54 protein-coding genes and 1 pseudogene (2 of these 55 running past the window's edge) are annotated in these 56335 nt (G+C 69.8%); 24 read left to right on the top strand and 31 right to left on the bottom strand.

Features of this window, described 5'->3' with window-relative positions; all coding sequences use genetic code 11:
* From xdhB to FVO59_RS04590, 8 genes are all read right to left on the bottom strand, one after another.
* Positions 1–530, bottom strand: the start of a protein-coding gene (gene xdhB / locus FVO59_RS04625; RefSeq protein ID WP_182255117.1) for a xanthine dehydrogenase molybdopterin binding subunit. It extends 1834 nt beyond the left edge of the window; 530 of the gene's 2364 nt are visible here — the first part of the coding sequence; its start codon is at positions 528–530; its stop codon lies beyond the left edge, outside the window.
* Positions 527–1981: a xanthine dehydrogenase small subunit gene (locus FVO59_RS04620; protein ID WP_182255115.1), complete on the bottom strand. Its 1455-nt coding sequence runs from the start codon at positions 1979–1981 to the stop codon at positions 527–529. The genes xdhB and FVO59_RS04620 overlap by 4 nt, the downstream gene beginning before the upstream one ends.
* A gap of 478 nt (positions 1982–2459) precedes the next feature.
* Complete coding sequence (locus FVO59_RS04615; RefSeq protein ID WP_182255113.1) at positions 2460–2912, bottom strand: iron-sulfur cluster assembly scaffold protein; 453 nt, start codon at positions 2910–2912, stop codon at positions 2460–2462.
* A complete protein-coding gene (locus tag FVO59_RS04610; protein WP_182255111.1) occupies positions 2909–3511 on the bottom strand; it encodes a nucleotidyltransferase family protein in 603 nt (200 codons plus the stop codon). The genes FVO59_RS04615 and FVO59_RS04610 overlap by 4 nt, the downstream gene beginning before the upstream one ends.
* A complete protein-coding gene (locus FVO59_RS04605; protein ID WP_182255109.1) occupies positions 3508–6348 on the bottom strand; it encodes a molybdopterin-dependent oxidoreductase in 2841 nt (946 codons plus the stop codon). Before FVO59_RS04605 ends, FVO59_RS04610 begins: the two co-directional genes overlap by 4 nt.
* A gap of 1 nt (position 6349) precedes the next feature.
* A complete protein-coding gene (locus FVO59_RS04600) occupies positions 6350–7261 on the bottom strand; it encodes an FAD binding domain-containing protein (RefSeq protein WP_182255106.1) in 912 nt (303 codons plus the stop codon).
* Positions 7252–8595 carry an XdhC family protein gene (locus tag FVO59_RS04595; RefSeq protein WP_182255104.1) on the bottom strand — a complete coding sequence of 448 codons (1344 nt, stop codon included), beginning with the start codon at positions 8593–8595 and terminating at the stop codon, positions 7252–7254. Before FVO59_RS04595 ends, FVO59_RS04600 begins: the two co-directional genes overlap by 10 nt.
* Positions 8596–8878: 283 nt before the next feature.
* Positions 8879–9283, bottom strand: coding sequence for a hypothetical protein (locus FVO59_RS04590; RefSeq protein WP_182255102.1), 405 nt, complete (start codon positions 9281–9283; stop codon positions 8879–8881).
* A gap of 137 nt (positions 9284–9420) precedes the next feature.
* On the opposite strand from FVO59_RS04590, the gene FVO59_RS04585 reads away from it, so the two are divergent.
* Positions 9421–11589 carry an ATP-dependent Clp protease ATP-binding subunit gene (locus FVO59_RS04585; protein ID WP_182255100.1) on the top strand — a complete coding sequence of 723 codons (2169 nt, stop codon included), beginning with the start codon at positions 9421–9423 and terminating at the stop codon, positions 11587–11589.
* On the opposite strand, the gene FVO59_RS04580 is transcribed toward FVO59_RS04585, so the two are convergent.
* Positions 11578–13146, bottom strand: coding sequence for a hypothetical protein (locus FVO59_RS04580; RefSeq protein WP_182255098.1), 1569 nt, complete (start codon positions 13144–13146; stop codon positions 11578–11580). The two genes, FVO59_RS04585 and FVO59_RS04580, sit on opposite strands and share 12 nt — an antisense overlap.
* 248 nt (positions 13147–13394) lie before the next feature.
* Between FVO59_RS04580 and FVO59_RS04575 the strand changes: the two genes are divergently transcribed.
* Together FVO59_RS04575 and FVO59_RS04570 are read left to right on the top strand one after the other, a co-directional pair.
* On the top strand, positions 13395–14762 hold the full coding sequence (locus FVO59_RS04575; protein ID WP_182255096.1) for an 8-oxoguanine deaminase: 1368 nt from the start codon (positions 13395–13397) through the stop codon (positions 14760–14762).
* A gap of 60 nt (positions 14763–14822) precedes the next feature.
* Complete coding sequence (locus FVO59_RS04570) at positions 14823–16286, top strand: nucleobase:cation symporter-2 family protein (RefSeq protein WP_182255094.1); 1464 nt, start codon at positions 14823–14825, stop codon at positions 16284–16286.
* 58 nt (positions 16287–16344) lie between these two features.
* Here FVO59_RS04570 and FVO59_RS04565 read toward each other — a convergent pair whose 3' ends face one another.
* Positions 16345–16644 carry a hypothetical protein gene (locus FVO59_RS04565; protein WP_182255092.1) on the bottom strand — a complete coding sequence of 100 codons (300 nt, stop codon included), beginning with the start codon at positions 16642–16644 and terminating at the stop codon, positions 16345–16347.
* A 22-nt stretch (positions 16645–16666) separates the two neighbouring features.
* The gene (locus tag FVO59_RS04560; protein WP_182255090.1) at positions 16667–18052 is read right to left on the bottom strand and encodes a glucose-6-phosphate dehydrogenase; all 1386 of its coding nucleotides are present in this window, start codon (positions 18050–18052) and stop codon (positions 16667–16669) included.
* 152 nt (positions 18053–18204) lie between these two features.
* Between FVO59_RS04560 and FVO59_RS04555 the strand changes: the two genes are divergently transcribed.
* On the top strand, positions 18205–19095 hold the full coding sequence (locus tag FVO59_RS04555; protein WP_182255088.1) for a hypothetical protein: 891 nt from the start codon (positions 18205–18207) through the stop codon (positions 19093–19095).
* Between the two features lie 75 nt (positions 19096–19170).
* On the opposite strand, the gene FVO59_RS04550 is transcribed toward FVO59_RS04555, so the two are convergent.
* The 6 genes from FVO59_RS04550 to FVO59_RS04525 all read right to left on the bottom strand — a co-directional run bounded on the left by FVO59_RS04550 (position 19171) and on the right by FVO59_RS04525 (position 25235).
* A complete protein-coding gene (locus tag FVO59_RS04550; RefSeq protein WP_182255086.1) occupies positions 19171–19758 on the bottom strand; it encodes a nitroreductase family protein in 588 nt (195 codons plus the stop codon).
* 247 nt (positions 19759–20005) lie between these two features.
* A complete protein-coding gene (locus FVO59_RS04545; RefSeq protein WP_182255084.1) occupies positions 20006–21073 on the bottom strand; it encodes an ABC transporter permease in 1068 nt (355 codons plus the stop codon).
* Entirely contained in the window at positions 21070–21960 is an 891-nt protein-coding gene (locus FVO59_RS04540) for an ABC transporter ATP-binding protein (RefSeq protein WP_182255082.1), read from the bottom strand. The genes FVO59_RS04545 and FVO59_RS04540 overlap by 4 nt, the downstream gene beginning before the upstream one ends.
* Before the next feature lie 73 nt (positions 21961–22033).
* On the bottom strand, positions 22034–23221 hold the full coding sequence (locus FVO59_RS04535; RefSeq protein ID WP_182255080.1) for a benzoate/H(+) symporter BenE family transporter: 1188 nt from the start codon (positions 23219–23221) through the stop codon (positions 22034–22036).
* Entirely contained in the window at positions 23218–23934 is a 717-nt protein-coding gene (locus tag FVO59_RS04530; protein WP_182255078.1) for a response regulator, read from the bottom strand. The genes FVO59_RS04535 and FVO59_RS04530 overlap by 4 nt, the downstream gene beginning before the upstream one ends.
* On the bottom strand, positions 23931–25235 hold the full coding sequence (locus FVO59_RS04525; protein ID WP_182255076.1) for a sensor histidine kinase: 1305 nt from the start codon (positions 25233–25235) through the stop codon (positions 23931–23933). The genes FVO59_RS04530 and FVO59_RS04525 overlap by 4 nt, the downstream gene beginning before the upstream one ends.
* 117 nt (positions 25236–25352) lie before the next feature.
* On the opposite strand from FVO59_RS04525, the gene FVO59_RS04520 reads away from it, so the two are divergent.
* The 4 genes from FVO59_RS04520 (at position 25353) to FVO59_RS04505 (ending at position 28556) form a co-directional block, all read left to right on the top strand.
* Positions 25353–26531: an MFS transporter gene (locus FVO59_RS04520; protein WP_346265685.1), complete on the top strand. Its 1179-nt coding sequence runs from the start codon at positions 25353–25355 to the stop codon at positions 26529–26531.
* A gap of 243 nt (positions 26532–26774) precedes the next feature.
* A complete protein-coding gene (locus FVO59_RS04515; RefSeq protein ID WP_182256505.1) occupies positions 26775–27221 on the top strand; it encodes a VOC family protein in 447 nt (148 codons plus the stop codon).
* 1 nt (position 27222) lies between these two features.
* Entirely contained in the window at positions 27223–27936 is a 714-nt protein-coding gene (locus tag FVO59_RS04510) for a winged helix-turn-helix transcriptional regulator (RefSeq protein WP_182255072.1), read from the top strand.
* Positions 27933–28556 (top strand): dihydrofolate reductase family protein, encoded by a 624-nt coding sequence (locus tag FVO59_RS04505; RefSeq protein WP_182255070.1) that lies wholly within the window; start codon positions 27933–27935, stop codon positions 28554–28556. The genes FVO59_RS04510 and FVO59_RS04505 overlap by 4 nt, the downstream gene beginning before the upstream one ends.
* 73 nt (positions 28557–28629) lie before the next feature.
* On the opposite strand, the gene FVO59_RS04500 is transcribed toward FVO59_RS04505, so the two are convergent.
* From FVO59_RS04500 to FVO59_RS04490, 3 genes are read right to left on the bottom strand one after another with little or no spacing between them, the layout of a single operon-like run.
* On the bottom strand, positions 28630–29454 hold the full coding sequence (locus FVO59_RS04500; protein WP_259363443.1) for a Cof-type HAD-IIB family hydrolase: 825 nt from the start codon (positions 29452–29454) through the stop codon (positions 28630–28632).
* Complete coding sequence (locus tag FVO59_RS04495) at positions 29451–30293, bottom strand: exodeoxyribonuclease III (RefSeq protein ID WP_182255068.1); 843 nt, start codon at positions 30291–30293, stop codon at positions 29451–29453. Before FVO59_RS04495 ends, FVO59_RS04500 begins: the two co-directional genes overlap by 4 nt.
* Before the next feature lie 29 nt (positions 30294–30322).
* Complete coding sequence (locus tag FVO59_RS04490) at positions 30323–30859, bottom strand: YbhB/YbcL family Raf kinase inhibitor-like protein (RefSeq protein WP_182255066.1); 537 nt, start codon at positions 30857–30859, stop codon at positions 30323–30325.
* Between the two features lie 83 nt (positions 30860–30942).
* Between FVO59_RS04490 and pyrE the strand changes: the two genes are divergently transcribed.
* Positions 30943–31503: an orotate phosphoribosyltransferase gene (gene pyrE / locus FVO59_RS04485; RefSeq protein ID WP_259363442.1), complete on the top strand. Its 561-nt coding sequence runs from the start codon at positions 30943–30945 to the stop codon at positions 31501–31503.
* 83 nt (positions 31504–31586) lie between these two features.
* Here pyrE and FVO59_RS04480 read toward each other — a convergent pair whose 3' ends face one another.
* The 7 genes from FVO59_RS04480 to FVO59_RS04450 all read right to left on the bottom strand — a co-directional run bounded on the left by FVO59_RS04480 (position 31587) and on the right by FVO59_RS04450 (position 35846).
* Entirely contained in the window at positions 31587–32195 is a 609-nt protein-coding gene (locus FVO59_RS04480) for a YdeI/OmpD-associated family protein (protein WP_259363441.1), read from the bottom strand.
* Positions 32156–32320 (bottom strand): hypothetical protein, encoded by a 165-nt coding sequence (locus FVO59_RS04475; protein WP_182255062.1) that lies wholly within the window; start codon positions 32318–32320, stop codon positions 32156–32158. The genes FVO59_RS04480 and FVO59_RS04475 overlap by 40 nt, the downstream gene beginning before the upstream one ends.
* A gap of 45 nt (positions 32321–32365) precedes the next feature.
* Positions 32366–32947 (bottom strand): hypothetical protein, encoded by a 582-nt coding sequence (locus FVO59_RS04470; RefSeq protein ID WP_182255060.1) that lies wholly within the window; start codon positions 32945–32947, stop codon positions 32366–32368.
* 89 nt (positions 32948–33036) lie between these two features.
* Positions 33037–33231 (bottom strand): hypothetical protein, encoded by a 195-nt coding sequence (locus tag FVO59_RS04465; RefSeq protein ID WP_182255058.1) that lies wholly within the window; start codon positions 33229–33231, stop codon positions 33037–33039.
* Positions 33232–33462: 231 nt separating this feature from the next.
* On the bottom strand, positions 33463–34065 hold the full coding sequence (locus FVO59_RS04460) for a metal-dependent transcriptional regulator (RefSeq protein WP_182255056.1): 603 nt from the start codon (positions 34063–34065) through the stop codon (positions 33463–33465).
* A 2-nt stretch (positions 34066–34067) separates the two neighbouring features.
* Positions 34068–34391 carry a hypothetical protein gene (locus FVO59_RS04455; RefSeq protein WP_182255054.1) on the bottom strand — a complete coding sequence of 108 codons (324 nt, stop codon included), beginning with the start codon at positions 34389–34391 and terminating at the stop codon, positions 34068–34070.
* Positions 34392–34574: 183 nt separating this feature from the next.
* Positions 34575–35846, bottom strand: a complete 1272-nt coding sequence (locus FVO59_RS04450; protein ID WP_220465698.1) for an Nramp family divalent metal transporter — start codon at positions 35844–35846, stop codon at positions 34575–34577.
* A 127-nt stretch (positions 35847–35973) separates the two neighbouring features.
* On the opposite strand from FVO59_RS04450, the gene FVO59_RS04445 reads away from it, so the two are divergent.
* A complete protein-coding gene (locus FVO59_RS04445; RefSeq protein WP_182255052.1) occupies positions 35974–36594 on the top strand; it encodes a TrmH family RNA methyltransferase in 621 nt (206 codons plus the stop codon).
* An 82-nt stretch (positions 36595–36676) separates the two neighbouring features.
* Positions 36677–38392 (top strand): acyl-CoA dehydrogenase family protein, encoded by a 1716-nt coding sequence (locus tag FVO59_RS04440; RefSeq protein ID WP_182255050.1) that lies wholly within the window; start codon positions 36677–36679, stop codon positions 38390–38392.
* 111 nt (positions 38393–38503) lie between these two features.
* On the opposite strand, the pseudogene FVO59_RS04435 reads toward FVO59_RS04440, so the two are convergent.
* Positions 38504–39837 (bottom strand): annotated as a pseudogene (locus tag FVO59_RS04435) (MATE family efflux transporter).
* 177 nt (positions 39838–40014) lie between these two features.
* Here FVO59_RS04435 and FVO59_RS04430 point away from each other — a divergent pair.
* The 11 genes from FVO59_RS04430 to FVO59_RS04380 all read left to right on the top strand — a co-directional run bounded on the left by FVO59_RS04430 (position 40015) and on the right by FVO59_RS04380 (position 49780).
* Positions 40015–40566, top strand: a complete 552-nt coding sequence (locus tag FVO59_RS04430; protein WP_182255048.1) for a DnaJ family domain-containing protein — start codon at positions 40015–40017, stop codon at positions 40564–40566.
* A gap of 280 nt (positions 40567–40846) precedes the next feature.
* A complete protein-coding gene (locus FVO59_RS04425) occupies positions 40847–41257 on the top strand; it encodes a type II secretion system protein (protein WP_182255046.1) in 411 nt (136 codons plus the stop codon).
* A 72-nt stretch (positions 41258–41329) separates the two neighbouring features.
* Entirely contained in the window at positions 41330–41716 is a 387-nt protein-coding gene (locus tag FVO59_RS04420; protein ID WP_182255044.1) for a type IV pilus modification PilV family protein, read from the top strand.
* Positions 41713–42273, top strand: coding sequence for a prepilin-type N-terminal cleavage/methylation domain-containing protein (locus FVO59_RS04415; protein WP_182255042.1), 561 nt, complete (start codon positions 41713–41715; stop codon positions 42271–42273). The genes FVO59_RS04420 and FVO59_RS04415 overlap by 4 nt, the downstream gene beginning before the upstream one ends.
* Positions 42261–43952, top strand: coding sequence for a hypothetical protein (locus FVO59_RS04410; RefSeq protein WP_182255040.1), 1692 nt, complete (start codon positions 42261–42263; stop codon positions 43950–43952). Before FVO59_RS04415 ends, FVO59_RS04410 begins: the two co-directional genes overlap by 13 nt.
* Entirely contained in the window at positions 43949–44860 is a 912-nt protein-coding gene (locus tag FVO59_RS04405; RefSeq protein ID WP_182255038.1) for a prepilin peptidase, read from the top strand. The genes FVO59_RS04410 and FVO59_RS04405 overlap by 4 nt, the downstream gene beginning before the upstream one ends.
* 19 nt (positions 44861–44879) lie before the next feature.
* Entirely contained in the window at positions 44880–45956 is a 1077-nt protein-coding gene (gene pilM, locus FVO59_RS04400; RefSeq protein ID WP_182255036.1) for a type IV pilus biogenesis protein PilM, read from the top strand.
* The gene (locus FVO59_RS04395; RefSeq protein WP_182255034.1) at positions 45956–46630 is read left to right on the top strand and encodes a hypothetical protein; all 675 of its coding nucleotides are present in this window, start codon (positions 45956–45958) and stop codon (positions 46628–46630) included. Before pilM ends, FVO59_RS04395 begins: the two co-directional genes overlap by 1 nt.
* Positions 46627–47409: a hypothetical protein gene (locus FVO59_RS04390; RefSeq protein ID WP_182255032.1), complete on the top strand. Its 783-nt coding sequence runs from the start codon at positions 46627–46629 to the stop codon at positions 47407–47409. Before FVO59_RS04395 ends, FVO59_RS04390 begins: the two co-directional genes overlap by 4 nt.
* Positions 47406–48545, top strand: a complete 1140-nt coding sequence (locus FVO59_RS04385; RefSeq protein ID WP_182255030.1) for a type IV pilus twitching motility protein PilT — start codon at positions 47406–47408, stop codon at positions 48543–48545. The genes FVO59_RS04390 and FVO59_RS04385 overlap by 4 nt, the downstream gene beginning before the upstream one ends.
* Positions 48542–49780, top strand: a complete 1239-nt coding sequence (locus tag FVO59_RS04380; RefSeq protein WP_259363440.1) for a type II secretion system F family protein — start codon at positions 48542–48544, stop codon at positions 49778–49780. Before FVO59_RS04385 ends, FVO59_RS04380 begins: the two co-directional genes overlap by 4 nt.
* 41 nt (positions 49781–49821) lie before the next feature.
* Here FVO59_RS04380 and FVO59_RS04375 read toward each other — a convergent pair whose 3' ends face one another.
* The 3 genes from FVO59_RS04375 to FVO59_RS04365 all read right to left on the bottom strand — a co-directional run bounded on the left by FVO59_RS04375 (position 49822) and on the right by FVO59_RS04365 (position 54467).
* Positions 49822–51492, bottom strand: coding sequence for a GspE/PulE family protein (locus FVO59_RS04375; RefSeq protein WP_182255028.1), 1671 nt, complete (start codon positions 51490–51492; stop codon positions 49822–49824).
* Between the two features lie 234 nt (positions 51493–51726).
* A complete protein-coding gene (locus tag FVO59_RS04370; RefSeq protein WP_182255026.1) occupies positions 51727–53430 on the bottom strand; it encodes an amidase in 1704 nt (567 codons plus the stop codon).
* On the bottom strand, positions 53430–54467 hold the full coding sequence (locus FVO59_RS04365; RefSeq protein WP_182255024.1) for an agmatine deiminase family protein: 1038 nt from the start codon (positions 54465–54467) through the stop codon (positions 53430–53432). Before FVO59_RS04365 ends, FVO59_RS04370 begins: the two co-directional genes overlap by 1 nt.
* A 78-nt stretch (positions 54468–54545) precedes the next feature.
* Here FVO59_RS04365 and FVO59_RS04360 point away from each other — a divergent pair, with 78 nt between their 5' ends.
* On the top strand, positions 54546–55232 hold the full coding sequence (locus FVO59_RS04360; protein WP_182255022.1) for a TetR/AcrR family transcriptional regulator: 687 nt from the start codon (positions 54546–54548) through the stop codon (positions 55230–55232).
* 39 nt (positions 55233–55271) lie between these two features.
* A protein-coding gene (locus FVO59_RS04355) for a M13 family metallopeptidase (RefSeq protein ID WP_182255020.1) crosses the window boundary here: on the top strand, positions 55272–56335 show its 5' portion. 901 nt of this gene lie beyond the right edge of the window; only the first 1064 of its 1965 coding nucleotides appear in the window; its start codon is at positions 55272–55274; its stop codon lies beyond the right edge, outside the window.

Here is a 56335-nt window from a genome sequence, read left to right as displayed (position 1 = left end):
CCCGCGAACTCGGTGACGCCCTCGAACACGTGTGCCGAGGCGGCGAGGGCCGCGGCCGCATCACCGCGCTGGACGGTGCGCGGGGTGCCCATGAAAGACTTCGCCTCGATGGCGTCGTGCACGGTGATCAGCGATGGCAGCTCGTCGTACTCGACCTTGACGCGCTCGGCGCCGAGGCGCGCGGCCTCGGTGCTCTCGCCGAGCACCCAGACCAGTGCATGACCGTAGAACATGGCCTCGCTGGGGAACAGCGGCTCGTCGTTGCGGATGCCGGCGTCGTTGAGTCCTGGTACGTCGTCGGCGGTCAGCACGCGCACCACGCCCGGCACCTCGTAGGCTCCGGAGACGTCGATGGTCACGCGCGCGTGCGCGCTGGTGGACTGCACGGGCCACGCCGTGAGCACGCCGGCGGTCTGCGCGGCGATGTCGTCGGTGTACATCGCCGCGCCCGTGACGTGCAGCGCCGCGCTCTCGTGAGGTGCGCGGTGCCCGACGACGGGGTTCTCGGGGCGGTCGGCGAGAGCGCTCATGCCGACACCTCCTTCGACTGGATGACGGTCTGGCTGTAGAACTTGAGCAGGGCTGAGCCCAGCATGTGCGCGCGGTAGTCGCTGCTCGCGCGGTGGTCCGACATCGGCGTGCCCTCGGACTGCAGGATGGCCGATGCCTCCTTCACCGTGGTGACGTTCCACGGCTTGCCGATCAGGGCCTGCTCGGTGGCGGTGGCACGCAGCGGAGTGGCGGCCACGCCGCCCAGCCCGATGCGGGCCGAGGTGACGACGCCGCCGTCGATGTCGAGCGCGAAGCCGATCGCGACCGACGAGATGTCGTCGAAGCGGCGCTTCGCGATCTTGTGGAACGCGGTGTGCTCGGCGAGCGGCAGCGGGATGCGCACGGCGGTGATCAGCTCGTCCTTCGCGCGGACGGTCTGCCGGTAGCCGGTGAAGTACTCGGCCAGCGCCACCTCGCGATCGCCGTCTGCGGATGCCAGCACCAGGCGTGCATCCAGGGCGAGCAGCGCGGGCGGGGTGTCGCCGATGGGCGACCCGGTGCCGAGGTTGCCGCCGATGGTGCCGCGGTTGCGGATGAGGCGAGAGGCGAACTGCGGGAACAGCTTGGCCAGCAGTGGCACGCGTCCGTCGAGACGTCGCTCGACCTCGGACAGCGGCAGCGCCGCCCCGATCTCGATCATGTCGTCCGTGATCGTCAGGCCGCGCAGCTCATCGAGCTGGTCGATCGCGACGACGAACGGCGCACGTCGGCCGCGGATGTTCACCTCGACGCCCCAGTCGGTGGAGCCGGCGACGATCAGGGCATCCGGCTCCTCGCGCAGCAGCCTCAGCGTGTCGGCGAGGGTCGCCGGGCGCACGAAGCGCGAACCCGCCACCTCGGCATCGGTGGCGACGATCGCGGGAGCCGGCTGCGACAGGCGCTGCTGCAGGGGGTCGTCGCTCTCGGGCGAACCCAGCGAGTAGGCCGCGTCGCGGATCGGGCGGTAGCCGGTGCAGCGGCACAGGTTGCCGCTGAGGGCGTGCAGGTCGAACCCGTTCGGGCCGGTCTCGTGCTCGCCGTCGCCGTCGTGGACGGGGCACTCCTCGCGCTCCGGCCGGTAGTACTCGGCGGCCATGCTGCACGCGAATCCGGGGGTGCAGTACCCGCACTGCGAGCCGCCTGCCTCGGCCAGCTTCTCCTGCACCGGATGCAGGTTCTCGACGCCGCCGAGGCCCTCGGCCGTCACGATCTCCTGGCCGTCGAGCGCGTACACGGGCACGAGGCAGGCGTTCACCGGCGTCCACCGGGTGGTGCCGTCGTCGGCGGCGGCGGCGATCATCATCGCGCACGCGCCGCATTCGCCTTCCGCGCAGCCCTCCTTGCTGCCTGGCAGCCCCGAATCGCGAAGCCAATCAAGGGCCGTCACGTGCGTGGCCACACCGTCGAGCGGGCGTCTCTGCCCGTTGACGGTGACCGTGATGTCAGTCATTCTCTCTCCTCGGGTATGACGCCGGGGGCGTCTCGGCGCACGCTGCTCGCGTGCCTGCTGAGATCCCGAGGGGTGAGCGCCGCACTGCGCTCGCACCGGGCGATCACATCGCGACGTCGCGCGCGGTTGCCGTGAGTCTAGTGCGAACCGGTGGCGAGGCCTCGGAATCGTGATGAAGGCGATTCCGCGGGCGACGCTCAGGCGCCGTGGGCGTACCAGTTCCCCCACGCGGTGGAGCTCTCGGAAGGGGCGGTGGCATGAACGTGTGCGTACGGCGACATCGCGGCCCCTCTCCTCAGTGAGTTCCAGGATTCGGAAATTTCTTTCTGATCAGGGCCAGTGTACGCGGGTGGCCGAGACGCGGTCAAGCGTGCGGGTGTGCGGGGAACGTCGGACGGTCCGTGTGCCGGGCGGCGTGTCGAGCCTCGGCGCGCCGTGGGTGTGCCGGATGGGCTGGGACTTCCGACGCGGCCGTGGGTCAGGCATCCGGATGCTGGGCTGCGGCGACCCCGTTCCAGGCGAGGGCGACGCAGCGGCGGCGCAGGGGAGCGATCTCGGCGGTCGCGAGCAGGAGCACATCGTCGTCGTCATCGACGGTGTCGCCGTGCAGGGCATCCTGCACGCGAGTGCCCATCCGGATCGCCGCGGCCGAGGAGGCGAGCGCGAGCGCCTCGGCAGCCGACGTGCCCTCCACGCGGGCCGCCAGCAGCTCGGCTGCGGCGCGCGACAGCTGGCATCCGGTCGTCTCTCCGCGCAGCGCGACGACCTCGCCGACCTGCCACAGGGTGAGCGCGCATCGGTCGCCGCAGGTCGGGTTGGTCCGCTCGATCACCGCGAGCACCCTGCCGCCGACCGGCGGGGGTGCCGTGAGCACGCGAGGGCGATCCGCGGCGTCGTGGATGAGCTCGCGCAGCAGCGTGTCGTCGCTCATGGCACGAGCTCCGGCCATGACGTGAGATCGGCGACGACGTCGATGTCGTCTCCGCGACCGTATGCGTCGCAGGCCACGTCGTCGACGAGGTGAGGATACCGACGCAGCCAGACGCGCGCGCCCGCGTCGCCCGAGGCGACCGCTGCGGCCGAGAGCAGGTGACCGGTGTCGAAGACGACCGGGTTGCCTGGCACCCCGGCCCAGCTCGCCCTGGTCACCCGACCCCGGCGGTGCGCGCTCAGCAGGTGCGCGATGACGTCGGCATCCACCCCCGGTTGATCGACCAGCAGCACGACCGTCGCCTCCGGCGGGTCCGAGGCGGCGCTCAGGGGCATGGTCGCCGCCCGCAGCGATGCCGACATGCCCTGCCCGGCGTCGCGCACCTCGATGACCTGCGCCTCGGGGCATCGCTCCGCCAGCAGGATCCGGGCGACCGCGGTGCCGGGCCCGACCGCCACGGCGACCGAGCAGCCCGCATCACGGGCGGCCCGTGCGGCGCGGGTGACGAGCACCTCGTCGTTCCAGCCGAGCAGCGCCTTCGGCCCCCGTCCGAGGCGGGTGCCGAGGCCCGCGGCGAGCACGATCGCGTGCGCGCTCATGCCGGCACCGCCTCAGACGGCGTCGGCACGAGGGCGGCGTCGCGCTGCAGGATCGCGGCGTGGATCGCATCCCGGGTGAAGGGGGTCTCGGCCATCCGCACTCCGATCGCGTCGCGGATGGCGGATGCCAGCGCCGGCGCCACCGGATTGTAGGGCGACTCGCTCATCGACTTGGCGCCCATCGGCCCGAGCACGTCGGAGGTCTGCGCGAACCAGACCTCGGTGCGCGGCGCGTCGGCGAACGTGGGCACGTGGTACTGCCGCAGGATGTCGGCGATCACGGTGCCGCGCTCGTCGATCCGGACGATCTCGTGCAGCGCGGCGCCGAGCGCCTGCACGACGCCGCCCTCGATCTGGCCGCGGCACTGCTCGGGGTTCACGACCACGCCGGCGTCGGCGGCGTGCAGCGACCGAAGAACGCGCAGCTCGCCCGTGCCCTCGTTGATCGCCACCCGGAAGCCGTGCACATTGAACGCGACCGACCGCGGGGTGCCGCCCCAGTAGCCCGTCGCCTCGAGCGGCGAACCCAGGGCGCGGGCGTGGGCGGCGATCTCGGCGAGGGTCAGGGATCGCTCGCCGTGCATGACGCGCTCACCGACGAGCACGCAGCCGGCGACGGGTGCGCCGAGCAGGGCCGCGGCCGTGCCGGTGATGAGCGCGGCGAGCTTCGCGGCCGCCGACGCGGTCGCCCGGCCGGCCACGACGGTGCCGGTGGAGCCGAACGCCCCCGTGTCATGCGGCACCAGATCGGAGTCGGCAGCGCGCAGCCGCACCCGCGTCGCAGTGGTGGCAAGTGCCGTCGCGGCGATCTGCTGATGCACCGTGGCAGTGCCGTTGCCGAACTCCGCCGTTCCGACATCGAGTGCGAAGGCCCCGTCGTCGTCGAGGCGGATCACGGTGTGCGAGTGGTGCCCGCGGGGCGGCACGGTCGCGATCATCGCTATCGCCGAGCCTTCGCCGATACGCCAGCCGGGCTGCAGAGCGAGCAGGTCGGTGTCGCGGTCGCGGGCCAGGCCCTCGCGCACGATGCCGACGCACTCCTCGAGGCCGTAGCTGCCGATGACGAGGTCGGGCTCCTCGTGCGCGGCGATCAGGGCATCCCGTTCGCCGATGATGTTCCTGAGGCGCACGTCGAGCGGATCGAGCTCGAGCCGGCGGGCGATCTCGTCGATGGTCGACTCGATCGCGAAGATCATCTGGCTCAGCCCGTAGCCGCGGAACGCGCCTGACGGGATGGTGTTGGTGTAGACGACGTCGGCGGCGATCCGCTTCGCGGCGGCGCGGTACACGGCGATCGACTCGCCGACGCCGTGGAACATCACGCCGGGGCCGTGGTTGCCGTAGGCCCCTGTGTTCGAGCGCACGTCGACCCCGATGCCGGTGAGGGTGCCGTCGCGCCGTGCGCCCATCCGCACCCGGATGCGGAAGGGGTGACGCACCGTGGTGGCGGTGAGCACCTCCTTGCGTGAGAACTCGACTCGCACCGGGCGCCCGGTCACCATGGTGGCGAGCAGGGCGAGATCCTCGGTGAGCACCTCCTGCTTGCCGCCGAACCCGCCGCCGACGCGGGGCGCGTAGACGCGCAGATCGTCGCGATCGATGCCGAACACGCGCGCCAGGGTGCGTCGCACGAGGAACGGCACCTGCGTGCTGCTGCGCACCACGTATCTGCCGTCGGAATCGCGCCAGGCGATCGCGCCGTGCGTCTCGAGAGCGGTGTGCGAGACGCGATGGGTGCGGTACTCGCGCTCCTCGACGATGTCGGAGGCGGCGAGCTCGGCATCCAGGTCGCCGATGTCGGAGCGCATCTCCATCACGATGTTGGCGTCGGCTCGGGCGATCCCGCGCGGGTGCAGGCGCGGGTCGACGTCGCGTCCGCTGGGGGAGGTCGGACCGTGCAGCGCCACGGTGCCGGGGTGGTCGGCGAGCTCGGGATCGAGGTTGGCCGGCAGCACCTCGTACTCGACGTCGACGAGTCTGGCCGCGCGGTCGGCGGCGCGCTGCGTCTCGGCGACGACCATCGCGATGCGCTGGCCGGTGAAGCGCACGTACTCGTCGAACACGACGGTGTCGTACGGGTCGTCCTGCTCGATCTCGTGCTGCGCGGTCGAGAACAGCGCGGCCGGTGCGTCCTCGCGAGTGATCACCCGCACGACTCCCGGCTCGGCGAGGGCGCGGGTCGCGTCGACGCGCACCACTCTGGCGTGCGGATGCCTGCCGCGCACGACCGCCGCGTAGAGCAGCGCCGCGGGCAGCTCGTTGGGGTCGATGTCCATCGTGTAGCGCACCGTTCCGGTGACGACGCCGTGGGCGGCGGGCGCCCCGGTGCTGCTTCCCACGCCGCCGGCACGGTCGTCGATGTTGACGGTGCCGTGCACGGCGTCCTCGATGCTGCGGTAGCCGGTGCAGCGGCAGATGTTGCCCTTCAGGACGCGGCCGAGATCGACCGGCTGATCGTCGTCCACGCCGGCGGGGTCGTCCAGACCGGCGGGGTCGTTCATGCCGGCGACGGTGCAGATCATCCCCGCGGTGCAGAAGCCGCACTGGAACCCGGCCGCCCGGCGGAACCGCTCCTGCACCGGATGCGGTTCCTCGGGCGTGCCGAGACCCTGCACGGTCACGATGTCGCGACCCGCCGCACGGTGCGCGGGGTATACGCAGCTGTGCACGGGCTCGCCGTCGACGATCACCGTGCATGCGCCGCAGTCGCCGCCGTCGCACCCCTTCTTCACACCGTACGAGCCCTGGTCGCGCAGCCAGGTGCGCAGGCACTGACCCGGCTCGGGAGCGACGCGCACGGAGCGTCCGTCGATGGTCGCGGTAGGACGTTCACTCATGTCAGGCTCCGTTCCTCAGGTCACCGCTGTCGCGGCCGATGGCATCGTCGACGCCGGTCGCGACGTCGGGCAGCAGCTCGGCGAGGATCTCGTCGCCGAGGCGATGGGTCATCAGACGGCGCCAGCTCGGAGCGCCGTGGATGTCGTCGTACCAGCCGCCGTCGGCATCGACCGCTGCATCGACGGCATCGCGCCACCGCCCCGCGTCGGGGCGGAAGAGATCGAGCTGGATCGGGCGGAAGGTGGATGCCGTGACCGTCAGCCGCACGGTGTCCGGCGCGGTGCGTCGTCCGATGAGCAGCGCGGCAGACCGGCCGCGCTCGGTGAGCGAGATGCGGCGGAACGCAGCGGTCTCGCTCAGGCTCTTCGTCGGTACTCGGAAGCTGCGGATCAGCTCGCCCTCGCCCAGGCCTGTGCGGGCGGGGGCGAGCACGAGCTCGGCGACCGGCGTGCGGCGCTCGCCGCCGGGCCCGAGGATGAGCGCGTCGGCATCCCACGCCGAGAGCAGCGAGATCATCGGCCCCGCGGGCAGAGCGGTCGCGACGTTGCCGCCGACCGTCGAGACGTGCCAGATCTTCCACGAGGCGACGAACGCGTCGCATGCGCGGGTCACGATGTCGAGGCCGGGAAGTTCGGTGCGCGGCGCGGGAAGGTCGACCCGTGCGGGCAGGGCGTAGACGTCTGCGATGCGGCAGGTGGCGGCGATCTCTAGCGACCAGCCGTCGGCATCCGGATGCCAGGTGAGCGGCGCCCACCCGGCGCCGGTGATGTCGAGCAGTCGTGTGGGAGCGCCGCGGGTGATGTCGGTGCCGTAGGAGTAGATCACGGTGCCGCCGGCCAGCCACGAGTCGCCGGGGCGCCACCGGCCGGGGTCGGCGCACATCAGCACCTCCTCGACGCTGGTCACGTCCATGCGAGCTCACCAGCCTCTGCGGATGCGGATGCGGGCGCGGATGGGGGCGCGGGTGCGAGCGCGGGTGCGAGGGCGGATGCGGATGCGAGCGCGGGCGTCGAGGCGCAGATGCGGCGGTCGTCGTGCACGTCGCCGCCGGTGTCGCGCAGGCGGGGCGGCTGTGCCGAGCGGATCGTCGTCTCGAGCCCCGCACGACGTGTGCTCTCGACGAGGATCAGCTCGGCGAGGATCGACACCGCGACCTCGGCCGGCGTTCGCGCACCCAGGTCGAGGCCGATGGGGGAGTGCAGTCGCGCGAGCCGCTCGGCGGGCAGGCCTCCGGCGCGCAGCTCCTGCGCGCGCTTCTCGTGGGTGATGCGCGAGCCCATCGCGCCCACGTACGTGAGCTCGAGGCGCAGCGCTCGGTCGAGTACGGGCAGGTCGAATCGCGGGTCGTGGGTCAGCAGCACGACCGCGGTGCGGGAGTCGACGCGTCCCGCCCTGAGCTCGTGCGCGAAGTGCTCCGCGGGGTGCTGCAGCACGACCTCGTGCGCGCCCGGATGCCGATCGCGGGTCGCGAAGACGGGTCGAGCGTCGCACACGGTGACGTGCAGTCCGAGCACGGCTGCGGCCTGCGCGAGGGCAGCCGAGAAGTCGTTGGCGCCGTAGATGATGAGGCGGGCGGGGGCGGATGACGACTCCACCAGCATCCGGCGCACGATCGGGCACTCCTGATCGCCGCGGTCGCGGATCTCGACGACTCGGACGCCGCCGGCGCGCGCCGCAGCCGCGATGCTACCGGCGGCCTGCGGGTCCAGTCGCAGGCCGCCGGCGGTCAGGGGGTCCGCCGACACGGCCTCGGCGGAAGAGCCGGCTGCGGCCGTGGCATCCGGAAGCGGATCATCCGCGTCGACCACCGCGTCGACCACCGCGACGATCGCATCGGCGGGCAGCGGACTCGCGTCGTCGAGCGGCAGGTCGCGCAGCAGCACGGTGCCCGGCTCGGCGATGCGCGTCAGCCGCTCGCCGACGGCGACGGCGATCTGGCTGAGCGGCTGCACGAGCACGCGCACGTCCCCGCCGCACATCAGCCCGACCGACATCCCGTCGTCGTCGGCGTAGCCGAAGGAGTGCAGGGCCGCCTCGCCGTTCTCGAGGCAGGTGAGCGCCGCGTCGACCACGGCGCCCTCGACGCATCCGCCCGAGACCGAGCCGATCGTGCGGCCGTCGTCGCGCACCGCCATCGATGTGCCCGCAGGGCGCGGCACCGAGCCCGATACCTCCACGATCGTCGCGATCGCCCAGCGGGCGGGTTCGGCGAGGCATTCGCGGTAGTCGTGGATGCGGTCGAGCATGGGCACCTCCTCATCGCGGCGCCGACGGCGGCACCTGATCGGGGCGATGAGCAGAACTCATGAGGCGGGTGGGAACCCGGGTCAATCCTCGACGTCATCGCCGTGGTTGCCCGGTAGATAGTTCACGTGCGTGACCCGCCTAGGCTGTGCGAAAAGCTACACACGGGGGCAGAGACCGGCAAGACGCGCTCCGCATGGCGGAATCAGGCATCGCGGAATCAGACCGCGGTGAGAGCCCGCCCTGATCGCCAGATCTCGATCTGAGCGGGCAGACCTCGCAGGCTCAGCCCTCGTCGGGCATGAGGGAGCGCAGCTTCGTGCGCACGGGTCCGTCGACCTGTGACCAGAGCGGTCGGACAGCGGCGATCCCTGCGACGGTCGGACGCACCCACTGCCCCTGGCGCTGAGCGAGGTCGAGCCTGATGAGCTGTTCGAGGCGACGGCGGAACCGACGTGCACGGAACGGGCCGCTGATCGTGCTCGCCGCGTACAGCGACTCCTCGGTCGGCGGCTCGGGCTGCTGAAGCTCGCGCTCGACCATCGTGTTCAGGATCTCCCAGAGATCGCGGGGCAGCCGTGCGCCGTCGGCGCTGCCCCTGAGCACCTCTCGCTCGATGGGTGTGCCCAGCGGGCCGCTGCCCTTCTTCTCTGCGGGAGCGGGGTCGTCGTGTCTGTGAACAGCACTCATGCTCGAAGAGAGTCGATCCGAGACGATTCGTGACGCGAAGCGTCGCAACTCAGGTGTCCGGGTTGTCCGAAGTCGGGCGTCGCGGTAAACTTGAGTCAACACAACTCAACTTTGAAGGAGTCTCCTCAGGAGGACGAATGACCAACCCGGCACAGAGCACGCAGTCACCAGGACAGGACGGGCAGCAGAGCGCCCTCGAGCAGTTCGGCATCAACCTCACCGATCGCGCCCGACAGGGCAAGCTCGATCCGGTGATCGGGCGCGACAGCGAGATCCGTCGCGTCAGTCAGGTGCTCACGCGACGCACGAAGAACAACCCCGTGCTCATCGGCGAGCCGGGCGTCGGCAAGACGGCCGTCGTGGAGGGGCTCGCCCAGCGCATCGTCGCGGGCGACGTGGCCGAATCGCTCAAAGACAAGGAGCTCGTCTCCCTCGACATCTCCGCTCTCGTCGCCGGCGCCATGTACCGGGGCCAGTTCGAGGAGCGGCTGAAGAGCGTGCTCAAGGAGATCACCGAGTCCGACGGCAAGGTCATCACGTTCATCGACGAGCTTCATGTGCTCATGGGCGCCGGCGGCGGAGAGGGCTCGGTCGCGGCGTCCAACATGCTCAAGCCCATGCTCGCCCGCGGCGAGCTGCGCATGATCGGCGCCACCACCCTCAACGAGTACCGCGAGTTCATCGAGAAGGACGCGGCTCTCGAGCGACGCTTCCAGCAGGTGTACGTCGGCGAGCCGTCGGTGGAGGACACCGTCGCGATCCTGCGCGGGCTCAAGGGCCGGTACGAGGCGCACCACGGCGTGACGATCTCCGACACCGCGCTTGTGGCATCCGCAGCTCTCTCCAACCGCTACCTGCCGAGCCGCCAGCTGCCCGACAAGGCGATCGACCTGATCGATGAGGCCATGTCGCGGCTGAAGATGGAGATCGACTCCTCGCCCGTCGAGATCGACGAGCTCAAGCGCCAGGTCGACCGGATGAAGCTCGAGGAGCTCGCGCTCAAGCGCGAGAAGGATGCCGCCTCGAAGGAGCGCCTCGCAGCCCTTCGCGAGCAGATGACCGGACTCGAACGCGAGCTCGCCGCCCTCGAAGAGCGCTGGGCCCGCGAGCGCCAGGGCCTGAACCGGGTGGGTGAGCTGAAGAAGCAGCTCGATGAGGCGACGACGCAGCGCGACCTCGCGATGCGCGAGGGCGACTACACGAAGGCGTCCAAGCTCGAGTACGAGACCATCCGGCGCCTGAACGCCGAGATCGCCGAGGCCGAGCAGGCCGAGGCGGCCGTCTCGGACGAGGGCCGCATGGTCAACGAGCAGGTCACCGACGAGGACATCGCGGCCGTGATCGCGGCGTGGACGGGCATCCCGGTCGGCCGCCTGCTGCAGGGCGAGAGCGAGAAGCTGCTGCACCTGGAGAGCGAGCTCGGCAGGCGCCTGATCGGGCAGAAGGATGCGGTGAAGGCCGTGTCCGACGCGGTGCGGCGCTCGCGCGCCGGCATCAGCGACCCGGGCCGACCCACAGGCTCGTTCCTCTTCCTCGGGCCGACCGGTGTCGGCAAGACCGAGCTTGCCAAGGCGCTCGCCGAGTTCCTCTTCGACGATGAGCACGCCATGGTGCGCATCGACATGAGCGAGTACGGCGAGAAGCACTCCGTCTCGCGTCTGGTCGGCGCCCCTCCCGGGTACGTCGGCTACGAGCAGGGCGGTCAGCTCACCGAGGCCGTGCGTCGGCGGCCGTATTCGGTGGTGCTGCTCGACGAGGTCGAGAAGGCGCACCCCGAGGTCTTCGACGTGCTGCTGCAGGTGCTCGACGACGGCCGCCTCACCGACGGTCAGGGCCGCACGGTCGACTTCTCGAACGTCATCCTGATCCTCACCTCGAACATCGGCTCGCCGATCCTCATCGATCCCGTCATGTCGCCCGACGACAAGCGCGATGCGGTCATGGCGCTTGTGAGGCAGTCGTTCCGCCCCGAGTTCCTGAACCGGCTCGACGACATCGTGATGTTCTCGGCGCTCTCGCACGACGACCTCGCGCAGATCGTCGAGCTCGCGGTCGACGGTCTGCAGCGCCGGCTCGGCGATCGCCGGCTGACGCTGGCGGTGACTCCGGATGCCAGGGCCTGGCTCGCCGAGCGCGGCTACGACCCGGTGTTCGGCGCACGCCCGCTGCGCAGGCTGATCCAGACCGAGGTGCAGAACCGTCTGGCGACGGCCCTGCTCTCGGGCGGTGTGCACGACGGAGACACCGTGCGCGTCGACGTCGCCGCCGATGGCAGCGGCCTCGCGCTCACTGCCTCAGGCGTCTGACGGCGGGGTGCCGATGCCGACGGCGGTGAGACGGGCTTCCCAGCTCGTCAGCCGCTGTCGGTGGATCCACCGCGTGATCGGAACCAGAATCGAGAAGGCCGCGGCGGTCCTGGTGGGGGCCGAGACGACGTTCGCGATCAGCAGCACGCAGAACAGCAGTGCGGCCAGCACGGCGTGCACCGTGGAGGCCTCGCCGATCCGGTGAGCGAGCACAGCGGCGAACGTCGTCGTGACGATCAGGGTCAGCATCAATCTGGTGAGGCCTCGCGCGCAGCGCAGCAGGGCGAGCGTGCCGACGACGGTTCCGCTGACGACCAGGGCGGGCCCCAGCTCCGACGCGTGATCGGCGAGGGCGACCGATCCCGCCAGGGTGACGAGCAGAAGCAGCGCGGCGCCCGCTCGCGGGTCCAGCCGATCCGGGGCGGAGGGCGGTGCGACCGTCAGCCAGCTCAGAGCCGACGACGATCGCGGGGCCACTCCGCCCGCGTCGACGACATTCATGACCCCCGCGGCGGCGAGGGCGACCGTGGCGCCGAGCGCCCACCACAGGGGCGCATCCGAGGTGGGGCGAGCGGCCGACATCGCCGACGCCATGCCCACGACGAGGGCGAACCCCACGAACAGCAGCAGCACGGCGGTCATGACCGCCGCCATGACGATGGTCATCGTGCGGTTCGCGCCCCATTCGAGCACGGCGCTGCGGGCCATCGCCCTCCCGCCCGACCAGGCCGCTGCGGTGACGAGCAGGATGGCGATGAGCGGCCCTGTCGTCGACTCCGGGCTGTTCACGCTCCATCCGGTCACGGCCAGGGTGAGCATCGCGCCGATCAGCATCGCCCGGGTCGTCACTCGCCGAGCGCGACGTCGGCGCGACGGGTGCTGCAGATCGTCGACGCGCTGCTGGAGCTCGAGCGCGTCAGGGATGATCCTCAGGTCATGAGCGGCGAGCCAGACGTGGAATCCGCGGGTGGCCTCGAGAAGCAGCAAGGCCGTCAGCAGCCAGGCGGCAAGCGAGGGCAGGCGCCCCGCACCGCCGACGACCAGCGCGCTCGCGACCACGGCTGAGAGCCCCGTGACGGCGCAGAGCACGAGCAGCTCGATGAACGTCAGCACACGGAAGGCCGCGCCCGCCTCCGCCCATGCGGAGTGCTCCTCGAACTCGCTCTCCCAGAGGGGCCTGCCCTTCGGCTTGCTCTCGTCGAGTGCACGGAGTCGGCGTCCGGTGGCATCCAGCGCGACGGCCAGCGCGATGGCGATGGCGGCGAACACGGCGAGGAAGGCGTAGATCCGGGCATCCGGATCGATGCCCGAGGGCTGGGTCCCGTCGGCCAGCCGACCGGTGAGATCTCGATGCAGCCCCGACAGCGTCGTATCGAGGTTCACCGAGGGCGGATCCAGCACCGTGAGCGCGAAGGTGGCGAACACGGCGGAGATGAACGTCGCACCGAAGGCCGAGACCCCCACAGCCCGACGGCCCTTGGCGATCGCACTGTTCGTCGTGCGTCGGATGCGCACGTCGCGCGATTCGTCGTCGTCGGCGGCGCGGTGGGTGCTCACCTGCCCAACGCTACCGACACCCCGGTGCGCACCTTCGCAGACGGGACGGCGCGGAATACCTCATATTCCGTGATGTGAAACAAATAGTTCGTCTTTTGGAAGAAATCATTGACCTCCGCGCTGGCGTCGTGGTTGAATCTGGACTACTCCGAAGCAGGAGCACCTGGATCAGCAGACAGGCGAACTGAGCTGGCTCACCCGAGAGCCGGATCCGCCGGCTTTCCTGATCCCGATATGGAGCCCCACGAATGACCGCACCGACGCGCAGCACCTGGCTGAAGAACCCGCTCGGAATCCACACCGGTGACGCAGCCGACGCCCGCGGCGGCCTCGTCATCGAGGGTGACCGCGTGGTCGAGTCCGTTCCGCTCGGCGGCGCCCCCTCGCGCCCGGTCGACGAGACGATCGACGCCTCGCGGCACGTGATCATCCCCGGTCTGATCAACACGCACCACCACTTCTACCAGACCCTCACCCGGGCATGGACGCCCGTCGTCAGCGCCGAGCTGTTCGGGTGGCTGAAGGGCCTGTACGGCGTGTGGGCCGGGCTCACCCCTCGTGACCTCGAGCTCGCGACGACAGCCGCGCTCGCCGAGCTGCTGCTCTCGGGCTGCACCACCGCGGCCGACCACCACTACCTGTTCCCGAACGGGCTGGAAGAGGGGATCGACGTCCAGGTCGACGTCGTGCGCCGCCTCGGCATGCGCGCCACCCTCACCCGCGGCTCGATGTCACTGGGCGAGAAGGACGGCGGGCTGCCGCCGCAGCAGACCGTGCAGGACGCCGAGACGATCCTCGCCGACAGCGAGCGCCTGGTCGGCGCGTATCACGAGCGCGGCGACGGCGCCTTCGTGCAGATCGGCCTCGCTCCGTGCTCGCCGTTCTCGGTCACGACCGGCGTGATGCGCGACACCGCGCAGCTGGCCGAGCGCCTCGATGTGCGCCTGCACACCCACCTCGCCGAGACGCTCGACGAAGAGGACTTCTGCCGCGAGATGTTCGGCCTGCGCACCGTCGACTACCTCGAGAGCGTCGGCTGGCTCTCCGATCGCACCTGGCTGGCCCACGGCATCCACTTCGACGACGCCGAGGTGGCCAGGCTCGGAGCGGCCGGCACCGCGGTGTCGCACTGCGCCACCTCGAACATGCGCCTCGCGTCGGGCATCGCCCGCGCGGTCGAGCTGCAGGAGGCCGGCGTGCCGGTCGGACTCGGCGTCGACGGATCGGCATCCAACGACGGATCGAACATGATCCAGGAGGTGCGCCAGGCCCTCTACCTGCAGCGACTGCGCTACGGCGCGGCGGCAGTGACCCCCGAGCGCGCGCTCGGCTGGGCGACGCAGGGCTCGGCCCGCGCGCTCGGCCGCGACGACATCGGCGTGCTCGCGCCAGGCAAGCAGGCGGACCTCGCGATGTTCACGCTCGACGAGCTGCGCTTCTCGGGCAGCCACGACCCCGTCGCAGCCCTGCTGCTCTGCGGCGCCGAGCGCGCCGACCGCGTCATGGTCGGCGGCACCTGGCGGGTTCTCGACGGTCAGATCGTCGGGCTCGACCTTCCCCAGCTCATCGCACACCACAGCGAGGCGGCCCGCGGCCTGCTCGCCCGACACACCTGAAATCCCGCAACAACCGGCAGTATCACTCGATACGTCCCACTCGACGAAGAGGTCCAGAAAATGAGTAAGCAGAAGAAGGAAGCCCTGCGCCCGGAAGATGAGCGCCTGTCCATCGGCGCCACCTTCGGATACGGGCTCCAGCACGTGCTCACGATGTACGGCGGCATCATCGCGCCGCCGCTGATCATCGGTCAGCTCGCCGGGCTCAACCCCGAGGAGATCGGCGTACTCATCGCGTCGTGCCTCTTCATGGGTGGTCTCGCGACCATCCTGCAGACGGTCGGCATCCCGTTCTTCGGCTCGCAGCTGCCGCTCGTGCAGGGCGTGTCGTTCGCCGGCGTCGCGACGATGGGAGCGATCGTCACCAACGGCGGTGGACTGCCCGCGGTGTTCGGCTCGGTGATAGCGGCGTCGGTGATCGGGTTGCTGATCGCACCGGTCTTCGCCATGGTCATCCGGTTCTTCCCGCCGGTCGTGACCGGCGTCGTCATCACCACCATCGGCCTCACCCTGCTGCCGGTCGCGGCGCGCTGGGCGATGGGCGGCAACGCGACCGCCGACGACTACGGCTCGCCGCAGAACCTCCTGCTCGCGTTCGTGACGCTGCTGTTCGTGCTGATCCTCAGCAAGGTGCCGATCGGCGCCGTCTCGCGCCTGTCGATCCTGCTCGCGATCGTCGCCGGCACGATCTTCGCCGCCTTCCTCGGCCGCGTCGACTTCTCGCAGGTCGGCGAGGGCGCGATCTTCGCGTTCCCGACGCCGTTCGCATTCGGCTGGCCGACCTTCGAGATCGCCGCGATCATCTCGATGTTCATCGTGATCCTGGTGACCCTCACCGAGACCACGGCCGACATCCTCGCGGTGGGTGAGATCGTCGGCACGAAGGTCGACAAGAAGCGCATCGCCGACGGTCTGCGCGCCGACATGCTCTCCAGCGCCGTGTCGCCGATCTTCGGCACCTTCACCCAGTCGGCGTTCGCGCAGAACGTCGGTCTGGTCGCCATCACCGGCGTGAAGAGCCGCTTCGTCGTCACCGCCGGCGGTGTGGTGCTCGTCATCCTCGGTCTGCTGCCGGTGCTCGGCCGCGTCGTCGGCGAGATCCCCTCGCCGGTTCTCGGTGGCGCAGGCATCGTGCTGTTCGGCTCGGTCGCGGCATCCGGCATCCGCACGCTCGCCAAGGTCGACTACCGCGGCAACATGAACCTGGTCATCGTGGCCGCATCGCTCGGCATCGGCATGCTGCCGATCGCGGCTCCCACCATCTACGACCAGATGCCCGAGTGGTTCAACACCATCTTCCACTCGGGAATCAGCTCGGCCGCGGTCGCCGCGATCTTCCTGAACCTGCTGTTCAACCATGTCGGCGCACGCCGCTCGAAGGGCGCCAACAGCTTCGCGGCCGCCCCGACGCGCAGCATCCCGGTGCAGTACCTCGACGCGCTCGAAGACGGCGACTCGGTGGTCGACGGCAAGATCGTCGACCGCGAGGGCAAGGAAGTGCCGGTGCACGCACCCGAGCACTGACTCCGTCTGACGCACCACGACGAGCCCGGTCGCCTCGACCGGGCTCGTCGTCTCGTCTTCACACCTTCGTGCCGACGACGATCGCCGACGCGTCCTCGACCGCGTCGATCGTCACATGCCAGAGACGAGTGGTGACCGTCGAGCCGGCAGCCGTGCGGTACTCCGGCACGTCGATCGCGAAGTCGCCGGCGTCGTCCTGCAGCAGCTCGGCCGGGATCTCCACGCCATCGCTGAACACGATCTGCAGGCCCCGAGGTCGTGACGCCAGATCCTTCGCGGGCAGCGGGGTGAGCAGGCGCGCACCTCGGTAGATGTGGGTGTTCGTCGCCTGCACGGACAGTCGGTCTTCCTCGAGCATCCTTCCTCCTGGTCTTCCGTCGTCATGATCCCTGCGATGTCTGCCACGATGCGGGACCGGTGGAGCCGGCGGCGTACTCGTCGAGCGGAGTCTCGCCGCGGGCCCAGGCCTCTCGCACCGGCTGGATGATGCGCCAGCACTCCTCAGCCTCGTCCGCGCGCACCGACAGGGCGACATCGCCGTCGAGAAGCTCGTCGAGCACCTCCTCGTACGAGCGCTGCTGGCCCACTCCGAGATCGGCCACGAGGTCCTCGTCGCGCAGCGCGAACGGGTCGTCGCCGCCGGTCACGTGCAGGCGCAGGTGCATCTCGTCCGGCCCCAGCGAGAACGTCAGCCGGCCGCCGTCGACCGGGATGCCGTTCAGCCCGGGCGGCACATGGCGCACCGGCTTGAAGGTCACCACGATCTCGGAGTGCTTGCGATCGAGGCCCTTGCCCGAGCGGAGGATGAAGGGCACCCCCGCCCAGCGGTCGTTCGCGACCTCGAAGACCACCTCGGCGAGGGTCTCGGTCCTGCGGACGTTGTCGACGCCCTCCTCGTCGCGGTACGAGGGCAGCTCGCGCGACCCGCCGCCCGCGATCCGCTGCGTGCCGGCGGTGTACTGCGCCCTCCGCGACGCCGTCGCGGGATCATCGCCCATCACGTGTGTGGCGCGCAGCACGGCGGCCTTCGCGTCGCGGAGGTCGCGCTCGTGCAGGGTCGCAGGTGGATCCATCGCGAGCAGTGCGAGCACCTGCAGCAGGTGGCTCTGGATCATGTCGATCATCGCGCCGGCCTTGTCGTAGTACCGCGCACGGCCCTCGAGCGCGACCGACTCGTCGAACCGGATCAGCACCCTCTCGATGTGCTCGGCCGACCACACCGGCTCCCAGATGCGATTCGCCAGGCGCACGCCGAGCAGGTTGAGCAGCGTCGAGCGGCCGAGGAAGTGGTCGACGCGGAAGATCTGCCTCTCAGGCACGAGGGCCAGCAGCTTCTCGTTGAGCGCGCGGGCGCTCGCCTCGTCCTGGCCGAACGGCTTCTCCATCGCGAGCACGGTGCCCTCCGGCAGGGTGAGCCCCGCCATCGCATCGATCGCCGCGGCGGTCACCGCCGGCGGCAGGGCGAAGTAGAGCACGGTCGACGGGTCCAGTGTCTCGACCAGGGATGCCACGACCGAGGCATCCGTCACATCGGCCCGCACGTAGTCGGCGACCTCGACGCGGTCCATGGCCTCGGGCTCGCTCGCGAACGCCTTCTCCACCGTGGATCGCCAGGTCTCGGCGTCCCACTCCTCGGTGCCCGACCCGCGCAGGATGACCCGGTGCTTCTGCTCATTGCACAGCAGCGACGCGAGCGAGGGCAGCAGCAGGCGCGAGGTCAGGTCGCCGGTGGCACCAAGGATGAACAGCGTTGTGGTCGTCGACATGACACCGACGGTAGTCGCCGCCGGAGCGAAAGCAACAGGGCGGAGTCGGCATGGCGCTCAGGGGACGGCGATGGCGCTCCATCGACGATCAGTTATCCACAGATGACCCCTCGGCATCTCATGCCGATCCGCCCGCATGACACCATGACCTCATGAGACGGCATCTGAGGTGGGTGGTGCTTCTGGTGAGCGCGCCGCTGGCCTATCTCGTGGCTGCGCTGCTGCACGTCTGGGCACGGGATGCGCAGTCGCGCAGCGAGGGAGTCGGCGCGGCGTGGCTGGTCTTCGGGCAGTTCCTGATCTCTTTGACGGCTCTCGTGGCGCCGATCGTGCTGATAATCCTGGCGATCATCGAGATGACGCGAGTGCACCGTCGTGCTCGCCGTGCACGGGGGAGGTTCACGCGATCCGAGCAGCAGCAGCTCGCGACCGCGCACAGCTCGGCAGCCGCGTGGGAGCATGCGAGAGCGGTGCGGTCGTCGATCATGGAGGGGCGGATGCCGCCTGCGCTGCACCAGCAATGGGACGTCGTTCCGTATGACAGGGAGATCTTCTTCGGGCACGTTCCGGTCACCTACGCCCGGTACTACGGGCAGGATGTCGCGTACCAGCAGTCCTCCACGATCGCGCTGGGGCGACCTGCGTTCGTCGTCGGAGCGCTCGCGGTGACAGCGATCGCGAACTCGGCCGCACGATCGAGCGCGGCGAAGCAGGCGGCACCGCAATGGCGCGAGTGGCAGAGCACCGGGGCGTACGTGACCTCGCATCGCATCGCTGTGCACGTCGGCGGGCAGTGGCTGTCGTTCGACTATGCGGCGATGACGGCGGTGTACCCAGAGGTCGCATCGCGCACACTGGTCTGCCAGTTCGCCTCGACCGCCCCCATGCTTCTGAGCGGTGACGGCGCCGTGCTCAGCGCCGTGATCGCCGTGGCGCAGGCATACGGTCTTGATGCGGCGCGAGATCATCCGGCCCTCGCGCCGCTGAACCAGCCGGCTGCCGAGCCGGCGCTGCCGCCGATCGGTCGGCCGCCCCGAGACTGAGTTCGCCGCAGCCGGCCTGTACGACGAGAGCGCCGCCCTGATCAGGACGGCGCTCTCGACGAGGGATGGCTGCGCTCAGGCGTTGGCGAGCAGCGTCTCGTCGATCGGGCGGCGAACGCGCGGTGCCGACTCACGCTCCTGCAGGACCTCGGGCAGGATGCCCGCGTCGCCGAGGTCGCCGAGGGCGATGACGGTGATCGGGGTGAAGCGCTCGCCGAGGCCGGTGACCTCACGCAGGTCGTCGGCGACGAAGCCGCTCATCTGGTGCACGACGAGGCCGTCGTGGTGAGCCTGCACCGAGAGGTGCGCGACAGACTGGCCGAGGTCGTAGACGGCGTGCGAGATCGGTGCGCCGTCTTCGGCGGTGGTCTCTGCGACCGCCACGATGAGCACTGCGGCGTTGCCGGCCCAGGCCTGGTTGAAGCCCATGAGGGCGGAGTGGATGCCGCGGTGCAGCTCGGTGCCGCGGCGGGCGACGATGAAGCGCCAGGGCTGCGAGTTGTTGGCGCTGGGGCTCCAGCGGGCTGCCTCGAGCGCGGAGGAGAGCTTGGCCTCGTCGATCGGGGTCTCGGCGTCGAAGGCGCGCGGGCTCCAGCGGTCGGCGAGCACCTCGAGGACAGGGTGCTCCGTCGGGGCGGCGCGGTCGATCACGGGCGTGCTCATCAGATGAGGCCTTTCGTTGTACGGCTGTTCACGGGCGGACCTCATCGTCCAGATTGCTCCAACGAGTCTATGCGAGCGCATATTCCCGCATCCCGGTTCTTTTCCGTCCTTCCGGTGAGAACTTGTGTTCCCGCACGAGACTTACGTTCCAGCACGAGACGGATGCCTGGAAGTACCGTCTCGTGCTGGAACGTACGTCTCACGGGCGGGGGCGGCGCGCCGGCGCGGCGCGCCGTCGTGCCGGCCGTCAGCCGCGCAGGGCCTCGGCGAGCTTCACGCGGCCGCCCATCCGCAGCAGCGAGTTCTCGTAGATCTTCGCTGCGATGAGGATCGCCGCGACGCACGACGCGATCAGGATCACGAGCGACAGGGCGCCTTCCCACCACTGCGCCTCGCCGACGAACATCCGCACGGGCATCGCCACGGGAGCCGAGAACGGAACGTACGACATGATCGTCAGCACCAGCGGGTTGTCGTTGAAGAAGATCACCAGGAAGTACGGCGCCATCACGAGCATCATGAGCGGCATGGTCGTCGAGCCGATGTCCTCCTGGCGGGACACCATCGACGCTGCCGCGGCGTACAGGGCAGCGAGCAGCACGAATCCGAACAGGAAGAACACCGCGAACCAGAGGATCGGCGCCCCGATGCCGCTCAGCACGTCCTCCTGGCCCGTCACGATCAGCCCGACGATCGCGATGACCGCGAGGGCGATGATCTGCCCCATGGCGAGCACCGTGTTGCCCAGCACCTTCCCTGCGAGCAGCGACCGCGTGGGGATCGCCGAGATGAGCAGCTCGACCACGCGGGTCTGCTTCTCCTCCACGACGCTCTGCGCGATGGTGCCTCCGAAGGTCGACGCAGCCATGAGGAAGACGATCCCGAATCCGAGTGCGACCAGATAGCGGAGCAGCGGATCGGTGCCCGCCGGCTGCAGCACCTCGACGGTGGGGGACTGCGACAGCATCATCATGAGATCCGACGGCGCGTTCTCCTTCGCGAGCACCACGAACCCGAACCCGCTCTCATCGCCCGGCACGAGGGCGGCCTCGACCTCGTCGCCGGTCACGAGCTTCTCGGCGGCGGCTCGGTCGGCGACCTCGTGCGCCTCGACCCCTGGCATTCCGTCGAGCACAGCCGAGGTCTCGGGGGTGACGGCGATGGCATCCGGAGTCGGGCTCTTGCTGGTGAATCCGCCGATCAGCACTCCGGCGAGGGCGATCAGCAGCAGGATGCCGGTGGCGATCACGAACGCGCGGCTGCGCAGCTTCGCGGTGATCTCACGTTCGGCGACGAGCCAGACGGCGCTGTTCATGCGATGACCTCCTTGAAGATCTGGGCGAGGGAGGGATGCTGGGGTGCGAAGCTCGACACGGCTCCGCGGTCCATGGCCTGACGCAGCACGCGCTGCGCGGTGTCGGGCGCGTCGACGTCGAACAGCGCCGACCCGCCCTCGAAGTCGACGACGGTCACACCGGGCTCGCTGCGCAGCCAGCCGGCGTCTGCACTGGAGTGCAGCTGGTATCGCAGGGTCGAGTGCGAGGCGCGCAGCTCGTCCCGGGATCCGGCGGCGCGGATCGTGCCCCCGGCGATGATGATCAGGTCGTCGCAGAGGCGCTCCACCACGTCGAGCTGGTGCGATGAGAAGAGGATCGCGGCGCCGGCCGAGGCCCGGCGCTGCAGCACCTCGGCGACGACGTCGACGGCCAGCGGATCGAGGCCCGAGAACGGCTCGTCGAGGATGAGAACCTGGGGGTCGTGCACGAGCGCGGCGGCGATCTGCGCACGCTGCTGGTTGCCCAGCGACAGCGCCTCGATCTTCTCGTTCAGGCGCTCGCCGAGCCCGAGCTCCTCGAGCAGCGCGGTGGCGCGGGTCGTGGCATCCGCCCGGCTGAAGCCGTGCAGGCGGGCGAGGTACACGACCTGCTCGAGCACCTTCATCTTCGGATACAGCCCGCGCTCCTCGGGCATGTACCCGAAGCGCTGCCGGTCGTCGGTCGTCGCCGGCCGGTCGCCCAGGGTCACGGTTCCGCCGTCGGCCCCGAGCACGCCGAGGATGATCCGCATGGTGGTCGTCTTGCCCGCGCCGTTGCCGCCGACGAACCCGGTCAGCCGCCCGGGGGCGACGTCGAACCGGATGCCGTCGAGCACCCTGCGCGAGCCGTAGCTCTTGGTGATGCCGTCGAGTCTGAGGAAGCTCATGCCATCACGCTAGGGAGCCGAGGCGGTGCGGGGCATCCCCCCTGCGGCTGATCCGGCGCATCCGCCGCGCGGCCTAGCGCCCGAGATGCAGTGCTGCGCGAACGACGAGACCCGCGACGAGAGCCCAGAAGGCGGCGCTGATGCCGAGCAGGGCGATCCCGGAGGCCGCGACGAGGAAGGTCACCACCGCAGGCATCCGCTCGCCGGGGTCGTCGATCGCCTGCTGCACCGCCGAGCCGAACGCGCCGAGCAGCGCCAGCCCTGCGACAGCGGGGATGACGGCCGCCGGTGCCATCAGCACCAGCGCCGCGAAGACGGCCGACAGGCCGCCGAGCACGATGTACGAGACACCGGTCGAGACGCCGGCGATCCACCTACGGGCGGGGTCGGGCTCCGCCTCGGGCGCAGCGGCGAGGGCCGCGCTGATCGCGGCGAGGTTGATCGCGTGGCCGCCGGCCGGAGCGCTGAGCGCGGTGCCGATGCCGGTGACGAGCATCGACGGGCGCCAGGGCACCTCGTATCCGAAGCTGCGCATCACGGCGATGCCGGGCACGTTCTGCGAGGCCATCGTCACGATGAACAGAGGCAGCGCGATGCCGACGATCGACCCGACGGTGAATGTCGGGGCGGTGAATGCGATGGCGGGCAGCAGCACGGCGGGATCGACGTCGGTCCCGGATGCAGCGATGCCGACCACAACCACGACCGTCGCGGTCACGAATGCCGCGGGCACCGCCCAGCGCGGGGCGAACCGCGTGACGATGAGCCAGGTGAGCACCACGGGGACGACGCCCCAAGGGTTGGCGACGATGCCGGTGACCGGGGCGAGGCACAGCGGCAGCAGGACCCCGGCCAGCATGGCCTGCGCGATCGACGGCGGGATCGCGGCGATCAGCGTGCCGAGGCGCGGGACGAGGGCGGTGAGCAGGATGAGCGCCGCGACGACGAGGAAGGCGCCGACCGCCGCTGGCCAGCCGCCGTCGACGACGCTGACCGCGGCGAGGAGCGCCGCGCCGGGGGTCGACCAGGCCGATGTGATCGGCATGCGGTACCGCCAGGCGAGGATGATGCACGCGGCGCCCATCGTCAGGCTGAGCGCCAGCAGGCCGCTGGCCGCCTGCGCGGGGGTCGCGCCGACCGCGTCGAGTCCGGTGAGGACGACGGCGAACGAGCTGGTGAACCCGACGAGGGCCGTGACGACGCCGGCGGTGATCGGGCGGGTCGCGGGGGCGGGACCGGATGCCCGGGCGACGGCGCTCATCGAGTGAGCCCGTGGCGGTGGGCCAGCACGATCGCCTGCACCCGGTCGCGTGCGCCGAGCTTCTGCAGGACGCGCGACACGTGCGTCTTCACGGTCGCCTCGCCGATGAAGAGCGCGCCGGCGATCTCGGCATTGCTGCGTGCATCGGCCATCAGGGCGAGCACCTCGGATTCCCGGTCGGTCAGCGGCTCGGCGAGGATGCCGCCCTGAACGACGGCGGGCGCGAGGTCTCGACGCTCGTCCGCAATCCCCGAACCGGGCGGGTGCGGCGAAGGGCGCGCAGCGACAGGCGGCGCCGAGAACCGTGCGAGCACCCGCCTGGTCACCTCCGGAGCCAGTATCCCGTCGCCTGCGGCGAGGGCTCTCACGGCCGTGATCAGCTCCTCGGGTCCGGCGTTCTTCAGCAGGAAGCCCCCGGCCCCGGCATCCAGCGCCTGGAAGAGGTACTCGTCGCGGTCGAACGTGGTGACGATGGCGACCGATGCCGTGACCGAGGGATCCGCGACGATGCGCCGCGTGGCCTCGATGCCGTCCATGTCCGGCATCTGCACGTCCATGGTGATGACGTCGGGTTGCAGCTCGGCGGCGAGGGACACGCCCTCGGCACCGGTGGCTGCCTCTGCGACCACCTCGATGTCGGGCTGCGTGCCGAGGATCGCACGGAACCCTGCGCGCAGCATCGCGTGGTCGTCGACGAGCAGCACCCGGATCATCGTGCGACTCCCTCGGAGCGGGCATGTGCGGTCGGCACGGTGGCCCTCCTCGGCGACGGAGCCTGGGTGGGTACGGAGACCCGCACGCGGAAGCCGCCCTGCGGGCGCGGCTGCAGCTCGATCTCACCGCCCGATGCCAGAGCGCGCTCGCGCATGCCCAGCTGGCCAAGCCCCGGCCGCAGCACGCCGACCGTGCGGCCGCTGTTCACGATCTCGAGCTCGACGGCATCCGAGGTCCAGCGCAGCCGCACATCTGCACTCGCCCCTGAGCCCGCGTGCCGGCGGGCGTTGGTGAGTGCCTCCTGCGCGATGCGGTAGAGGTTGACCTCGACGGTCGACGGCACGGGAACGGGGTCGCCGATCACGGTGAAGTCGGTGGGCAGGCCGGCATCACGTGACGCCCGTGCGAGCTGCTCGATGTCGGCGATCCCGACCGACGAGGACTCGTCGGGCCCGCCGTCGCCCGGTTCGCGCAGCGTCTCGAGCAGCTGGCGGAAGTCGCCGATGGCCTCCCGCGATGCCTCCTCGACGCCGGCCAGCATGCGCTTGGCCTCGTCGGGGTCGCGGTCGATCACGAGCCGCGCGGCTCCGGCCTGCACGCCCATCACCGACACGTGGTGCGCCACGACGTCGTGCAGCTCTCGGGCGATCCGCACCCTGTCGAGGGTGACGGCCTGTGCCGCCGCGAGCTCGCGCGCGGCCTCGAGCTCCCGAGTGCGCTGCTCGAGAGCGAAGCGCTGCGCGGCGGCGTGCCACGAGCGCTCGCCGAAGTAGTAGGCGCCGCCGAAGTACAGCACGTTCACCAGCAGCTGGATCATCATGAACGCCACGTACGGCGACAGGAACCCGGCCGCGACGTCGGCCTCGCCGGCCTCGTCGATCGCATCGCGGTACATCACGATGATCAGCCAGATGAACATGCCGAGGATGATCCCGGCGCGCACCAGGAACGCCCGCCGGCGGTCGTTCATCCACGCGCCGACGGTGTACAGGGCCACGAACACCGCGATGTTGACGGCGTACAGCTCTGGTACCCGCAGCGTGACGCTGATGAACATCACGATGGCGATGACGACCGCGACCTGAGCGGGGTATCGCCGCCGCACGATCAGCGGCGCCGAGATGCCGGCCACCACCAGCAGCGCCCACCACAGCGGCGCCTGCTCGTCGCCGTAGACGCCGGCGATGCTCGACAGTGCCGCGCTGATCACCCCGCCGATGAGCATGACCACCGCGAGCAGCGCGTCCTGCCGCAGGTCGCGGTCGGTCGGCGTGCGGATGAAGACGGCGGACTCGGGCATCCATCCACCGTAGGGCGGAGCGCGGCCGGCGCGCATCCGCCGCGAGGGGGAGCAGCCGGCGCTGACGCGGCGCCACCACCGCTGAGGGCGCACGAGACGTGCATGCGAGAATCGAGCGTGACCGACCCGCGTCCGCGCCTCGCACCCCTCTATCTCGCCGGTTTCACGACCGCATTCGGCGCGCACGGCATCGCCGCGGCCCTCGGCGCCGAGACGGAGGACATCGGCTGGACGCTGCTCGCGCTCGGGCTGACCCTGGCGCTGTACGACCTCGCCGAGGTGCTGCTCAAGCCGCTGTTCGGGGCGCTCAGCGACCGCGTCGGCGTGCGCCCGGTGATCGTCGGCGGTCTGCTCGCGTTCACCGCGTTCTCGGCGCTCGGCGCGCTCATGCCAGGCACCGTCGGGCTGATCATCGCCCGGTTCGGGCAGGGGGCGGCGGCCTCGGCTTTCTCGCCCGCGTCGTCGGCGGCGGTCGCTCGGCTCACCGACGGGACCTCACGCGGCCGGTACTTCGGCCGCTATGGATCGTGGAAGAGCCTCGGCTACGCACTCGGGCCGCTCATCGGCGCCGTCCTCGTCGTGTGGGGAGGGCTGCCCGCGCTGTTCTGGGCACTCGCCGCGATCGGCCTGGCCGCAGCCGGCTGGGTGCTCATCGCCGTTCCCCGGGTGCCGGTGCTGCCCCGCACGCGGGTCACGCTCGCCGACTTGGGGCGCGAGCTCACCGCGCCGGGGTTCGTCGTTCCCACCCTCGTGCTCGCGGCGACCACCGGCGCGCTCGCCGTCGCGGTCGGCTTCCTGCCGCTGCTCGCCCGCCAGGCGGGGGCCGGAACGGTCGGGAGCATGGCCCTGGTGACGGTCCTCGCGGTGACATCCGCCGTCGTGCAGCCGCTGGTCGGGGCACAGCACGACCGCGGTCGCATCTCGGTGCGCCTCGGGACCATCGGAGGGCTTGCTCTGATCGCGGCCGGGATCGGCGTCGCGGGCGCGGTGTCGCTTGACCCGGCTGCCCTTCCTGCCGCGCTCCCGGGCCTGGTCGCCACGGCGGTGCTCGTCGGCGTCGGGGTCGGCTCGGCCACGCCCGTCGCCTTCTCGCACCTCGCGGCCTCCACCCCGGAGGAGCGGACGGGCCGCACGATGGGCTCGGCCGAGCTCGGGCGTGAGCTGGGCGACGCCGGGGGTCCGCTGATCGCAGGTGCGGTGGGCACGGCATCCGTCGCGGGGGCCGGGCTGCTGGTCGTCGCCGCCCTCACCGCCGCGGCGGGGGCGCTCGCCGCACGGGGGCTCCGCCATCGCTGACTCCCACCGCGCCGGGGATGCCACGTCATCTGATCCGCACACGCTCGTCGCCCCTGCCTGTCGTCCTCGCCCCGCCTCATCGACGTCGCTCAGCCGGGGCCGCGGCGCTCGGCAGGGGCGAGAACGCGCTCGACCCGATCGGCCGGATCGCGCGCTTGCTATTGACAAGCAAGGTTGTTTTTTGCAAGTATGACTTTTGCGGCACGGCGATCGCCGTAGCCCGACCGTTCTGACAAAGGAGTCATCGTGACCAAGATCTTCGTCAACCTCCCGACCGCCGATCTCGAGCGCAGCAAGGCGTTCTACACGGCGCTGGGATGCGACATCAACCCGCTCTTCACCGACGAGAACGCCGCCTGCATCGTGTGGAGCGACGATGTGTTCTTCATGGTGCTGACCCGCGAGTACTTCGGCACCTTCACCGACAAGCAGGTCGGCGACCCGTCGACCACCGCGCAGGCGCTCATCGCGATCAGCCGAGACTCCCGCGAGCACGTCGACGAGACCCTCAGCAGGGGTATCGCCGCGGGCGGGCGCGAGCCGAAGGACGCGCAGGACTACGGCTTCATGTACTCGCGCGACCTGGAGGACCCGGACGGCAACATCCTGGAGTTCCTCTACATGAGCGAAGAGGCCGCCGAGCAGGGGCCCGAGGCGTTCATGGCCGAGCAGGGCGGCGCGTCGGCCTGAGATGGCTGCACGCAGCTACGGGCAGTACTGCGGGGTCACGACGGCCGTCGAGCTGATCGGCGAACGGTGGGCGCTGCTCATCGTTCGCGATCTGCTCGTCGGTCCACGCCGATACACCGACCTCAAGCAGGGACTGCCCAGGATCCCCACGAACATCCTGTCCACGCGGCTCAAGGAGCTGCAGGAGGGCGGGGTGGTGCGCCGTGTGCCGCTGATGAACTGCGGGCTGGTGTACGAGCTCACGTCATACGGGCGGGCGCTCGAGCCGATCATGCTCGCGATCGGCCGGTGGGGGTTCCAGGCCATGGGCGATCCGCAGCCGGACGATGTCGTCACCCCCGACTCACTGACGATGGCGCTGCGAACGTCGTTCCAGGCGGACGCCGCCTCTGACCTCGACGTCGAACTGCACGTCGGCGATGTCGCGCTGCGGGTGCAGGTCGCGGGCGCCTCGCTGCAGGTGACGCAGATCGCGCCCGCCGCTCCTCCGGCCGGCGGCACGCCGCCCGTCGGGGATGCGGATGCCGTGCTCGTGGCGGGGCCCGGCATCCGGCTGCTGATCGCCGGCGCCGTCACGCCGGCGCAGGCGATCGAGAACGACATCGTCGCCGTGGTGCGCGGCGACGAGCGGCAGCTGGATGCCTTCGCCGCCGCCTTCCATATCGCACCGCTCACAACGCACGAACCGTCCGAGCTGCAAGGGAGCACATCATGACCGGACGCATCATCATCGACCTGTTCACCACCCTCGACGGCGTCGCCCAGGCGCCGGGCGGCCCGGAGGAGGACCCGACCGACGGGTTCGCGTTCGGCGGGTGGCAGGCGCCGCTGCCGAGCGAGGCCGTCGGACGCAGCGTCAGCGAGGGCATGCAGACCCTCGACGCCCTTCTGCTGGGTCGCCGGACCTACGACATCTTCGCCGGCTACTGGCCGCAGCACACCGACGGCCCCGAGGGGTGGATCGGTCAGCTGTTCGACCGCGTGCCCAAGTACGTGGCGTCGCGCGACACCGCGCTCAGGCTCGACTGGCAGGGCTCGACCCGTGTCGGCGACGACCTGCGCGCAGAGATCGAGCTGCTGCGCGAGAGGCACCGCGACGTGCACGTGATCGGCAGCGTCGATCTCGCGCAGACCCTTCTCGCCGAGCAGCTGTACGACGAGCTGCAGCTGTGGGTGTACCCGGTCGTGCTCGGCCAGGGCAAGAAGGTCTTCCCCGACGGCGCCGCCCCGCACAACATGCGCCTGCTGAGCGCTGAGACCGGCGACGGCGGCACCCTCCTGCTGCGGTACGCGCCCGAGCCGGGCGAGGTGCAGACGGGCACGATGGGGTCGTAGCCGGCGAGTCGTGGGTGCGTTCCGCAGGTACCCGCCGGCGCGCACCGGCCGAAGGCATCCCTGAAAGCCGGGCTCAGCCCCCGAGCATCCGCTCGATCACCGAGGCGACGCCGTCATCGGCGTTCGTCACGGTGACCTCGTCGGCGGCATCCCGCACGACGTCGATCGCGTTCGCCATCGCGACGCCGCGGCCCGCCCACTGCAGCATCTCCAGGTCGTTCAGGGCGTCGCCGAAGGCGAGCACCTCGCCGGCCTCGATGCGGAGACGCTGACAGACCTGGGCGAGTCCTGTCGCCTTCGTCACACCCTGCGCCATCACCTCGACGAACGGCGCACCCGACAGCGTCGCAGCGAACCCGGTCAGTCCGAGAGCCTGCAGCGCAGCGAAGATGTCGTCGATCGGAACCGACGCGTGCCTGATCACGAGCTTCAGGCTCGGAGAGCCGAGCACCTCGTCCAGGGCGACGCCGCCCATCGTGCGGGGATCGCGCTTGTGGTCGCTCTGCTGCGCGATCTCGGCGTAGCCGTGCTGGGCCACGAAGACCTCTCCCGCGTCGCGCACGCTGGCGAAGAGGAGGTCGGGGATGCTCGCGAGCAGCGCCTGGGCGAGCTCGGCCTGCACGGCGGCGGGGATCTCCTCCGCGAACAGCTGCTCGCCTGTCGTCAGATGGAGGCCGTACGCGCCGTTCCCGCACAGCGCCCACGAGTCGAAGCCGGCCTGCTCGGCTATCGGCCGCAGCCCGATCGGCTGACGGGCGGTCACGGGGATCGTCGCGATCCCGGCATCCCGAGCGGCGTCGAGAGCCGCCCGCGTGCGCGGCGAGATCCTGCCCGAGTCGTCGAGCAGAGTTCCGTCGAGATCGGTCGCGATCAGCCGGATGCCGTCGGTGCCTGTCACGCGAAGATCATCGGCATGTCGCCGTCGTCGTCACCGCCGAAGTCGAGATCGACCACGACGGGCACGTGGTCGCTGGGCTGCTCGCCCTTGCGCTCGTTGCGGTGGATCGACGCTCCCGTGACGGCATCGGCGAAGGGCTTGGAGCCCAGCACGAAGTCGATCCGGATGCCCTCGTTGCGGGGGAACTTGAGTCGCTGGTAGTCCCAGTAGGTGAATCCCTCGGGGATCAGCGGGCGCACGACGTCGGTCACGCCGGCGGACTCCAGCGCGAAGAAGGCCTCGCGCTCGGGCGGTGACACATGCGTCGAGAAGCCCTGCACGATCGCCGGGTCGCCGTTGTCGTGGTCGAACGGGATGATGTTGAAGTCGCCGACGAGGGCAAGCGGCAGATTCGGGTCTGCGGCGAGCTCGGCCGCAGTGGCGGTGCGCAGCGCCTCGAGCCAGTGCAGCTTGTAGTGGTAGTGCTCGTCGTTCAGCGAGCGGCCGTTGGGCACGTACAGGCTCCACACCCGCACGCCGTCGACGATCACGCCCAGCGCGCGCGCCTCGAGCGGTGCGTCAGGACCCTCGTGCCCCTTGGCGAAGCCGGGCTGACCAGCGAACGACGTGCGCACATCGGTCATGGGCAGCCGGCTCGCGATCGCGACGCCGTTCCACTGGTTGAACCCGTGCACCTCGACCTGATAGCCGGCCTCTTCGAACGGCTCGTAGGGGAACTGCTCGGGCTTGCACTTGATCTCCTGGAACGCGAGCACGTCGACGTCTTCGCGGACCGCGAAGTCGACGGCGCGCGAGACGCGGGTGCGGATCGAGTTGATGTTCCAGGTGGCCAGACGCATGAGTCCAAGCCTATTCGGGGCGACGGACGTCAGCGCTCGGCAGGGTCTCCCGTGCCGATCAGCACGCCGCGGGCGAGCGTGTGGAAGTGCCGGTTGAAGCCGAGCACCGCCGGGGTCGCCCCCGCCTCGAGATCGAGGCGGTCGACGTCGAGCGCGTCGACGACGAAGAAGTAGCGGTGGATGCCGGTGCCGGCCGGGGGCGCCGCGCCTATGAAGCGCTCCTTGCGGGCCTCGTTCGGGAGGACGACGGCGCCGTGCGGCAGGTTCGACGAGGTGCCGTCGCCGCTGTCGAGGCGACGCACGTCGGGCGGAAGGTTGTACGCGGCCCAGTGCCAGAAGCCCGAGCCGGTCGGTGCGTCGGGGTCGAAGCACGAGACGGCGAAGCTGAGAGTTCCGGCAGGAGGGTCCGACCACTCGAGCGTCGGGTGCCGGTCTTCACCCGCCCGATCCGACGACCACGCGAAGCCGGGCAGCGGCCCGCCGGCGGCGAAGTCAGGGCTTGTGAGCTCGAGCGGCGCCACCGGGCGCAGCTCGGCGAGTTCGGCGTAGGGATCGAATGAGAACATGGGTGACCTCCTCGTCCCACGGTAGGCGAGCTGCGGGCATCCGGCTAGGCGGTCGACGGCGGACGGCGAATACACTGGATGCCGTGACCACCCTCGCCGAAGACCGCCAGGCCCTGCTAGACCTCATCAAGGACGAGGCCGTGTTCCACGGCGACTTCACCCTGTCGAGCGGCAAGAAGGCGACCTACTACGTCGACATGCGCAAGCTCACGCTCGACCACAGGGCCGCCCCGGCGATCGGGCGCATCATGCTCGACCTCATCAAGGACCACGACGTCGCCGCGGTCGGAGGTCTGACGCTCGGCGCCGACCCGATCGCGAACTCCGTCATGCACGCATCCGTGGCATCCGCACGCCCGCTCGACGCCTTCGTCGTGCGCAAGGAGCCGAAGGATCACGGCCGCGGCCGCCAGGTCGAGGGCGCCGACATCGCAGGCAAGCGTGTGATCGTGCTCGAAGACACCTCGACCACCGGTCAGTCCGCGCTGAAGGCCGTCGAGGTGCTGCGCCGCGAAGGCGCGGAGGTCGTCGCCGTGGCCGTGATCGTCGATCGCAAGACCGGCGCGCAGGCCGCCATCGAGGCCGAGGGCCTGCAGTGGCTCGCGGCCTACGACCTCGACGACCTGGGTCTCGACCCGCAGTAGCCCTGGGTCTCGACCCGCAGTAGCCCTGGGTCTCGACCCCTTCCCACGGTCTCGGCGCCGATGCGCATCGGCCCGGCAGGGTGTCAGGGGCGCTTGCCCACCGCGGCGTCGGCGACCAGCTTCGCGATGCGGGATGCCCTGGTCTCGGCGCGCTTGGCGGTCGCGATATTCGTGAGGCCGAGCTTCTTCACCGACTTGGGGAAGGCGTCCCAGTTCGCGCGCGCGGCGGGCACGGCATCCAGTGCCTCGGCGAGGTCGTCCGGCTCGATGCCGGCCTCTGGGCCGTCGAGCATCGTCCACGACCCGTCGGCCTTCGCCGCCTCGATCACCCGGAGGCCGGCGGGAGCCATCAGCCCCTCCGCCTCGAGCTCGGCGAGCCTGGCCTTGTTGGTCGCCGCCCAGCCGCTGCCGCGGCGGCGCGGCGAGAACCACTGTCCGACGGTGGTGTCGTCGAAGGTGCGCACCGGTCCGTCGATCCAGCCGAAGCAGAGCGCCTGACGCACGGCGTCCTCATACGAGACGCCGTCCTGTGCGGTGCGGCGAACATGCAGCAGCCACACTCCGCCGGTGCGTGCGTGGTTCGCCTCGAGCCATGCGCGCCAGGTGGCGGCATCCGCGGCCGAGATGCGCTCGCCCTCGTCGAGAGCGCCCATCAGCGCGTGCGCCCTCGGGGTGTGTCGTCGTCGTCCCACGGGCCCTCGTACCACTCGCCGCGGTTGTCACGGCGGGGCCGCTTGAGCAGCTGGATCGTGACGAGCGTCAGCGACGCGAGGCCGATGCTGATCAGCACAAGGAACAGCATGTCGCTCTGATTCATCGTGTTGCCTCCGTGCCCAGCCTAGGTGCGTGGGCGGCGCTGTGGCTAAGGCGACGGGGTCTCGCGGACGAACTGCGGGTCGCCGGGGGTGATGCCGAAGAACAGCGGGTCGGTCGGGGACTCGGTGTCGACGGGCAGATAGCCGTCACCGAGATAGACGCCGCCGAAGAGTCTCTCGCTCAGCTCTGCGCGATCGCCTGGCCAGCAGGCGGTCCGGGCCGAGATCAGCACGTCCCCGGTCTTGCCGATCTCGATCAGCAGCAGCTCGAAATCGCCCTCGTCCCTGACCTTCACCTGGATGAGCTGCCCCTCCTGGCTGTCGCTGCCGAGAGTCCCTCGCGACGGGGTCATCCCCTTGTCGTTCAGGAAGGATTCGACGGTGTCTGCATATTCCACACGCTGGGCGGCATCGAGCTGAACCGCGCGATCGAGGCGGAACTGATAGGTGCCTGGCCCGTCGCACTCGGAGGGCTGCATGCCGTAGGAACCGAGTTGCCCGATCCGCCACGGCTGCGTCGAGAGTGAGGACTGCAGTTCGTTGACGAACCCGCGATAGCGGAGGTAGTTGCTCTCTGCTTCGGCGTAGAGCGCCTCCCCCGAAGGGACGGCGGGGGTGCATGCGGTCATGGTGGTCGCTCCGATCGCCAGCACGAGGGTCGCGATCGCTCGTCGAATCCGTGCGGATGGTTCTGCCGGGGGCTGTGCCTGCCGTCTCATCAGCTGGTCTCCAGAGGCTCGCCGTGGCTGATGATGTTGGCGATGTTCGCGAACGACTCGCTGCCTCGCTCGAGGTAGCCGCCGTCGTTCACGACGGATCCGATGGGCAGATTCGCCTCGGAGTGCGTGCCGTGGCCCGGGGTGTAGTCCAGGTACGTGCCGTCTGCGAGGAGGCCGCCATCGCTTTCGAACACTGTCGCATCCGGCAGGGAACCGCGTACGAATGCGCGATCACGGTCGTGGTGGCCGACGCCGGAGCGGCGAGGTCGAGTCCCCGGAGTGCGTTCGTGAGGGTCTCGGCGCGAGAAGCGCGATGCTGTAGTCCTGGGTCATCCGAATCCCCCCGATTCTGCGATCAGCCTAGGGGATGACGGGGATCGGAAGAGATGGGGTGACCTCCCCATCGGCGCGGATCCGCACGGCTCTCAGATGCTGAGCCAGACGGCGTCCGCGGCTCCGTCCGGCAGCCCGGCGGGGGTCGTGATCTCCGCGCCGACGCTCACTCCGGCATCCTCCAGCTGCTGCAGCAGGTCGGGGTCCCGGTCGCTCACCCGCAGCACGCGGCCCGTGTGCCCGGCGGGGGCCTCGCCGAGGAGCACGAACGGCTCGCGAACCACGTCGCCGTTCGCATCCGGGATCGCATCGCCGTGCGGATCGAAGCGGGGGCGGCCGAGTCGCTCGTCGATGGCATCCAGCAGCCGATCGCTGATCGTGTGCTCGAGCACCTCCGCCTCGTCGTGCACCTCATGCCAGGCGTAGCCGAACTCGCGCACCAGCCATGTCTCGATCAGCCGGTGGCGGCGCAGCATCTGCAGGGCGCGGTCGCGCCCTGCTTCCGTGAGCTTTACGGCCCCGTACGGCACATGCGAGACGAGACCGGCGGCGGCGAGCTTCTTGACCATCTCGGTGACGCTCGACGGCGCGATGCCCAGGGCCGTGGCGAGCTGCGACGGAGTGATGGGCGCGTCCTGCCACTCGGTGTGCGCGTACACCGTCTTGAGGTAGTCGTCGTAGGCGGGCGATGCCATGATCAGCTCACGATGAAGAGCATCCGGAAGGCGGCGTTGCCCGCGAAGAAGAGGATCGCGAAGCCCGCGATCGCGGCGAGCAGCGAGAGGCGACCGTCGTAGTCGTTCACGCCGCGGGTGCCGATGGCGCGCGCCCGGAACGCCAGGAAGAGGGTCAGTGCTCCGAGCCCGAGCTGAACCCAGGGCCCGCCGGCGGGCAGCAGGCCCGGCAGTGCGAGCAGCAGCACGCCCAGCGCACCCGTGCCCAGCGCGAACCAGGTGCTCAGCCGCATCGCGCGGCGGGCTTCGGAGTCGTCGCGGTGCTTCTTCACGGGGGAGGAGGGCATGGCGTCGAGCCTACCCGGGGGTCGTGCGCTCTTCTCTTCTGCGTCGAGAGCACGGGACTGCGTCGAGAGCACGGGACCTCGCCGAGTGCACGGGACTGCGTCGAGAGCACGGGACCTCGCCGAGTGCACTGCTTGTTCACGCGAATCTCTCGTGCACTCGGCGCGCGAAGCCGCAGGTCGCGATCACCCGCCGGTGGCGACCAGCCAGAGCAGCACGGCGTTGAGGGTGATCAGCAGCGTGGCGAAGACGATGCCGAGCACCGTCGTCACGCGCCGGTTCGCGTGCTCGCCCAGCGTGCGGCGCTGCGCGGTGAGCGCGACCAGAGGGACGAGAGCGAACGGGATTCCGAACGACAGCACCACCTGGCTGAGCACGAGCGCCAGGGTCGGGTCGAACCCGACGCCGAGGATGACGAGTGCCGGGATGAGGGTGACCAGCCGCCGAGCGAGGGCAGGGACGCGGACGGTCAGCAGACCGTGCATGATCTCGGCTCCGGCGTAGGCGCCGACCGAGGTCGACGCGAGACCGGATGCCAGGAGACCGATCGCGAACAGGGTGCCGATGATCGGCCCGAGGCTGGAGTTGATCGCGGCATGCGCTCCCTCGAGCGAGTCGGTGCCCTCGACCCCGGCGAGGTTCGCCGCTGCGAGCAGCAGGATCGCGAGATTGACCGAGCCGGCGATCACCATCGCGATGGTGACGTCCCAGCGGGTGATGGTGAGCAGCATCCGGATGCTCGGAAGCCGCGACCCCTCCTCCGACCCGAACCGGTCGCGCGTCAGCGCGCTGTGCGCGTAGATCGCGTGCGGCATCACCGTCGCCCCGAGGATGGATGCCGCAAGGAGCACCGAGCCGCTGTCGGCGAACCGCGGCAGCAGGCCGCCGACGACGCCCGCGGGGTCGGGCGGTGCGACGAAGAGGCCGGCGATGAAGCCGATCACGATGATCGCCATCAGTCCGATGATGACGAACTCGAAGTGCCGTGGGCCCCGGCGGGTCTGGACGGCGAGCAGGACGATCGAGACGGCACCGGTGATGATCCCGCCGAGCAGCAGCGGGATGCCGAAGAGCAGGTTCAGCGCAACGGCTCCGCCGAGCACCTCGGCGATGTCGGTGGCCATCGCGACGAGCTCGGCCTGCAGCCAGTACGCGCGTCTGGCCCAGCGATTGCGGATGCGGGTGCCGAGCACCTCGGGCAGGCTGCGGCCGGTCACGATGCCGAGCTTCGCCGAGAGGTACTGGATCAGCCATGCCATCACGTTGCCGGCGATGACGACCCACACGAGCAGGTAGCCGTAGCGGGCGCCGGCGGTCATGTTGCTCGCCACATTGCCCGGATCGAGGTACGCGACGCCGGCGACGAGGGCGGGTCCGAGCAGCCAGGCGCTGCGCCACAGGGAGCGCGCCGGGCGCCGTGCGGGCAGTGCGGACGCGGCCATCACAGATTTAGGCATGCCGAAAAGTCTACTCCGGACTATTTCGGCGTGCCTAAATTCTGCTCACGCAACGACATCGTCACCCTCGCCGCGGGAAGGGGAGCGCCGGGGGCGGGTGGTGGTGGCGGGGCTACGCTGGATAGTGATGGAAGAGACGGGCTCAGCGGCGCAGCCGGGATACGGCGTGGGCCCGTGGCCGGGGGAGTGGCCGACCGAAGAGCACTACGACCCCGAGCTGCTCGCGCACGGCGACACCCGCAACGTCATCGACCGGTACCGGTACTGGCGGATGGATGCCATCGTCGCCGACCTCGACACCCAGAGGCACCCGTTCCACGTGGCCATCGAGAACTGGCAGCACGACATGAACATCGGCTCGATCGTGCGCAGCGCCAATGCATTTCTCGCCGACACGGTGCACATCATCGGACGCCGCCGCTGGAACAAGCGCGGCGCCATGGTGACCGACCGGTACCAGCACGTCGTGCATCATCCCGATGTCGAGACGTTCGCCGCGTGGGCGGCGAAGGAGGGCATCCCGATCATCGCCGTCGACAACGTCGGCGAGGCGGTGCCGGTCGACCGCGCGGAGCTGCCCGAGCGCTGCGTGCTGCTGTTCGGGCAGGAGGGGCCCGGCCTGTCGGAGGAGGCGCTGGCCGCGGCGGCCGGTCACATCGAGATCACCCAGTACGGCTCGACCCGCTCGATCAATGCGAGCGCGGCGGCCGCGGTCGTGATGTACGAGTGGTGCCGTCGGCACGCCTGATCGAGGGCTCGGCGACTCGCCATTCCACTGAGACGCAGTCTCGCGTAAAGTGGGTCTGAGTCTCACCCGAATGGAGTGCATCATGGCATCCGACTACGTCCCCCCGGTCGACGACTACCGCTTCCTCTTCGGCGAGGCGTTCGGCCTCGACCTGCCCGCGAGGGCGACGGGCGGCGCGTTCACGGCCGAGGACGCCACCGAGATCATCGCGGGTGCCGGCGAGTTCGCGGCATCCGTCCTGGCGCCGCTCGAGACCAGCGGCGACCGCGAGGGCGCGCGCATCGAAGACGGCCAGGTGCACCTTCCCGCCGGGTTCGCCGGGGCCTACCAGGCGTTCGTCGAAGCCGGCTGGGTCAGCGCCGAGGCGCCCGAGTCCGCCGGGGGCGACGGCCTGCCAGGGTCGATTCGAGCGGGCCTCGGCGAGATCTGGAACGCGTCCAACGCGGCCTTCGCGCTGTGCTGGCTGCTGACTGCTGGTCAGATCCATGCGCTCGACGCCGCGGCATCCGACGAGCTGCGCCAGACGTACCTGACCAAGCTCGTGTCAGGCGAGTGGACGGGAACGATGAATCTCACCGAGCCCGACGCCGGCACCGACCTGGGCGCGATCCGCACGATCGCCACCCCGCGCGCCGACGGGTCGTGGGGCATCAGCGGCCAGAAGATCTTCATCACCTGGGGCGACCACGACGTGGCCTCGAACATCGTCCACCTCGTGCTCGCTCGCACGCCCGACGCGCCTGCCGGGGCGAAGGGCCTGTCGCTGTTCGTCGTGCCGAAGTTCATGCCGGACGCAGCCGGAGAGCCGGGGGAGCGCAACGCCGTCACCACGGTGGCACTCGAGCACAAGCTCGGCATCCACGGCAGCCCCACCTGCGTGCTCGCCTACGATGACGCGACCGGATACCTCGTCGGCGAGATCGGCGGCGGGCTCGCGGGCATGTTCGTCATGATGAACTCGGCGCGCGCGGGCATGGGCTTCCAGGCCACCGGCATCTCCGACCGCGCCTATCAGCAGGCCGTCGCGTACGCCGACGAGCGTCGCCAGGGCGCCGTGCTCGATCGCCCGGCCGGCGCGCCGATCGCCGAGCACCCGGACGTCCGCCGACTGCTGCTGTCGATGCAGAGCCGTCTGTTCGCGATGCGCGCCCTGGGTGTGTACCTCGGCGACCTGTTCGATCGGGCCTCGACGGACGGCACGGGTGCGCTGGCAGAGTTCTTCGTGCCGATCCTCAAGGGCTGGGCCACCGAGGATGCGGTCGCGCTCACCAGCGACGCGATCCAGGTGCACGGCGGCATGGGCTTCATCGAGGAGACCGGCGTCGCGCAGCACTACCGCGATGCCCGGATCATGCCGATCTACGAGGGCACCACGGCCATCCAGTCGAACGACCTCATCGGCCGCAAGTTGATCCGCGACGGCGGCGCGACGGCCGAGACGCTCTTCTCCTCGATCCTGTCGACGGCCGAGGAGCTGCGCGGACTCGAGAGCGAGGTCGCCACGCGCACGGCCGAGCGTCTGGGGCGCGCGGTCGACTCGGCGCGCCGCGCCACGGCATCCGTCGTCGGCTTCGGTGCCACCCGCGACGCCTACGGCGTCAGCGTGCCCTACCTCATGCTGCTCGGAACGCTCGCCGGCGGATGGATGCACGGTCTCGCGGTCGCCGCGGTGCTGCGCCACTCGACGCCGGATGCCTCTGACCACGCCCGTCTGGTGTCTGCCGACTTCTACGGCGCGCACCACCTGCCGCGAGTGCACATGCTGGCCGAGACGGTGGCCGCGGGCGAGGTGGCCTGACCTCGGGCCGTCCCTCTCGCCGACACCCCCAGGTATCGCCGAGACCCCTAGATATGAACGTCCGCAGGTGGGGGTCTCGGCAGCAGGTGGGGGTCTCGGGGCGGGCGCGGGTCAGGCGCCCGTGCGGGTCCAGTCGTCGGTGCGCACGCGCCAGCTGAGCGTGCCGAGTCGCGCGAGCAGGTAGACGCCGAAGAACGCGGCGGCGAGCCAGACCAGGCCGGCGACGCCGTCGACGCCGGTGGCGGTGATGATCCACAGGGCGGGAAGGAACGGCACGAGGTTCAGCAGCCCGGCGATCGCGAGGTAGCGGGAGTCGTTCGCGCCCATCAGCACGCCGTCGAGAACGAAGACGATTCCGGCGATGGGCTGTGCGGCGGCCAGCACGAGGAATGCGGGCTGCACCAGCGCGCCGATCTCGGCGTCGCCGGTGAAGACGACGCCCAGCACAGGCGAGAAGACGGCGATGACGGCGCCGACGATGACACCGAACCAGAGCCCCCACGCCACGGTGCGGCGCAGCACGCGGTGCACCTGGTCGATGTCGCCCGAGCCGAGGCTCTTGCCGATCATCGCCTGCGCGGCGATCGCGAGGGCATCGAGGGCGAATGCGGCGGTCATGAAGATGGTGAAGGCGATCTGCCAGCCGGCGAGCTCCTGTGTGCCGATGCCGGTGGCGACGCCGACGGTCGCGAGCAGCGCGGCGCGCATGCTCACGGTGCGCAGGAACAGCCATCCGCCGGAGCGGGCGGTGCCCGGATGCCGTCGCGCTGCGCTTTCATCGACGCACCGTGCCGGAGAGCGAGGCGACGGATGACGACGACGTAGGCGGCGACCATTCCCCACTGCGCGGCGACCGTGCCGAAGGCGGATCCGGCGATGCCCCAGCCGAAGCCGTAGATGAAGATCCAGTTGAGCAGCGCGTTGGCGCCGAAGCCGAGACCGGCGATCCACAGCGGGGTCATGGTGTTCTGCATGCCGCGCAGCAGGCCGCTGGCGGCGAAGACGACGAGCATGGCGGGCAGACCCCACATCGAGATGGTGAGGTAGGTCTGCGCCTCGGTCGAGACGGCGTCGGATGCCCCGAATGCGGCGACCAGGGCCGGGCTGGCGAGGGCTCCGGCGACGGCGAGCACGGCCCCGAGGCCGAGGGCGAGCCACATGCCGTCGATGCCCACCGAGACGGCGTCGCCCGGCTTGCCGGCGCCGAATCGGCGGGCGACGGCTGGGGTGGTGGAGTACGCGAGGAAGATCATCAGCCCGACGATCGTCTGCAGCACCGCGCCGGCGATGCCGAGGCCGGCGAGGGCTGAGGTGCCGAGGTGGCCGACCATGATCGAGTCGAGGATGAGGAATGCGGGCTCGGCGACGAGCGCACCGAGCGCAGGCACGGCGAGCCGCAGGATCTCGCGGTTCAGTGCGGGAGAAGGGGATGCGGTGGATGCCACCTCACGAGCCTATGGGGTGCCGGGGACGGAGCCTGCTGGCGGCACCCGCGAACACGACCGCGGGCCCTTCGCCTGACGGGTGGGCTGCCTGCTCGGACGGCTGTGGGCTGCCCGGTTCGAGAGTAGGACGCCTGTGCGACATCGCCCGCGTACCCTGGAGGGACGGAGGTGCCTGCCATGTCTGACGCGATGAGCAATGCGGCTCGCTACCGTGCGCGCCGTGACGCCGGTGAGAGCGCGGAGGCCGAGCCCGAGAACGACGCGCCGATGGTGCTGAACTCGCAGAACAAGGCCGAGTTCGTCGAGACGGCGATCCAGCTCGCGATCCGCCGCGGTGAGTTCGACAACCTGCCAGGAGCCGGGAAGCCGCTCGAAGGGCTGGGCACGCACCACGATCCCGACTGGTGGATCCGCCGCAAGATCGAGACCGAGAACCTGTCGGGGCTGGGTCCGCCGGCCCTCATGCTGCGCGTCGAGGATCGCGAGCTCGACGGCGAGCTCGACCAGCTCGGCCGCGAGGACGACGTTCGCGGAGTGCTCGAAGACTTCAACCGCCGTGTGATCGAGGCTCGACGGCAGCTGCTCGGCGGGCCGCCGGTCGTGACGCAGCCGCGTGACGTCGAGGCCGAGGTGCGCGCGTGGCGCGAGCGCCGCGCGTCCAGGCATCCGGATGCCGGTGCCGAGGCGACGACGGATGCCGAACCTCGACGCCGCTGGTGGCGTCGCTGAAAGCGCCTGGTCCGGTTGCGGTATATCGCTAGTAACTCGACACGCTGATTGCGCGTCATCGAGGCATCTCGGGGGTCTACGAGAGCGTGACCTGAACGTGACAATTGCTTCTTGTGCTCAGGCTATTCATAGGTCCACTATGAGCCTCAGGAGTCGAATTCAACTGGGATGACGGCGGCTCCGAACCTGGGGAAACGACGCACTCAGCAGTGACGCTGATCGAGCGTGCCGTGACCCGGTCATACCCCCCCACTCCGTCATCCTGGAGGGAACCTCAAGCATGCGTACCATCCGTCGCCTCGTCGAGGCCAAGAAGGCTGAACGGGAGGAGAACGGCGAGGCCGGCTTCTCCCTCATCGAGCTCATCATCGTCGTCGTGATCCTCGGCATCCTCGTCGCCATCGCGATCCCGATCATCGGCAATATTCAGAACGAGGCGAAGATCAGCGCGGCGAAGTCTGCAGCACAGAACGCCGCTGTTCAGGCGTCTTCACAGTGGGCGTCAGGCGCGGCAGCTGTGGCGGCCGATTCGTACAAGACGAACGACGATGACCTCGAGGTCACGATCGCGGGGACTGATGCCAACACTGTTTGTGCTACGGCGGTCAACCTGACGATCACCGGCGCGAACACGTTCTACGCCGGCCCCGGATGCGCTTCAACCACTCCCACCACCACTGCGGGCTCGTAATCAGACCCTCACCGCGGAGACCCGGCACCGTCGCCGGGTCTCCGCGACCGCATCTCTTCCGTGAGGTCTGCCATGGCGACTCGTGCGCGTGACGATGAGGGCTTCGGGCTCGTCGAGATGATCATCGCGATGCTGCTGCTCGCGATCATCGCCGTCGCGCTGATCCCGCCGCTGTGGAACAGCATCCTGCAGTCCTCCACGCAGTCGGCGTCCGCGACCGCCACTCGGGAGCTGAACGCTCTGATCGAAGAGGGGCGCGACGTGCACACCTGCGCCAAGCTCAACGAGATCACCACCACGACCACCTACTACACCGGCACGCCTCGCGAGTTCGTCGTGCGAGTCCCTGTCGGCGTGACCTACGCCTGCACCCAGACGACCGCCGTGGCCGTCACACTCGAAGCCGTGCGCGACGGTGGCATCCTCGCCACGGTCCAGGCGAAGATCTTCGTGCCATGACCGTTCACCCTCGCGACCGCCTCGCCGACGACGACTCCGGACTCTCGCTCATCGAGCTGATCGTCGTGCTGCTGCTCATGGGCATCCTGGGCAGCCTCGTCGTGATGATCTTCATCAACTCCTGGAACACGCAGCGCGACGTGACCACGACGAGCACCGCGACCAACGAGGGTCAGCACTTCTCGCTCAGCGTCGAGAGGGCGGTCCGCAACGCCGAAGCGATGTCTGTCAGCGCCGACGGCACGCAGCTGCTCGTTCGAACCACCCTCGGCGGCGCGAAGACCTGCCAGGCATTCAAGCTGCAGCCCGCTGACATCGCCGATCCCACCAAGGGCGACGCCGCCTTCATCACCGCGGGGTCGTCGGCTCCTGCATGGCACGGACCGACGATTCTGCACGAGGTCGCTCCGATCGGCGCCGCGAAGTACTTCGCACGCGACGGCAAGATCATCACCTACCGCTTCCAGGTCGACACCACCTCCGCGCCGGTGACCTTCGACGGCGAGGTCACCGCGCGCAACAATCTCAGTGAGGACGGCTTGACATGCTGGTCATGAATCGCATCCTGCGCCGGGCGGTCGATCGCCGCGGCGACGAGACCGGTGCCGCGCTGGTCGCCATCGTCATCGTGATGTTCTTCGGCTTCGCCGTCATCACCGCCGTCACCGCCAGCGTGATGTTCACCATCCAGTCGAACGTCGGCAATCGCAGCAGCACCCAGGCGTACATCGCCGCCGAATCCGGTCGGGATGCCGCCGTCGACCGTCTCAACAGCGCCGTCGCCTCGGACGGCACGTTCTCCTGCTCTGCGGCGACCCTCACGGGTGCCGGCGCGAAGCCCGACTACGCGTTCACGATCTACTCGACGAACAGCGATGTGCGCCCCTCGAAGGCGACCGACCCCGGCGTCGCTCAGGCGTGCCCCACCTTCGACAGCAAGTACGTCGTCATCCACTCCGTCGGCACGGATGCCGGTGGGGGCAGCGCCACCCTCGACGCCGTGTACCCGTGGCTCGTCAGCTACGAACAGCAGGCCGGCGGTGTGCTGGCCTATTTCGCCGGAGGCGTCACCTCCACCGTCTCGAACTACACCGGCGACCTCGTCGTGCGATCGGGCGACTACTCCTGCGCCAACGAGGGCACGATCAACGGCGACCTGTACGTCACCAACGGAAGCGTCAACCTCAGCCGCGAATGCACGGTGAACGGCAACATCTGGGCGCGCGACGACGTCGACGCGTCGTCGCAGAAGATCACCGTCACCGGCGACATCAAGGCAGGCGGCACGGTGACGGCCGTCTCGAACGGCTCGACGTTCGGCAAGCTCGTCGGCACCACCCCCAGCGGCGGGAACATAGAGGCCGGCGGCGACATCGAGCTCGACTCGACGGGAAGCGTCGATGGGAAGGTGCACGGCAGGCTGGCGACGGCAGGTCAGATCCGCATCGGCGGCGCGCTCCCTGCAAGCGGAACCACCGGGTACACCGGAAACAAGTGGGCGGTCACAGGGACTCTGACGTATCCCACTGCACTGGCCCCGTTCGATCCCACACTCGAGTTCATCAAGGAGATCACCTCCTGGATCGACCTCGATGCCGCGTCGGGCTGGAACGCCGCCGAGGATCTGCAGGCGTGCGGGATGACCAGCGCGCAGGTCATCGCGAGGATGACCGACGCCACGGCGGGACCGGTGATCTTCAACTACATGAACTGCTCCTCGGTGTCGACGGACATCGTGCTCTCGGACACCTCGGTGACCCCCACGAAGGACGTGCTCTTCCTCGCGCCGCCGCAGAAGCGCATGAACATCTCGATCCAGACGACGCTGGCCGGCGGCAAGCAGATCGTGTTCCTGCACGCGGATGCCAGCAGGGCCCTCGTCAGCGACGAGACCTCGCCCACGTGCCAGAACCCTGACACCGCGAACCAGAAGGACACCTTCTCGATCGGCACCGGCAAGAGCGTCTCAGGCGTGAAGCTGATGATCTACTCGCCGTGCGGACTCACCGGCAACATCAACGAGAGCTTCGTCGGCCAGCTCTACTCGAACGACACCGGAGGCGTGAAGTTCAACAACGGCGCGACCTACACCTGCGCTCTGATGGCCTGGCCCGACGCATTCGAGAAGCTCGGCTGCAAGGTGCGCGGCGAAGGCGAGGACGTCGTCATCGAGACCGTTCTCGTCCAGCGACCCGGCGATCGGGCCTATCAGACCGAGATCGCGGCGACCCCGTGACAGCGGCAGCCGTCGTCCTGATCGTCGTCGCCGGGCTGTACGGGCTGGTCATCGGCTCCTTCCTCAACGTCGTCGCCTACCGCGTGCCCGCCGGCATCCCGCTGATCAGGGAGAGCCGCTGCCCGTCGTGCGCCGCGCGCATCCGGTGGTGGCAGAACGTCCCGGTGTTCGGCTGGCTCGCTCTCCGCGGTCGCTGCGCCGCGTGCGGGGCACAGATCCCGGCGCGGTATCCCGTCGTCGAGGCACTGACAGGCGTGCTGTTCGCGGCGGTCACCGCCGGCGTCGCGGTCAGCCGCCCCCTCGATGCCCGTCCTGTCGACGGCATGCTCTGGCTCGGCACGGCAGAGTTCTGGGGTGTGCTCATCGCACTGCTCGTCTTCCTGAGCCTCAGCATCGCCCTGACCCTCATAGACCTCGACTCCAGGCGACTGCCGAACGCGATCGTGCTGCCGGGATGGGCGACCATCATCGCGCTGCTGCTGATCACCACGGTGCTGACGGGACTGCTCCCGGCGGAGGGGGGACTCGAGGGCGGCTCGGACGCCCGCACAGGGTCGTGGGACCGCATCGACTGGGGGCCCCTCCTCCGGGCGGTCGTCGGAGGGGTGGCGCTGTTCGCCTTCTACTTCGTCGTGCGGCTGATCAGCCCACGTGGCATGGGCGGTGGCGACGTCAAGCTCGCCGGACTCGTGGGCACGATGCTGGGCTGGTTCGGCTGGGGCGCGCTGATCGTCGGAGCGTTCGCCGCATTCCTGCTCGGAGGGCTGCTCGGTGTCGTGATGATGCTCACCGGCAGAGCGGGTGGGAAGACCGCCATCCCCTTCGGCCCGTGGATGCTGGCGGGCGCGTGGGTGGGGATCCTGATCGGCGAACCCGTCGGGCGCTGGTACCTGGGACTGATGAGCTGAGAGATACGAGAGAGCGAGCATGGGAAAGAGCCACGTCGGTGTCGAGATCACCGAAGAGAGCGTCAGAGCGGTCGAGGTGACTCTCGACCGCACGCCGCAGGTCATCGCCTACGGCGAGGTGCCGCTGCCGCCCGAGGCCGCCCGCGACAGCGAGGTCATCGACGAAGGCACGGTCGCCCTCGCGATCCGTCAGCTGTGGACCACAGCGCGGATCCACGGCAAGTCGGTCACGCTCGGCGTCGCGAGCCGCCGTGTCCTCGTGCGCGAGTACTCGACACAGGTCATGGCCCCTGAGCTGCTGCGTCAGGCGCTGCCCTATCAGGTGCAGGACCTGCTGCCTGTTCCCGTCAATCAGGCCGTCCTCGACTACTACCCGACCTCGCAGGAGGGCGACCAGCTTCACGGGCTTCTCGTCGCCGCGGTCTCCGAGACAGTCGAGGGGATGATCGCGGCCTTCGATCGCGCGAAGGTCCGCGTGGCCGGCGTCGACCTCACGACCTTCGGGCTCTCCCGTGCAGCATCGCTGATCGCGCCGGCCGGCACGCACGCCGTCGTGCACGTAGGAGACCATACGACGCAGGTGCTCATCCAACGCGATGGGGCTCCGGAGTTCGTCCGAATCACCCCGGTCGATCTCGAGACGGCTGCCGTGCGCCGCCGCAGCGCCGTCACGTCGATCACCGACGACGGCACGCTTACCCCCGCCGAGGCGACATCGAACGTGCTGCTCGACCCCGCGCGCGTCGCCGCGGGCGCGCTGCAGGAGAGCGCTGCCGGGTCGGCGGGCATCGTGCCCCGAGGCGCGCTGCGCGGCGACATCGGACCCAAGCCGGTGGCTGATGTCATCGGACGCATCCGCGGAACGATCTCGTTCTACCTCAACCGTCCTGGCGCGACCCGCATCGAGGGTGTGCTGATCTGCGGAGCGGGCTCCGCGGTCGACGGCGTGGTCAGCGGGCTCGCCGAGGTGCTCGACGTGCCGGTGCGCCAGATCTCGCTCGGCGACGTGGTGAGCGTTCGCGGGGCGGCGCCGGCCGGCGAGCACGCCCTCAATCTCGTGAGCACACTCGGTCTCGCACTGGGAGGGGAACGCTGATGTCCCGCACCAACGCACCCGCGTCGACCGCACCCCGGGTCAACCTGCTTCCCAGATCGGAACTCGAGCGTCGTGAGCGCGACAGGCTCGGCGCCACGTGGCTGCGCCTGGTGATCGCCGCGGTCGCGCTGGCCGCGCTTCTGGTCGGCGCCGCGTTCGTCTGGAACGTGTTCGCGCAGCAGCGCCTGGCGGCCGAGCAGGCGAAGACGACCGGACTGCTGGGCGAGATCAGCGCACTCTCCGAGGTCAGCCGGGCGCTGAGCACCGAGCGCGATCTCATCGACTTCAGAGCGGAGTCGATGGGGTCAGACATCGCCTGGGCAGATGTGCTTAACAGGGTTCAGAGCGCCGTGCCCCCTGGCGATGCGCTCATCGGCTTCGAACTGACTCCTGGCGCTGCGCCCGCCCCCGTGCCCGCAGCAGCCGACGACCAGGAGCGAGCCGATGCGGCGAGCAGGGCGGTCGGTCTCACCGGCACCGTCACGGTCCAGAGCGGCGGGCCCGAGAACATGATCCCGTTCACCGAGGCGCTGCGGAGCATCGAAGGTGTCGCAGTCAGCGACGCACGCGCCCTGTCGAGCGGTGAGTTCTATCAGTACGTCGTCGACATCACCTTCGATCAGAGCGTGTACTCGGGCCAGTACGCACTCGACGACGAGGAGGCCGCGAAGTGAACAAGCAGCTGATCACGATCATCGGAGCGCTCGCCACGGCCGTCGTCCTCGTGCTGGCCGTGCTCTTCGGAGTCGCCCCTCTCGTGAGCTCCGGATTCGCGGCGATGACCCAGACGGCGCAGGAGGCATCGGTCAATCAGGGCTACCGCGCCCAGGTCGACGAACTCGAGCAGGAGGAGAAGCGGATGGCCGAGATCGAGGACTCGGTCTCGGATCTGCGCGCCCAGATCCCCAGCGACCCCCTGCTCGACCAGCCCTTCGGCATCATCGCCGATGCCGCGCAGAGCAACGACCTGAGCGTCGAGTCGATCACCCGGGGCGACCTCGCCGTCTTCGCGCCCCGCGCGGCCCCCTCGGTATCGGGGCCGGCGACCAACGCGGCCGCCGGTACTGCGCCGACATCGCCGGCCGAGGGCCCGGCGTCGCCGGTGGACGCCGCGCAGGACGCCGCTGCAGGCGCCGACGAGCAGACCGAGGCGACGAACGCCGGGTCGGGAGCATCCGCCCCCGCGGCAGCAGCGCCGACGCAGGCAGCGCCGACGCCGTCGGCCGCGAGCGGGATCTCGATGAACGGCTCGCTGACCGGTCAGCTGCAGATCCCCATCGAGGTGACCGCGACCGCGACCGACATGGCCGACGTGATCGCCTTCCTCGACGGGCTCCGCGGCAGAGGGCGCGTGATCGCCGTCGATAAGGTGGTCGTGTCGGGAAGCGCCGGCGAGCTCGCCGTCACGGTGTCCGCGTTCGTCTTCGTCAGCACGCAGGGAGCATCCCGATGATCCTCGACCAGCTCACCCAGCTTCTCGGCGTCGCCGCGCGCCAGGGCGCGTCGGACGTGCACCTCACCGCCGCAGCCATCCCGCTCATGCGCATCGACGGAGACCTCGTCCCCGTGCCCGGATACGACGAGCCGATCACGACGGACTGGGCGGAGTCGGCCGCGCTCGGCCTGATGAGCGACGGTCAGCGTGCCGAGTTCGCCACCCGTCATGAGGTCGACCTCGCTCACGCAGCCGAGGGGATCGGCCGCTTCCGCGTCAACGTCTTCCGTCAGCTCGGCGACATCGCGATGGCACTGCGCTTCATCCCCGACAGGGTCTTCACGCTGGAGGAGCTGGGCGCCCCGGCCATCGCCAAGGACCTCGCGCTGCGTCCCCGTGGCCTGGTGCTGCTCACCGGACCCACGGGATCGGGCAAGTCGACCACCCTCACGGCGATGGTCGACATCATCAACAACACGCGCCCCGTGCACGTGGTCACGATCGAGGATCCGATCGAGTTCCATCACGAGTCCAAGCGCGCGCTCATCCATCAGCGGGAGGTCGGCGCCGACACGGCGTCCTTCGCCGAGGCGCTGCGCCGCGTGCTGCGTCAGGACCCTGACGTGATCCTCGTCGGCGAGCTCCGTGACCCGGAGTCGATCTCCACAGCCCTGTCTGCGGCTGAGACCGGACATCTCGTGCTGTCGACCCTGCACACCCAGGGCGCCGCGAAGTCGATCAACCGGATCGTCGATGTCTTCGCCGCAGACCAGCAGCACCAGATCCGCACGCAGCTGGGCGACACACTGCAGGGCATCATCAGCCAGACGCTCCTTCCCCGAGCGCAGTCCGAAGGGCGCACGATCGCGACCGAGGTTCTGGTGAACACACCCGCCGTCGCCAACCTCATCCGCGAGGGCCAGGTGTCGCAGCTGTACTCGACCATGCAGGCCGGGCAGTCGGTGGGCATGCACACCCTCGATCAGGACCTTCGTCGCCTGGTCGGCGAAGGGGTGATAGCACCCGCGGTGGCCCGCACCTTCGCGAGCGACCCCAAGTCGCTCGACGGGGTGCACGTGCGCCCGTCCGATCTCGATGCCGAGTCGTGGTCGACGTTCGCGGGCGGTGCGCAGCTCGACGAGTGGGGGTCATGATGGCTCTCGCTCAGGAGTACTCGTATCAGGCACTCGACCCGGCCACCTCGCAGACGGTCAAGGGGACGATGGATGCCGGCAGCGACAGCGCTGTGGCGGCGAAGCTGCGGGCGCAGGGGCTCACGCCGCTGCACGTTGCGCTGGTCTCGAAGACGGGGCTGCACCGCGACGTCGCTCTGCCGAGACTGAGGCGCGGAGTGCCCGCGAAGACGCTCGCGATCTTCTCGCGACAGATGTCCGCACTCGTCAACGCCGGTCTGCCGCTGCTGCGCACCCTCACCGTGCTCGCCGAACAGGCCGAGGACAAGCAGCTGCAGTCGGTGCTGATCGCGGTGCAGGGAGATGTCGAGGGCGGATCGTCGCTGTCGGCCTCGCTCGCCAGGCATCCGCAGGTCTTCCCGCCGCTGATGGTGTCGATCATTCGCGTGGGCGAGTCGGGCGGCTTCCTCGGCAAGGCGCTCAGCTCGGTCGCCGAGAACTACCAGAAGCAGGCCGACCTGCAGGCGAAGATCAGGTCGGCCACGACCTATCCCATCGTGGTACTGATCATCGCGATGCTCGGCGTGCTCGCGATGGTCACCTTCATCGTGCCGGTCTTCAAGAACATGTTCGAGGGCCTCGGCAGCGAGCTGCCGCTGCCGACGCAGATCCTCGTCTCGATCTCGGAGAACATGCTCTGGATCCTGCCGCTGCTCGCGGTGATCGTGATCGTGTCGTGGGCGTGGTGGGCGCGCAACCGCTATACCGACGCGTATCGGAAGGTCGTCGACCCGATCAAGCTCAGGATGCCGATCTTCGGCCCGCTCGTGACCAAGATGGCGGTGGCGCGCTTCTCGCGCAACCTCTCGATGATGCTCGACGCCGGCGTTCCGATCATCCAGGCCCTGGCCATCGTCGGCCAGGCGTCGAACAATTGGAAGATCGAGCAGACCGTGCGCGAGATCCAGGAGTCGATACGGGGCGGACGCTCGTTCGCGTCGCCGCTCGCGAAGGCTGAGGTCTTCCCGCCGATGGTCGCTCAGATGGTCGCGGTCGGAGAGGAGTCGGGAACGCTGGCCGAGATGCTCGGCAGCATCGCCGACTTCTACGAGGACGAGGTCGAGACCGCCACTGAGCAGCTGTCGTCGCTGATCGAGCCGGTGCTCATCGTGGGACTGGGCGTGGTCATCGGAAGCATGGTGATCTCGCTCTACCTGCCGATCTTCACCCTGTACGGAGACCTGGCGAAGCAGTAGTACCCGTCAGCACGGCAGCACACCGTCGCGCCCGTCTCGCGTCAGACGGTGACCCGCAGAATCTCCTCGATTGTCGTGATGCCGTCGGCCACCTTCGTCCAGCCGTCTTCGCGCAGCGGCACCATGCCCTGGCCCACGGCGATCTCACGCAGCTCGGTGCCCGTCGCGCGGCCGACCAGCGCCTGCTCGATCTCGTCGGTCACCGTCATCACCTCGTGCAGGGCGACGCGTCCGCGGTAGCCGGTGTTCGAGCACGACGTGCAGCCGACCGCCCGGTACGGCGTGGCATCGGCGATGAGGCGCTCCGGCATCCCGACGTTCACGAGCATCTCGCGATCCGTCTCGAGCGGCACCCGGCAGCGCTGGCAGAGCCGACGCGAGAGCCGCTGGGCGACCACCGCGCTGAGAGCGGTCGCGACGAGGAACGGCTCGGTGCCGATCTCGACGAGCCGGGTCAGAGCGCTCGGCGCGTCGTTGGTGTGCAGGGTCGAGAGCACCAGGTGACCGGTCAGGGCCGCTTCGACCGAGATCGCGGCGGTCTCGCGGTCGCGGATCTCGCCGACGAGCACCACGTCGGGATCGGCGCGAAGGATCGAGCGCAGAGCGGTCGCGAAGGTCAGACCGGCCTTGGGGTTCACCTGGATCTGATTCACGTCGTGCATCCGGTACTCGACGGGGTCCTCGACGGTGATGACGTTCACGCGCGGGTTGGCCACGGCCCGCAGCGCCGTGTAGAGGGTGGTCGACTTGCCGGATCCGGTGGGCCCCGTCACCAGCACCATGCCGTGCGGGCGGGTGATCGCCTGCGTGAAGCGCTCCTGGTTGCCGTCGGTGAACAGCAGGTCGGTCATCGACATCAGCTGGCTGCTGTTGTCGAGGATGCGCATGACGATCTTCTCGCCCCAGACCGTCGGCAGGGTCGCCACGCGCAGGTCGACCGAGCGGCCCTCGTGCAGCACCGAGATGCGGCCGTCCTGCGGAACGCGCTTCTCGGCGATGTCTATCGACGACATGATCTTCAGTCGCGAGATCACGCCGTCCTGGATGCTGCGGTCGGCCCGCTGCATCTCATGCAGCACGCCGTCGATGCGGAAACGCACGGTGAGGCGGTGCTCGCCTGGCTCGATGTGGATGTCGCTGGCGCGGTCGTTGATGGCCTGGGTGATGAGCAGGTTCACGAATCGGACGATCGGCGCATCGGCGTCCTGGTCGTCCAGATGCTCGGTGAAGAGCAGTTCGGAGCCGCCGGACGACTCGCCGCCGATCTGCTCGGACAGGTCGGTCAACTCGTCATCGGAGCGGAGGAACCGCTCGAACGTCTGCATCAGCGCGTCTTCGGCCACGACGACGGGCACGACCCTCAGGTCGGTGATGCTCGCGATGTCGTCGAGCGCGATGATGTCGGTCGGGTCGAGCATGCCGACCGTGAGCTGGTCGCGCACCAGCCGCAGGGGGATCAGCCGGTAGCGTCGGCACAGGTTTCCCGGCACGAGCCCGATGACCTCGGGATCGAACGCGTAGTCGGCCAGTTCGACGTACCGGTGACCCGTCGCGATCGAGACAGCCTCCGCGATCTGCGCCTCGGTCACCTGCTTCGCCTGCAGCATGTGTCTGGGAAGCTCTGCACCGTCACCCACCGTGTTGATCGCCGCGCTCACTTCGTCTGCGCGCGCGGCGCCCGTCAGAACGAGAATCTGCCCAAGTCCGCGCACGGCGCGCTCCTATCCGGCTCCCCAGCCGCCTTCCGGCCGAAGCCGGTTCCCTGGCCTCATACTAAGCCGTACCACCCCCGCACGTCGCCCCTGAATTCCGCGGAATCCGGCGGCACGATTGGTGGCGGCGAACGCGACCGCACCCGCTCGCTCCGCCGGCATCAGAGATGGAAAACGCCGGTGCGGATGCCCGCATACCGGCGTTTCACATCTCTCGCACTGCGCCGGAGAGCGTCAGCGCACGTCGGGAAGCCTCGGCGTGCGCGCCGGAGCGGTGCGGCGCCGGCCGGTCGCCTCGAACGCGAGCCCGAGGGCGAGCAGTGCGGTGTCGTCGTAGGCGCGCCCTGCGAAGGTCAGGCCGACCGGCATCCCGATGTCGGCCATCGTGCCCATCGGAACGGTGACCGTCGGGATGCCCAGATGCCGCGGCACGAGATTGCCGTTGGCGACCCACACGCCGTTGCGCCACCCGGCCTCTGCCGATTCGGGGTTCACGTCCATGTCGGCGCGTCCGATGTCGGCCATCGCGGGGAACGCGACGGCGTCGAGACCGAGTCCGTCCATCCACTGCTCGAGGTCGATCCGCCTGGTCTCCTCGAGCCCGCGCACGCCCTCCTCGAGGTGCGGGATCTCGGTGAAGCGGGCGTACGGATGCTGCTCGACCTGCGCCGGGTAGGTGGCGATGTCGTCGTCGAATCCGTCGTAGCGGTCGGGCAGCGCCCCCGCGGGCGCGGGGAAGATGGCGGCTCCGTCGACCCCGACGAGCGTGTTCAGTTCGGGGTCGCCGTTCGCGCGGAGGAAGTCGTCCCACGCCCATGCCGAGAGGTCGACGATCTCGCTCTTGAGGAACTCCGCGCTGACCAGTCCCCTGGTCGCGATGGTCGGCGCGCCTGCGCGGTCGCCCTCGTAGTTCGTGACCACGGGGAAGTCCACCTCGACGACCTCGGCACCTGCGGCCTCGAGGTTGTGGCGCGCCTGCTGCCACAGCTCGATGACCGATTCGCGGGTCTCGATCCTCTGTCCGGTCGGTCCGCCGATGGTGGTGCCGGTGCCGGCATCCGGATCGGTGTTCATGTACATCTTCGGGATGCCGATGCGCGTGCCGTGCAGGTTCGCCGCAGCGAGCGCGGCGTACGACTGCGGTCGCACCTCGGATGCCGAGGGGATGCGCACCCAGGGCTGTGCGCGCCAGAAGTCGCCGCGCGCATCGGCGTCGTCGGCGACGATCACGTCGAGCACCTCGAGCAGGTCGGCCATCGTGCGGGTGTGCGGCACGACGACGTCCATCGTGGGCACGAGCGGCCAGTTGCCCCGTACCGAGATCACTCCGCGGCTGGGCGTGTAGGCGATGAGCGCGTTGCAGGACGCAGGCGCCCGACCGCTCGACCAGGTCTCCTCACCGAGGCCGAAGGCGGCGAAGCTCGCCGCGGTGGCGGTGCCCGAGCCGTTCGACGAGCCGGAGCCGAACGCGCTGGTCAGCCATTCGGCGCTGTACGGGCTCTCGGCGCGGCCGTATACGCCGCGCTGCATGCCGCCGTTCGCCATCGGCGGCATGTTCGTCAGACCAAGGCAGATCGCCCCGCCCGCGCGCAGGCGCTCGATCGTGAACGCGTCGCGCTGCGCGACGAGATCCGCGAACGCGGGGGAGCCGGCGGCGGCGGTCAGGCCGGTCACCAGGTAGCTGTCCTTGGCGGTGTACGGGATGCCGTCGAGCGGCCCCCGTGTCTCACCTGCGGCGCGGCGGGCGTCGGATGCGGAGGCCTCGGCCATGGCATCCGGATTCCGCACGACGACCGCGTTCAGCGCCGTCTCGGTGCCGGGAGCGTCGTACGCGTCGATGCGTGCGAGGTAGGCCTGAACGAGCTCGACGCTGGTCGTCTCTCCCGACTCGAGCGCAGACCGAAGCTCTGCGATCGACTTCTCGTAGACATCGAACATCAGCGTGCCCCGACGACAGACGGCTGCTGCTGGGTGATGCAGTGGATGCCGCCGCCGCGCGCGAAGATCGGGCGGGCGTCCACGGTCACGGCGCGGCGGCCGTAGGCCTCTTCGAGGATCTCGCGGGCGCGGGCATCCGCCTTCTCCTCTCCGAAGCCGCAGGCCACGATGCCGTCGTTCACGACCAGGTGGTTGATGTAGCTCCAGTCGACGAAGCCCTCGTCGTCGCGCAGCTCCCTCGGGGCGGGGACGTCGATGATCTCGAGCGGTCGGCCCGCGGCATCCGTCTGCTGCTGCAGCATCGCGTGGAGATCGCGGGTGACGTCGTGATCGGGATGCGCGGGGTCGTCCTGCCTGTGCAGCAGCACGCGACCGGGGCCGGCGAACGCGGCCACGATGTCGACGTGACCGCGGGTGCCGAACTCGTCGTAGTCGCGGGTGAGGCCGCGAGGAAGCCAGATCGCCTTGTCGGCGCCGAGGGTGCGCAGCATCTCGGCTTCGACGCGCGCCTTGTCGGCGTACGGGTTGCGGTTCGGGTCGAGCTGCACGGTGTCGGTGAGCAGCACCGTGCCCTCGCCGTCGACGTGGATGCCGCCGCCCTCGTTCACGAGCACCGAGCTGATCAGCTCGGCGCCCACCCGCTCGGCGATGATCCGCGCGATGCCGGCCGACACCTGCCACTGTGCCCAGGCGGGAGCGCCCCAGCCGTTGAAGATCCAGTCGACGGCGCCGAGCACCCCGGGGCGCGCGTCATCGATCACGAAAGTGGGCCCGAAGTCACGCATCCAGAACTCGTCGAGCGGAGACTCCACGATCTCGACGGCAGAGCCGAGCATGCGCGTCGCACGGTCGATCTCGGTCGGGTCGACGACCATGGTGACCGGCTCGAACTCGGCGATGGCGAGTGCGGTGTCGCTCCAGGCGCGGTAGGCGGTCTCCTGCCATTCGGCGCCGTCGCCGAGGGTGACCCCGGCACGCGGGAACGCCATCCACGTCCGATCGTGCTGTGCGCCTTCGTGCGGCATCCGCCAGCCCATGTCGTCTCCTTCGCCGGGTCGGGAACATCGTTTATTGATCTAGCGATCAATTAACGATGTTCCTACACTGGACAGACCATGTCAACACCCGCCACCCGCACCCGCACGCGCAAGAGCCCGCAGCAGAGATCAGCCGAGATCCACGATGCCGCACTGGCCGTCGCGCGGGAAGAGGGGCTGTCGGCGCTCACACTGCGTGCGGTCGCCGGCCGCGCCGGAGTGGCCTCCGGTCTGGTCGCTCACTACGTCGAGAGCATGGACGAACTCGTCGCGCGCACCTTCCGCGAGCTCGTCGGAGCAGAGCTCGACGAGGTACGGGCCGAGGTCTCGTCTGTCTCGCCGGCCCCCGCTCGCCTCGCCCGGATGATCGAGACGGTGCTCGGCAGCGGTCACAGCCACATCACCCTGATCTGGGTGGATGCCTGGTCGCTGGGTCGCGGCAGCGCCGCGCTCGCCGAGGCGATCGAAGAGCAGATGGCCGCCTGGCAGTCGTTCATCGCCGGAGTGATCGGAGAGGGAGGGGATGCCGGGTACTTCGCCACCGAGGATCCGCCCGCCGTCGGATGGCAGATCCTCGCCATGCTCGACGGCATCGCCGCGCACGCCCTCACCCGGCGCACGGACGCCGCAGCGTTCGCCGAGCGTCTGGCGCAGGCGTGCGAGACGCTGGTGGGAGCTCGGCCGGGATCCATCGTGGCCGAGCTCGGTGGGAAGAGAGCGGAGTTCGGCGCGAAGCAAGCGGAGCTCGGCGCGACGCGGGCGTGACGCCGGCCCGAGGTCGGCGGCGCCGCATAGGCTGAGGGCATGACCGACGTTCTGCCCTCCGGCCTCGCCGTCTCCGAGTTCAGCTCCGACATCCGTCCGCAGGACGACCTCTACCGCCACGTCAACGGCGCGTGGCTCGAGGCCGCCGAGATCCCCACTGACAAGGCGCGCTGGGGCTCGTTCCACATGCTCGCCGAGCAGGCCGAGAAAGACGTCCGCGCGATCATCGTCGAGTCGCAGGAGGCCGCCGAAGGCACCCTCGAGCGCAAGGTCGGCGACCTGTTCCGCAGCTTCATGGACACCGAGCGCATCGCCGAGGTGGGCCTCGCCCCTCTGCGGGCCGAGCTCGCGAGGGTCGACGCGATCGACGGCATCCCGTCGTTCCTCGAGACCGTCGGCACGCTCGACCGCGACGGCATCGCCGCGCTGATCGGCGTGTTCATCGAGCCCGACCCCGGCAACCCCGAGCGCTACGTCCCGTTCGCCGTGCAGGCCGGTCTCTCGCTGCCCGACGAGAGCTACTACCGTTTCGAGAACTTCGAGGGAACCCGCGCCGCGTACCGTGCGCACCTCGAGCGCATCCTCACCCTCGCTGCGATCGACGACGCCGCCGCCGAAGCCGACCGCGCCTTCGGTCTCGAGCACGAGATCGCCGGCCACCACTGGGACAACGTCGCCTCTCGCGACGCGGTGAAGACCTACAACCTCAAGACCTGGGACGAGTTCCAGCAGCTCGTCGGCGTCGACCTGAGCCCGTGGCGGGATGCCGTGGCCGCCGCCAACCCGACCGCCTTCGACGAGCTCGTCGTCTACCAGCCCAGCTTCTTCGAGGGCCTCGGCGCGCTGCTCGTCGAAGAGCGTCTCGACGACTGGAAGGCCTGGCTGCGCGCCAAGGTCGTGCACGGCATGGCCGCCTACCTCACCGACGACTTCATCGACGAGAACTTCTCGTTCTACGGCACCGAGCTGACCGGCACGCCGTCGATCCGCGAGCGCTGGAAGCGCGGCGTCTCGCTCGTCGAGGGGTCGCTGGGCGACGCGGTCGGCCGGATCTACGTCGAGCGGCACTTCCCCGCCGAGTCGAAGGCCGCCATGGACGAGCT

It is taken from the genome of Microbacterium esteraromaticum (assembly GCF_014084045.1).
GTDB lineage: Bacteria > Actinomycetota > Actinomycetes > Actinomycetales > Microbacteriaceae > Microbacterium > Microbacterium esteraromaticum_D.
The sequence above is the reverse complement of the archived record's forward strand: the minus strand, read 5'-3'. Positions and strand labels throughout refer to the sequence as shown.

Excerpts from the sequence above, each read along its gene's own strand:
- FVO59_RS04620 (WP_182255115.1), bottom strand. The coding sequence starts at position 1,981 with ATGACTGACATCACGGTCACCGTCAACGGGCAGAGACGCCCGCTCGAC.
- FVO59_RS04615 (WP_182255113.1), bottom strand. The coding sequence starts at position 2,912 with ATGAGCGACGACACGCTGCTGCGCGAGCTCATCCACGACGCCGCGGAT.
- FVO59_RS04610 (WP_182255111.1), bottom strand. The coding sequence starts at position 3,511 with ATGAGCGCGCACGCGATCGTGCTCGCCGCGGGCCTCGGCACCCGCCTC.
- FVO59_RS04605 (WP_182255109.1), bottom strand. The coding sequence starts at position 6,348 with ATGAGTGAACGTCCTACCGCGACCATCGACGGACGCTCCGTGCGCGTC.
- FVO59_RS04600 (WP_182255106.1), bottom strand. The coding sequence starts at position 7,261 with ATGGACGTGACCAGCGTCGAGGAGGTGCTGATGTGCGCCGACCCCGGC.
- FVO59_RS04595 (WP_182255104.1), bottom strand. The coding sequence starts at position 8,595 with ATGCTCGACCGCATCCACGACTACCGCGAATGCCTCGCCGAACCCGCC.
- FVO59_RS04590 (WP_182255102.1), bottom strand. The coding sequence starts at position 9,283 with ATGAGTGCTGTTCACAGACACGACGACCCCGCTCCCGCAGAGAAGAAG.
- FVO59_RS04585 (WP_182255100.1), top strand. The coding sequence starts at position 9,421 with ATGACCAACCCGGCACAGAGCACGCAGTCACCAGGACAGGACGGGCAG.
- FVO59_RS04575 (WP_182255096.1), top strand. The coding sequence starts at position 13,395 with ATGACCGCACCGACGCGCAGCACCTGGCTGAAGAACCCGCTCGGAATC.
- FVO59_RS04570 (WP_182255094.1), top strand. The coding sequence starts at position 14,823 with ATGAGTAAGCAGAAGAAGGAAGCCCTGCGCCCGGAAGATGAGCGCCTG.
- FVO59_RS04565 (WP_182255092.1), bottom strand. The coding sequence starts at position 16,644 with ATGCTCGAGGAAGACCGACTGTCCGTGCAGGCGACGAACACCCACATC.
- FVO59_RS04560 (WP_182255090.1), bottom strand. The coding sequence starts at position 18,052 with ATGTCGACGACCACAACGCTGTTCATCCTTGGTGCCACCGGCGACCTG.
- FVO59_RS04555 (WP_182255088.1), top strand. The coding sequence starts at position 18,205 with ATGAGACGGCATCTGAGGTGGGTGGTGCTTCTGGTGAGCGCGCCGCTG.
- FVO59_RS04550 (WP_182255086.1), bottom strand. The coding sequence starts at position 19,758 with ATGAGCACGCCCGTGATCGACCGCGCCGCCCCGACGGAGCACCCTGTC.
- FVO59_RS04545 (WP_182255084.1), bottom strand. The coding sequence starts at position 21,073 with ATGAACAGCGCCGTCTGGCTCGTCGCCGAACGTGAGATCACCGCGAAG.
- FVO59_RS04540 (WP_182255082.1), bottom strand. The coding sequence starts at position 21,960 with ATGAGCTTCCTCAGACTCGACGGCATCACCAAGAGCTACGGCTCGCGC.
- FVO59_RS04535 (WP_182255080.1), bottom strand. The coding sequence starts at position 23,221 with ATGAGCGCCGTCGCCCGGGCATCCGGTCCCGCCCCCGCGACCCGCCCG.
- FVO59_RS04530 (WP_182255078.1), bottom strand. The coding sequence starts at position 23,934 with ATGATCCGGGTGCTGCTCGTCGACGACCACGCGATGCTGCGCGCAGGG.
- FVO59_RS04525 (WP_182255076.1), bottom strand. The coding sequence starts at position 25,235 with ATGCCCGAGTCCGCCGTCTTCATCCGCACGCCGACCGACCGCGACCTG.
- FVO59_RS04510 (WP_182255072.1), top strand. The coding sequence starts at position 27,223 with ATGGCTGCACGCAGCTACGGGCAGTACTGCGGGGTCACGACGGCCGTC.
- FVO59_RS04505 (WP_182255070.1), top strand. The coding sequence starts at position 27,933 with ATGACCGGACGCATCATCATCGACCTGTTCACCACCCTCGACGGCGTC.
- FVO59_RS04495 (WP_182255068.1), bottom strand. The coding sequence starts at position 30,293 with ATGCGTCTGGCCACCTGGAACATCAACTCGATCCGCACCCGCGTCTCG.
- FVO59_RS04490 (WP_182255066.1), bottom strand. The coding sequence starts at position 30,859 with ATGTTCTCATTCGATCCCTACGCCGAACTCGCCGAGCTGCGCCCGGTG.
- FVO59_RS04475 (WP_182255062.1), bottom strand. The coding sequence starts at position 32,320 with ATGAATCAGAGCGACATGCTGTTCCTTGTGCTGATCAGCATCGGCCTC.
- FVO59_RS04470 (WP_182255060.1), bottom strand. The coding sequence starts at position 32,947 with ATGACCGCATGCACCCCCGCCGTCCCTTCGGGGGAGGCGCTCTACGCC.
- FVO59_RS04460 (WP_182255056.1), bottom strand. The coding sequence starts at position 34,065 with ATGGCATCGCCCGCCTACGACGACTACCTCAAGACGGTGTACGCGCAC.
- FVO59_RS04455 (WP_182255054.1), bottom strand. The coding sequence starts at position 34,391 with ATGCCCTCCTCCCCCGTGAAGAAGCACCGCGACGACTCCGAAGCCCGC.
- FVO59_RS04450 (WP_220465698.1), bottom strand. The coding sequence starts at position 35,846 with ATGCCTAAATCTGTGATGGCCGCGTCCGCACTGCCCGCACGGCGCCCG.
- FVO59_RS04445 (WP_182255052.1), top strand. The coding sequence starts at position 35,974 with ATGGAAGAGACGGGCTCAGCGGCGCAGCCGGGATACGGCGTGGGCCCG.
- FVO59_RS04440 (WP_182255050.1), top strand. The coding sequence starts at position 36,677 with ATGGCATCCGACTACGTCCCCCCGGTCGACGACTACCGCTTCCTCTTC.
- FVO59_RS04430 (WP_182255048.1), top strand. The coding sequence starts at position 40,015 with ATGTCTGACGCGATGAGCAATGCGGCTCGCTACCGTGCGCGCCGTGAC.
- FVO59_RS04425 (WP_182255046.1), top strand. The coding sequence starts at position 40,847 with ATGCGTACCATCCGTCGCCTCGTCGAGGCCAAGAAGGCTGAACGGGAG.
- FVO59_RS04420 (WP_182255044.1), top strand. The coding sequence starts at position 41,330 with ATGGCGACTCGTGCGCGTGACGATGAGGGCTTCGGGCTCGTCGAGATG.
- FVO59_RS04415 (WP_182255042.1), top strand. The coding sequence starts at position 41,713 with ATGACCGTTCACCCTCGCGACCGCCTCGCCGACGACGACTCCGGACTC.
- FVO59_RS04410 (WP_182255040.1), top strand. The coding sequence starts at position 42,261 with ATGCTGGTCATGAATCGCATCCTGCGCCGGGCGGTCGATCGCCGCGGC.
- pilM (WP_182255036.1), top strand. The coding sequence starts at position 44,880 with ATGGGAAAGAGCCACGTCGGTGTCGAGATCACCGAAGAGAGCGTCAGA.
- FVO59_RS04395 (WP_182255034.1), top strand. The coding sequence starts at position 45,956 with ATGTCCCGCACCAACGCACCCGCGTCGACCGCACCCCGGGTCAACCTG.
- FVO59_RS04385 (WP_182255030.1), top strand. The coding sequence starts at position 47,406 with ATGATCCTCGACCAGCTCACCCAGCTTCTCGGCGTCGCCGCGCGCCAG.
- FVO59_RS04380 (WP_259363440.1), top strand. The coding sequence starts at position 48,542 with ATGATGGCTCTCGCTCAGGAGTACTCGTATCAGGCACTCGACCCGGCC.
- FVO59_RS04370 (WP_182255026.1), bottom strand. The coding sequence starts at position 53,430 with ATGTTCGATGTCTACGAGAAGTCGATCGCAGAGCTTCGGTCTGCGCTC.
- FVO59_RS04365 (WP_182255024.1), bottom strand. The coding sequence starts at position 54,467 with ATGGGCTGGCGGATGCCGCACGAAGGCGCACAGCACGATCGGACGTGG.
- FVO59_RS04360 (WP_182255022.1), top strand. The coding sequence starts at position 54,546 with ATGTCAACACCCGCCACCCGCACCCGCACGCGCAAGAGCCCGCAGCAG.